At 66.5% G+C, this 48,133-nt stretch carries 50 protein-coding genes (1 of these 50 only partly in view); 20 read left to right on the top strand and 30 right to left on the bottom strand.

Annotated elements, in window-relative coordinates; all coding sequences use genetic code 11:
• From miaB to hslV, 10 genes are all read right to left on the bottom strand, one after another.
• A protein-coding gene (gene miaB, locus AC07NY_RS22845; protein ID WP_494585714.1) for a tRNA (N6-isopentenyl adenosine(37)-C2)-methylthiotransferase MiaB crosses the window boundary here: on the bottom strand, positions 1-1,254 show its 5' portion. Its footprint begins 117 nt before the window's first position; 1,254 of the gene's 1,371 nt are visible here — the first part of the coding sequence; it begins with the start codon at positions 1,252-1,254; the stop codon falls past the left edge of the window.
• Between the two features lie 106 nt (positions 1,255-1,360).
• Positions 1,361-2,161 carry a lysophospholipid acyltransferase family protein gene (locus tag AC07NY_RS22850; protein ID WP_494585715.1) on the bottom strand — a complete coding sequence of 267 codons (801 nt, stop codon included), beginning with the start codon at positions 2,159-2,161 and terminating at the stop codon, positions 1,361-1,363.
• Positions 2,162-2,242: 81 nt separating this feature from the next.
• The gene (locus AC07NY_RS22855; protein WP_494585716.1) at positions 2,243-2,740 is read right to left on the bottom strand and encodes a GNAT family N-acetyltransferase; all 498 of its coding nucleotides are present in this window, start codon (positions 2,738-2,740) and stop codon (positions 2,243-2,245) included.
• Positions 2,741-2,793: 53 nt separating this feature from the next.
• Positions 2,794-3,480 (bottom strand): tRNA (adenosine(37)-N6)-threonylcarbamoyltransferase complex dimerization subunit type 1 TsaB, encoded by a 687-nt coding sequence (gene tsaB / locus AC07NY_RS22860; RefSeq protein WP_494585717.1) that lies wholly within the window; start codon positions 3,478-3,480, stop codon positions 2,794-2,796.
• Between the two features lie 55 nt (positions 3,481-3,535).
• Entirely contained in the window at positions 3,536-4,096 is a 561-nt protein-coding gene (locus AC07NY_RS22865) for a NifU family protein (protein WP_173043174.1), read from the bottom strand.
• Between the two features lie 101 nt (positions 4,097-4,197).
• Positions 4,198-4,692 (bottom strand): universal stress protein, encoded by a 495-nt coding sequence (locus AC07NY_RS22870; protein ID WP_492287084.1) that lies wholly within the window; start codon positions 4,690-4,692, stop codon positions 4,198-4,200.
• A 73-nt stretch (positions 4,693-4,765) separates the two neighbouring features.
• Positions 4,766-5,815 (bottom strand): tryptophan--tRNA ligase, encoded by a 1,050-nt coding sequence (trpS, locus tag AC07NY_RS22875; RefSeq protein ID WP_494585718.1) that lies wholly within the window; start codon positions 5,813-5,815, stop codon positions 4,766-4,768.
• Positions 5,816-5,861: 46 nt separating this feature from the next.
• A complete protein-coding gene (gene murJ / locus AC07NY_RS22880) occupies positions 5,862-7,433 on the bottom strand; it encodes a murein biosynthesis integral membrane protein MurJ (RefSeq protein WP_494585719.1) in 1,572 nt (523 codons plus the stop codon).
• Positions 7,433-8,743 carry an ATP-dependent protease ATPase subunit HslU gene (hslU, locus tag AC07NY_RS22885; protein WP_492287087.1) on the bottom strand — a complete coding sequence of 437 codons (1,311 nt, stop codon included), beginning with the start codon at positions 8,741-8,743 and terminating at the stop codon, positions 7,433-7,435. The genes murJ and hslU overlap by 1 nt, the downstream gene beginning before the upstream one ends.
• 38 nt (positions 8,744-8,781) lie before the next feature.
• Positions 8,782-9,351 (bottom strand): ATP-dependent protease subunit HslV, encoded by a 570-nt coding sequence (hslV, locus tag AC07NY_RS22890; protein ID WP_492287088.1) that lies wholly within the window; start codon positions 9,349-9,351, stop codon positions 8,782-8,784.
• A 363-nt stretch (positions 9,352-9,714) separates the two neighbouring features.
• Between hslV and AC07NY_RS22895 the strand changes: the two genes are divergently transcribed.
• The gene (locus tag AC07NY_RS22895) at positions 9,715-11,829 is read left to right on the top strand and encodes a methyl-accepting chemotaxis protein (protein WP_494585720.1); all 2,115 of its coding nucleotides are present in this window, start codon (positions 9,715-9,717) and stop codon (positions 11,827-11,829) included.
• 301 nt (positions 11,830-12,130) lie between these two features.
• Complete coding sequence (locus AC07NY_RS22900; RefSeq protein WP_492288378.1) at positions 12,131-12,481, top strand: Atu4866 domain-containing protein; 351 nt, start codon at positions 12,131-12,133, stop codon at positions 12,479-12,481.
• A 77-nt stretch (positions 12,482-12,558) separates the two neighbouring features.
• Here AC07NY_RS22900 and AC07NY_RS22905 read toward each other — a convergent pair whose 3' ends face one another.
• Positions 12,559-13,170 (bottom strand): NAD(P)-dependent oxidoreductase, encoded by a 612-nt coding sequence (locus AC07NY_RS22905; protein WP_494585721.1) that lies wholly within the window; start codon positions 13,168-13,170, stop codon positions 12,559-12,561.
• A 124-nt stretch (positions 13,171-13,294) separates the two neighbouring features.
• Between AC07NY_RS22905 and AC07NY_RS22910 the strand changes: the two genes are divergently transcribed.
• From AC07NY_RS22910 to AC07NY_RS22930, 5 genes are all read left to right on the top strand, one after another.
• Positions 13,295-13,666, top strand: a complete 372-nt coding sequence (locus tag AC07NY_RS22910; protein WP_377843403.1) for a winged helix-turn-helix transcriptional regulator — start codon at positions 13,295-13,297, stop codon at positions 13,664-13,666.
• Between the two features lie 171 nt (positions 13,667-13,837).
• Positions 13,838-14,107, top strand: coding sequence for a 30S ribosomal protein S15 (rpsO, locus tag AC07NY_RS22915; RefSeq protein WP_257735438.1), 270 nt, complete (start codon positions 13,838-13,840; stop codon positions 14,105-14,107).
• Positions 14,108-14,369: 262 nt separating this feature from the next.
• Entirely contained in the window at positions 14,370-16,541 is a 2,172-nt protein-coding gene (pnp, locus tag AC07NY_RS22920; RefSeq protein WP_492288376.1) for a polyribonucleotide nucleotidyltransferase, read from the top strand.
• A 139-nt stretch (positions 16,542-16,680) separates the two neighbouring features.
• On the top strand, positions 16,681-17,469 hold the full coding sequence (locus tag AC07NY_RS22925) for an alpha/beta fold hydrolase (RefSeq protein ID WP_494585722.1): 789 nt from the start codon (positions 16,681-16,683) through the stop codon (positions 17,467-17,469).
• A 48-nt stretch (positions 17,470-17,517) separates the two neighbouring features.
• The gene (locus AC07NY_RS22930) at positions 17,518-18,153 is read left to right on the top strand and encodes a pyridoxamine 5'-phosphate oxidase family protein (protein WP_494585723.1); all 636 of its coding nucleotides are present in this window, start codon (positions 17,518-17,520) and stop codon (positions 18,151-18,153) included.
• A gap of 189 nt (positions 18,154-18,342) precedes the next feature.
• Here AC07NY_RS22930 and AC07NY_RS22935 read toward each other — a convergent pair whose 3' ends face one another.
• The 5 genes from AC07NY_RS22935 to AC07NY_RS22955 all read right to left on the bottom strand — a co-directional run bounded on the left by AC07NY_RS22935 (position 18,343) and on the right by AC07NY_RS22955 (position 22,266).
• Positions 18,343-19,341, bottom strand: a complete 999-nt coding sequence (locus AC07NY_RS22935) for an adenosine kinase (RefSeq protein ID WP_494585724.1) — start codon at positions 19,339-19,341, stop codon at positions 18,343-18,345.
• A 97-nt stretch (positions 19,342-19,438) separates the two neighbouring features.
• Entirely contained in the window at positions 19,439-19,813 is a 375-nt protein-coding gene (locus AC07NY_RS22940) for a helix-turn-helix domain-containing protein (RefSeq protein ID WP_494585725.1), read from the bottom strand.
• Positions 19,810-20,373, bottom strand: coding sequence for a Smr/MutS family protein (locus tag AC07NY_RS22945; RefSeq protein ID WP_494585726.1), 564 nt, complete (start codon positions 20,371-20,373; stop codon positions 19,810-19,812). The genes AC07NY_RS22940 and AC07NY_RS22945 overlap by 4 nt, the downstream gene beginning before the upstream one ends.
• A 1-nt stretch (position 20,374) precedes the next feature.
• On the bottom strand, positions 20,375-21,544 hold the full coding sequence (mltA, locus tag AC07NY_RS22950) for a murein transglycosylase A (protein WP_494585727.1): 1,170 nt from the start codon (positions 21,542-21,544) through the stop codon (positions 20,375-20,377).
• Positions 21,541-22,266 (bottom strand): Tim44/TimA family putative adaptor protein, encoded by a 726-nt coding sequence (locus tag AC07NY_RS22955; RefSeq protein ID WP_492288369.1) that lies wholly within the window; start codon positions 22,264-22,266, stop codon positions 21,541-21,543. The genes mltA and AC07NY_RS22955 overlap by 4 nt, the downstream gene beginning before the upstream one ends.
• A gap of 243 nt (positions 22,267-22,509) precedes the next feature.
• Here AC07NY_RS22955 and secB point away from each other — a divergent pair, with 243 nt between their 5' ends.
• Positions 22,510-23,004 carry a protein-export chaperone SecB gene (secB, locus tag AC07NY_RS22960; RefSeq protein WP_492288368.1) on the top strand — a complete coding sequence of 165 codons (495 nt, stop codon included), beginning with the start codon at positions 22,510-22,512 and terminating at the stop codon, positions 23,002-23,004.
• Positions 23,005-23,176: 172 nt separating this feature from the next.
• The gene (locus tag AC07NY_RS22965; protein ID WP_494585729.1) at positions 23,177-23,911 is read left to right on the top strand and encodes a TerC family protein; all 735 of its coding nucleotides are present in this window, start codon (positions 23,177-23,179) and stop codon (positions 23,909-23,911) included.
• Positions 23,912-23,939: 28 nt separating this feature from the next.
• Here AC07NY_RS22965 and dnaQ read toward each other — a convergent pair whose 3' ends face one another.
• From dnaQ to AC07NY_RS22990, 5 genes are read right to left on the bottom strand one after another with little or no spacing between them, the layout of a single operon-like run.
• The gene (gene dnaQ / locus AC07NY_RS22970) at positions 23,940-24,656 is read right to left on the bottom strand and encodes a DNA polymerase III subunit epsilon (RefSeq protein WP_494585730.1); all 717 of its coding nucleotides are present in this window, start codon (positions 24,654-24,656) and stop codon (positions 23,940-23,942) included.
• A 17-nt stretch (positions 24,657-24,673) separates the two neighbouring features.
• Complete coding sequence (gene coaE, locus AC07NY_RS22975; RefSeq protein WP_494585731.1) at positions 24,674-25,276, bottom strand: dephospho-CoA kinase; 603 nt, start codon at positions 25,274-25,276, stop codon at positions 24,674-24,676.
• A 15-nt stretch (positions 25,277-25,291) separates the two neighbouring features.
• Positions 25,292-26,125, bottom strand: a complete 834-nt coding sequence (locus AC07NY_RS22980; protein WP_494585732.1) for a shikimate dehydrogenase — start codon at positions 26,123-26,125, stop codon at positions 25,292-25,294.
• A gap of 11 nt (positions 26,126-26,136) precedes the next feature.
• Positions 26,137-26,763 carry a Maf family protein gene (locus tag AC07NY_RS22985; protein WP_494585733.1) on the bottom strand — a complete coding sequence of 209 codons (627 nt, stop codon included), beginning with the start codon at positions 26,761-26,763 and terminating at the stop codon, positions 26,137-26,139.
• Positions 26,760-27,590 (bottom strand): pyruvate, water dikinase regulatory protein, encoded by an 831-nt coding sequence (locus AC07NY_RS22990; protein WP_494585734.1) that lies wholly within the window; start codon positions 27,588-27,590, stop codon positions 26,760-26,762. Before AC07NY_RS22990 ends, AC07NY_RS22985 begins: the two co-directional genes overlap by 4 nt.
• Before the next feature lie 491 nt (positions 27,591-28,081).
• Here AC07NY_RS22990 and hemE point away from each other — a divergent pair, with 491 nt between their 5' ends.
• From hemE to AC07NY_RS23030, 8 genes are all read left to right on the top strand, one after another.
• Positions 28,082-29,116 carry a uroporphyrinogen decarboxylase gene (gene hemE / locus AC07NY_RS22995; protein WP_494585735.1) on the top strand — a complete coding sequence of 345 codons (1,035 nt, stop codon included), beginning with the start codon at positions 28,082-28,084 and terminating at the stop codon, positions 29,114-29,116.
• 11 nt (positions 29,117-29,127) lie between these two features.
• A complete protein-coding gene (gene hemJ / locus AC07NY_RS23000) occupies positions 29,128-29,550 on the top strand; it encodes a protoporphyrinogen oxidase HemJ (RefSeq protein ID WP_492288360.1) in 423 nt (140 codons plus the stop codon).
• A gap of 225 nt (positions 29,551-29,775) precedes the next feature.
• Positions 29,776-31,041: a transcription termination factor Rho gene (gene rho, locus AC07NY_RS23005; RefSeq protein WP_492288359.1), complete on the top strand. Its 1,266-nt coding sequence runs from the start codon at positions 29,776-29,778 to the stop codon at positions 31,039-31,041.
• A gap of 590 nt (positions 31,042-31,631) precedes the next feature.
• Complete coding sequence (gene mnmE / locus AC07NY_RS23010) at positions 31,632-32,945, top strand: tRNA uridine-5-carboxymethylaminomethyl(34) synthesis GTPase MnmE (protein WP_494585736.1); 1,314 nt, start codon at positions 31,632-31,634, stop codon at positions 32,943-32,945.
• Between the two features lie 65 nt (positions 32,946-33,010).
• Complete coding sequence (gene mnmG / locus AC07NY_RS23015; RefSeq protein WP_494585737.1) at positions 33,011-34,897, top strand: tRNA uridine-5-carboxymethylaminomethyl(34) synthesis enzyme MnmG; 1,887 nt, start codon at positions 33,011-33,013, stop codon at positions 34,895-34,897.
• Complete coding sequence (gene rsmG / locus AC07NY_RS23020) at positions 34,894-35,541, top strand: 16S rRNA (guanine(527)-N(7))-methyltransferase RsmG (RefSeq protein ID WP_494585738.1); 648 nt, start codon at positions 34,894-34,896, stop codon at positions 35,539-35,541. Before mnmG ends, rsmG begins: the two co-directional genes overlap by 4 nt.
• A complete protein-coding gene (locus AC07NY_RS23025; RefSeq protein ID WP_257735416.1) occupies positions 35,538-36,368 on the top strand; it encodes a ParA family protein in 831 nt (276 codons plus the stop codon). Before rsmG ends, AC07NY_RS23025 begins: the two co-directional genes overlap by 4 nt.
• Before the next feature lie 30 nt (positions 36,369-36,398).
• Positions 36,399-37,280, top strand: coding sequence for a ParB/RepB/Spo0J family partition protein (locus AC07NY_RS23030; RefSeq protein WP_492288355.1), 882 nt, complete (start codon positions 36,399-36,401; stop codon positions 37,278-37,280).
• Position 37,281: 1 nt separating this feature from the next.
• On the opposite strand, the gene holA is transcribed toward AC07NY_RS23030, so the two are convergent.
• Genes holA through leuS form a run of 3 tightly spaced genes read right to left on the bottom strand, consistent with a single transcriptional unit; the run spans position 37,282 to position 41,461 of the window.
• Positions 37,282-38,310 carry a DNA polymerase III subunit delta gene (gene holA / locus AC07NY_RS23035; protein ID WP_492288354.1) on the bottom strand — a complete coding sequence of 343 codons (1,029 nt, stop codon included), beginning with the start codon at positions 38,308-38,310 and terminating at the stop codon, positions 37,282-37,284.
• Between the two features lie 6 nt (positions 38,311-38,316).
• The gene (locus tag AC07NY_RS23040; RefSeq protein WP_494585739.1) at positions 38,317-38,850 is read right to left on the bottom strand and encodes a hypothetical protein; all 534 of its coding nucleotides are present in this window, start codon (positions 38,848-38,850) and stop codon (positions 38,317-38,319) included.
• Positions 38,837-41,461 carry a leucine--tRNA ligase gene (gene leuS / locus AC07NY_RS23045; protein WP_494585740.1) on the bottom strand — a complete coding sequence of 875 codons (2,625 nt, stop codon included), beginning with the start codon at positions 41,459-41,461 and terminating at the stop codon, positions 38,837-38,839. The genes AC07NY_RS23040 and leuS overlap by 14 nt, the downstream gene beginning before the upstream one ends.
• A gap of 153 nt (positions 41,462-41,614) precedes the next feature.
• Between leuS and AC07NY_RS23050 the strand changes: the two genes are divergently transcribed.
• The gene (locus tag AC07NY_RS23050; RefSeq protein ID WP_492288351.1) at positions 41,615-42,280 is read left to right on the top strand and encodes a YggS family pyridoxal phosphate-dependent enzyme; all 666 of its coding nucleotides are present in this window, start codon (positions 41,615-41,617) and stop codon (positions 42,278-42,280) included.
• Positions 42,281-42,444: 164 nt separating this feature from the next.
• Here the strand turns inward: AC07NY_RS23050 and AC07NY_RS23055 are convergent, their stop codons facing one another.
• Both AC07NY_RS23055 and AC07NY_RS23060 read right to left on the bottom strand, forming a co-directional pair.
• Positions 42,445-42,825, bottom strand: coding sequence for a glyoxalase superfamily protein (locus AC07NY_RS23055; protein ID WP_494585741.1), 381 nt, complete (start codon positions 42,823-42,825; stop codon positions 42,445-42,447).
• Positions 42,826-42,929: 104 nt separating this feature from the next.
• Positions 42,930-43,496, bottom strand: coding sequence for a L,D-transpeptidase family protein (locus AC07NY_RS23060; RefSeq protein ID WP_494585742.1), 567 nt, complete (start codon positions 43,494-43,496; stop codon positions 42,930-42,932).
• Between the two features lie 83 nt (positions 43,497-43,579).
• Between AC07NY_RS23060 and AC07NY_RS23065 the strand changes: the two genes are divergently transcribed.
• Positions 43,580-44,266 (top strand): response regulator transcription factor, encoded by a 687-nt coding sequence (locus tag AC07NY_RS23065; protein ID WP_257735408.1) that lies wholly within the window; start codon positions 43,580-43,582, stop codon positions 44,264-44,266.
• Positions 44,267-44,269: 3 nt separating this feature from the next.
• On the top strand, positions 44,270-44,734 hold the full coding sequence (locus tag AC07NY_RS23070) for a cyclic nucleotide-binding domain-containing protein (RefSeq protein WP_494585743.1): 465 nt from the start codon (positions 44,270-44,272) through the stop codon (positions 44,732-44,734).
• Between the two features lie 9 nt (positions 44,735-44,743).
• Here AC07NY_RS23070 and AC07NY_RS23075 read toward each other — a convergent pair whose 3' ends face one another.
• The 4 genes from AC07NY_RS23075 to AC07NY_RS23090 all read right to left on the bottom strand — a co-directional run.
• Positions 44,744-45,661, bottom strand: coding sequence for an EamA family transporter (locus AC07NY_RS23075; RefSeq protein ID WP_494585744.1), 918 nt, complete (start codon positions 45,659-45,661; stop codon positions 44,744-44,746).
• Between the two features lie 116 nt (positions 45,662-45,777).
• Complete coding sequence (gene xth / locus AC07NY_RS23080; protein WP_494585745.1) at positions 45,778-46,593, bottom strand: exodeoxyribonuclease III; 816 nt, start codon at positions 46,591-46,593, stop codon at positions 45,778-45,780.
• Between the two features lie 81 nt (positions 46,594-46,674).
• Complete coding sequence (locus AC07NY_RS23085; RefSeq protein ID WP_494585746.1) at positions 46,675-47,520, bottom strand: LolA family protein; 846 nt, start codon at positions 47,518-47,520, stop codon at positions 46,675-46,677.
• A 187-nt stretch (positions 47,521-47,707) separates the two neighbouring features.
• Positions 47,708-48,133: DNA translocase FtsK (locus tag AC07NY_RS23090; protein WP_494585747.1), on the bottom strand; the 426-nt coding region annotated here is incomplete at its 5' end.

The raw sequence follows: 48,133 nt of genomic DNA on the forward strand, positions 1-48,133 counted from the left end.
GCTCTCGATCTGCACAGCCTGCAGATAGGGCGACTTGCCGGCAAGCTGTCCGGGGTAGCGTCCCGCTCTTTCCAGGAGGACATCCACCGTCCGTCCGACCATCGCCCGGTTGAAGGCCTGCCGGTGATGCTCGATGCGCTCCTGCAGACGGTAGAGCCGCTCGTTCATCACCTCGCGCGGGACCTGCGCTTCGAGATCGGCGGCCGGCGTGCCCGGCCGCGGCGAATAATTGAAGGAATAGCTGGAAGCGAAGCCGATCTCGTCGACGAGGCGGATCGTGTCCTCGAAATCGGCATCGGTCTCGCCAGGGAAGCCGACGATGAAATCCGAGGAGAGCGCGATATCGGGCCGCGCCTCGCGGATGCGATCGATCAGGCGGCGATATTCGTCGCCGGTATGCTTGCGGTTCATCGCGGCGAGGATGCGGTCCGAGCCCGCCTGCACCGGCAGATGCAGGAAGGGCATGACCTGCGGCAGGTCACGATGGGCGGCGATCAGGTCGTCGTCCATGTCTCTGGGGTGGCTGGTGGTGTAGCGGATGCGGGCGATACCCGGCACCGCGGCGACGCGGTGCATCAGGCGCGCCAGGGTCCAGACCGCGCCGTCCGGCCCCTCGCCGTGATAGGCGTTGACGTTCTGGCCGATCAGGGTGACGTCGCGCACGCCGGCTTCGGCCAGGCGCTCGACCTCGGCCATGATCTGCGCGACCGGCCGCGAGAACTCGGCTCCGCGCGTATAGGGCACGACGCAGAAGGCGCAGAACTTGTCGCAGCCTTCCTGAACCGTGACGAAGGCCGAGACGCCGCGCGCCAGAATGGCCTGCCGCTTCGGCGCCGGCAGGAAGCCGAACTTGTCCTCGACCGGCAGGTCGGTATCGACGACGCGGCGCTTGCCCGCCTCGGCCAGCAATTCGGGCAGGCGGTGATAGGCCTGCGGCCCGACCACGAGATCGACGGCGGGCTGGCGGCGCTGGATCTCGCCGCCCTCGGCCTGGGCGACGCAGCCAGCGACGACGATCTTCGTCTCCTGGCCTTCAGCGCCTTGCGCCTTCTTGATGTCGCGGAGCTTGCCGAGCTCGGTATAGACCTTCTGCACCGCCCGGTCGCGGATATGGCAGGTGTTCAGCAGGATGAGGTCCGCACCCTCCGGCGTCGCCGTCTCCTCATAGCCCTGATGGCTCAGGATATCGGCCATGCGCTGCCCGTCATAGACGTTCATCTGGCAGCCGAAGGACTTGATATGGACTTTCTTCATCGGTGCGGATCGGGTCTCCAAAACGCATCCTTTACTGCGGATCGGGCGCCTTGGGAACGGCTCCGGGGCGCAGGGGAGGGATAAGCAAGCGGCGGACCAACCGAGGTCACACCTCCGCGCGGCCGGTGACGGCCCGCTGGCGGGCCTTGCGGACGGAGGCTTCGGCAAGCCGCGTCGCCTCCTTGCGCGAGGTCGCCCGGCCCATCACGATCGGAGCGCCCCAGACCAGTTCGACATCGACCGCGCCGCATTCCAGCACATGTCTGAGATGCGGCCAGAGCTCGGTATCGCCGTACCAGGCGAGCGCAGCACGACCCACGCGGCCGCCCGGCAGGTTCTGCCAACCGGTATAGGTGATGGTCAGCGGATAGACCGTCACGTCCGCGGTGGCGTCGCCCATCGCCTGATGCGCGGCGCCGAGCAGGGAGGAGCGGAAGGGCAGGATGCGCGTCCCGTCGCCGGTCGTACCCTCGGCGAAGAGCACCACCTCCTCACCGCCGGCAATGCGTGCGCCCATGGAGGCGGCCATGCCTGCCGTGGCACTGCGGCGCTGCCGGTCGATGTAAAGCGTGCGCTGGAGATTGGCGAGGAAGCCGACCACCGGCCATTCGCCGACCTCGCTCTTGGCGACGAAGGCCAGTTCGCGCTCGGCGCCGATCACGCCGATATCGAGCCAGGAAACGTGGTTGGCGACGATCAGCGCCCCGGTTCCGGCCGGCGGCGGATTACCCCGGACCTTTCGCCGGACGCCGAGGCACCAGCAGGTCAGGCGGTGGAAGCGCAACGGCAGGGCGCCCCGTCGTGACGGCATGACCCGCATGACGACGAGCTGGGCGAGAACGAGCCCGAGCGTGCCGGTGCACAGCATCGCCAGCCGGGCGAGCGCGCCGAAGCGGAGTCCGTTCATGCTCAGGCGGGTCCGGTCATCGGCGGAGCGGCGATCTCGTGGAAACTGGAGTGCCGTCAATGGCGCGATTGCGCCGGCTTGTCACGCGAGATCGAGCCGCATCGCGATCGCAGTCGCGCGGGTGCCGTCCGGCTTGGGGTAATAGCCCTTGCGCCGGCCGACCTCGCGGAAGCCGAAATGGCGGTAGAGCCGCTCCGCCGGCTGATTGCCCTCCTCGACTTCGAGAAAGACCTGCGCAGCGCCCTCCTCGGCCAGCCGGGCAAGATGGGCGGCGAGCAGCGCGCGGCCGAAGCCGTCGCGGCGACGGGCCGGCGCGACCACGATGCTCAGGATCTCCGCCTCGTCGGCGGCCTTGCGCGAGATGACGAAGCCTTCCGGATGCTTGCCGCCGCCGCTGAAGACGCCATCGGCCGCAACCGCGGGATCGGCGATCAGCGCCGCGCATTCGGCGGGCTCCCAACCGCGGGCAAAGCCGCCGTGATGATGCAGGGTCGCAACATCAAGGGCGTGCCCGGCATCGAGCCGCATCGTCCGCAGCGGGACCGAATCAGGGTGAAGCAGTTTGCGCAGCCAAGCCATGCCGCCTGTTCGCACAGATTGACGCAACGGCAACCACCATTTGGGGGATGCGATCACCGGCGCGGCAGGCGGGCTTTGTCCTGCGGCGTCGTCTCGGGCGCCTTCAGGTAGAGCGGGCGGGGCGGGGCGCTCTCGGGATCGGCGATGAAGCCGAGCCGCGCGACCCAGGCGATATCGGGCGCCTTGGCGTCGTCGATCACCAAGGCGTCGAGGCCGATCGCCCAGGCTTCGTTGGCAACGGCCAAGGCCGAGGAGCCGACGAGGCTGACGGGGCCTGCGCCGATGGCGCGGGCGGCGTCGCGATAGCTGACCTGCCGGAGCGAAACCAGCGGCTTGCCCTCGGCGGTGAGGGCCTGGAACCAGACCTGCCCGTGCTTGGCGTCGAGCGCAGCGGCGATGACGCGGCCCGATTCGCGCCCGATCAGGGGCGCGGCGCAGGCGGCGACGGTGGTGACGCCGACCGCCGGGATGCCGGCCGCGAAGGCGATGGCGCGCGCAGCACTGACGCCGACGCGCAAGCCGGTATAGCTGCCGGGGCCGACGGTGACGGCGACGCGCGAGAGGGAGCCGAAGCCGCCCTCGATATCCTTCATGACGCGCTCGACAAGCGGCATCAGCGCCTCGGCATGCCCGCGATCCATCGCGATCTGCTCGACCGCCAGTGGCTTCACCATGTCGGCCGCGTCCAGCACGCAGGCCGAGCAGGCGCCGAGCGCGGTATCGATCGCGAGAATGCGCATCAGGAGGTCATTCCGCGAAAGGCCCGGCTCATCGTCACCAACAGTTCCGCTTCGCTCAGACGGCTTCGACTTCGCGCACATCCGGCAGGAAGTGGCGCAGCAGGTTCTGGATGCCGTGCTTCAGCGTCGCGGTCGAGGAGGGGCAGCCCGAGCAGGAGCCCTTCATCGCCAGATAAACCGTGCCGTCACGATAGCCGCGGAAGGTGATGTCGCCGCCATCGCCGGCAACCGCCGGGCGGATGCGGGTCTCGAGCAGGTCCTTGATCGTCTCGACGGTCTGCGCATCGGCGGGATCGAAGAACTCGCCCTCCTCGATCACGTCGGCAGCCGAGCCGGCCGCCAGGACCGGGGCGCCCGACATGAAATGCTCCATGATCGCGCCGAGGATCGCGGGCTTCAGATGCGGCCATTCGCCGTCCGACTTGGTGACGGTGATGAAATCGGAGCCGAGGAAGACGCCGGAGACGCCGGAAACGCCGAACAGGCGCTGCGCCAGCGGCGAGCGCTCGGCGTCCGTGACATCGCGCAGGTCGAGCGTGCCGTCGGGCATGACGGCGCGGCCGGGAAGAAACTTCAGGGTCGCCGGATTCGGCGTGGCTTCGGTCTGGATGAACATGACAACCTCCGGTACCGGCGATTCAAGGTCGCCGTTCCTGGCTCCGATATAGGCCGCCGGCTGGAATCATTCCAGCGGCATGGAAGCGCAGGCCGCCGCCCTCAGGCGAGGGCGTCGATCTCCTCGTCCTCCAGATGGCCGGGCACGATCGCGACGGGGATCGGGAAGCTCGCCGAGGACTTGCCGGCAAGCGCGCTGACGAGCGGGCCGGGGCCCTCGCGGCTGGTGCCGGCCGCCAGCACGAGCAGCGAGATATCCTCGTCCTCCTCGATCAGCTTGACGAGCTCGTCGGCCTTGTTGCCGACACGCACGACCTTCTCGGGCTCGAGCCCGGCCAGCGCACGCACCGCCGCCGCGGCGCCTTCGAGACGCTTCTCGGCTTCGGCCTGGGCTTCGGCCAGCATGACCTCGCCGACGCCGAGCCAGGTCTCGTGCTCGGGCGGGGTGGCGACGCCGAGCAGGACGATCGACGCACCGACGCGGGCACAACGGCGCGCGGCGAAGCGAATCGCCTTGGCGCATTCCTCGCTGCCATCGACCACGGCGAGGAATTTCGGGCGATGGCCCGTCTCGTAGGACCGCCGTCTCTTGACCATGAACTGTCCTGCCGCCGCTTCAGGGACGCGCATGGTGGCCTGCGCCGGCACCCCGGCGCAAGTGCACCCTACGTTAACGGCTGCGCACGAAGCCGACGATGTCCTTGACCTCGCGCATGATCGGCGCGGCGATCGCATCGGCCCGGTCCGCACCCGCGCCAAGGATATCGTCGATGTGCTTGGGATCGTCCAGCAGGCGGCGCATCTCGCCCGCGATCGGCGCGAGCTTCTCGACCGCAAGATCGACCAGCGCCGCCTTGAAGCCGGAGAACTGGCCGCCGCCGAACTGCTTGAGCACGGCGTCCTTCGACGCTCCCGAGAGGCCGGCATAGATGCCGACGAGATTCTCGGCTTCCGGCCGGCCCTCCAGACCCTTCTCCTCGGAGGGCAGCGCCTCGGGGTCGGTCTTGGCCTTGCGGATCTTCTGGGCGATCGCCTCGGCATCGTCGGTCAGGTTGATGCGCGAATAGTCGGACGCGTCCGATTTCGACATCTTCTTGGTGCCATCGCGCAGGCTCATGACGCGCGGCGCCGGGCCCTGGATCATCGGCTCGGGCAGCGGGAAGAAGCCGAGCTCGCCCGTGCCCAGGCCGCGTTCGGCGATCTGCGCCCCGAAGTCGTTGTTGAACTTCTGGGCGATGTCGCGGGTCAGCTCCAGATGCTGCTTCTGGTCCTCGCCGACAGGCACATGCGTCGCCTTGTAGAGCAGGATGTCGGCCGCCATCAGGTTCGGATAGGCATACAAGCCCACCGAGGCGTTCTCGCGGTCCTTGCCGGCCTTCTCCTTGAACTGGGTCATGCGGTTGAGCCAGCCGAGGCGGGCGACGCAGTTGAACACCCAGGCAAGCTCGGCATGGCCGTGCACCTGGCTCTGGTTGAAGATGATGCTGCGCTTGGGATCGACGCCGGCCGCGATATAAGCGGCCGTGACCTCGCGGATGGCGCGCTTGAGGTCGGCCGGGTCCTGCCACATCGTGATCGCGTGCATGTCGACGACGCAATAGATGCACTCATGCGTATCCTGCATCGCGACCCAGTTGGTCAGCGCGCCCAGATAATTGCCGAGATGCAGCGTCGAGGTCGGCTGCATGCCTGAGAATACGCGCTGATGAAAACCCGACATGGGGCACTCCGTCGTCACGATGGAGAAGGGAAGCGGCGCTTCTGGCTCAACCCCGCCGCTTGCGCAAGGGGAGAGCGCCGAAGGCTCCGAGCGTCCAGCCCGCCATGCAGTAGCTCGCCATGCCTGCAAGACAGAGCAGGCCAAGCGCCCCGACCCGATGCAGAGCCGGCTGATCGGAAGCCAGCGGCCCGTTCAGCAGCCGCAACAGCAGCTCCAGCACGGCCAGCATGATCGCACTGGCGCCAAGGCTGGCGGCGATCGGCCGCAAGCTGTTGAGGCTCGGGCGCCAGATGCCGTCGCGCAGCAACGCCCCCCCGAGCAGGACGGCCTGCGCCAAGAAGGCGAAGGTCGCCGCGAGCGCCGCCATGCGCGCAGCGTTGCCTTCGTCCGCCAGGCAGAACCCGACGAGGGCAGCGACCAGCACAGCGAAACCGCCGGAGATGAGCGGCAAACGCGGGGCGCGACGCGCGAAATAGACCTGGCCGAAGACTTTTGCGGCGATGGCGAAGGGCAGGCCGTAGCCGAACATGGCCAGCGCCGCAGCGGTGCGCCCGCGATCGGTGGCATCGAAGCGGCCGTGCTCGAACAGTACGGAGACGATCGGATCAGCCAGCGCGACAAGCGCCGTCGCGGCCGGCAGGGCGAGCGCGAGGCCCAGCGCCAGCGCCTGGCCCAGCATGGCATCGGGGCCTTCGCGGTTCGCAGCCAGCGCCATGCCGGAGAGCACGACGGTGCCCATCGCGACGCCGACGAAGCCGAGCGGCAGCTGGAAGACGCGATCGGCATAATAGAGCGCCGCGACGGCGCCCGGGCCGATCGAGGCAATCTGCGTCGCGACCAGCAGGACAAGTTGGGCGGCGGACGCGGCGAGCAGGGTCGCGCCGCCGGTGCGGACGAGCCGGGTCATGTCCGGCGACCAGCGCAGGCTTGGGCGGGGCAGGCCGGGGCCACGCAGCGCCACGAGGATCATGGCGAGATGGGCGAGACCGGTCAGGCTGGTGCAGAGCGCAAGCCAACGGGCGCCGGTCTCCGGCGGTGTGCCCTTAGCATGCAGCATCAGGAGCACGACGAGCAGGATCGCGTTCATCAGCGCCGGAGCCAACGCCGCGACCGTGAAGCGCTTCTCCGCATTGAGCAGCGCCGCCAGCATGGAAGCGAGCGTCGTCAGGAACAGGAAGGGCAGCATCAGCCGCGTGTAGGAGGCCGCCAGCGCCAGGGTGTCGGGCGCTTCGGCGAAGCCGCCGGCGAGACCGAGCACGAGCCAGGGCGCGAACAGCTCACCCAATCCGACGAGCACCAGCAGCAGCAAGCCGATCTGCCCGGCCGCCTCGCCGGCAAAGCCGCGCGCCGCCGCTTCGCCACGCTCGCCCTTGATCGCGAGATAGAGCGGCACGAAGGGCGCATTGAGCCCGCCCTCGCCCAGGACGCGCCGGACGAGATTGGGCAGGCGCAGGGCCGCCAGGAAAGCATCCGCCACCGGCCCGCCGCCGAGAAGCCGCGCGATCAGCACGTCGCGGGCGAAACCGAGCAGGCGCGACGCGATCGTGGCCGCACCGACGACGGCGGAATCGCGGGCGAGACGGGAAGATTCCGGCGCCGATGCCGCCGGCTTCTCCATCAGAGAATGAACCGGCTCAAATCGGCATTCTTGGCGAGGTCGCCGATGCGGGCCTCGACATAGGCGGCATCGATCGTCACCGCCTCCCCCGAGCGGTCCGGCGCCGTGAAGGAGATCTCGTCCAGAATGCGCTCGATCACGGTCTGGAGGCGACGAGCGCCGATGTTCTCGACCGTCGAATTCACCTCGACGGCGATGCGGGCGATGGCATCGATCGCGTCCGGCGTGAAGGTGACAGTGACCTCCTCGGTCGCCATCAGCGCCACCGACTGCTTGATCAGGCTGGCTTCCGTCTCGGTCAGGATGCGCTTGAAATCCTCGATGTCGAGCGGGTTGAGCTCGACACGGATCGGCAGGCGGCCCTGCAATTCCGGCAGCAGGTCGGAGGGGCGCGAGACATGGAAGGCGCCGGACGCAATGAACAGGATATGGTCGCTCTTCACGGCGCCGTGCTTGGTCGCGACCGTCGTACCCTCGATCAGCGGCAGCAGGTCGCGCTGCACGCCCTCGCGTGAGACATCGGCGCCGCCCTTGCCCTCGCGGGCGCAGATCTTGTCGATCTCGTCGAGGAAGACGATGCCGTTCTCCTCGACCTCGCGGATCGCGGCCTGGATGATCGCATCCTGATCGATCAGCTTGTCGCTCTCCTCGGCCAGCAGCGGCTGGTAGGCATCCTTGACCAGGACACGCTTGGGCTTGCCCTTCTGGCCGAAAGCCTTGCCGAGCATGTCGGAGAGGTTGATCGCGCCGATCGAGGCGCCGGGCATGCCGGGAACCTCGAACATCGGTGCAGACGCGCCGGCACCAGCCGTCATCTCGACCTCGATCTCCTTGTCGTCGAGCTCGTTGGCGCGCAGCTTGCGACGGAAGGAATCGCGCGTCGCCTGGCTGGAATTGGCGCCGACGAGCGCATCGAGCACGCGCTCCTCGGCCGCGACATGCGCCTTGGCCTGAACGTCCTTGCGCCGGCTCTCGCGCACCAGCGCGATCGCGACCTCGACCAGGTCGCGCACGATCGATTCGACGTCGCGGCCGACATAGCCGACCTCGGTGAACTTCGTCGCCTCGACCTTGAGGAAGGGCGCATTGGCAAGCTTGGCGAGACGCCGCGCGATCTCGGTCTTGCCGCAGCCGGTCGGCCCGATCATCAGGATGTTCTTCGGCGAAACCTCCTCGCGCAGCGGCCCTTCGAGCTGCTGGCGCCGCCAGCGGTTGCGCAGCGCGATGGCGACGGCGCGCTTGGCGTCCCTCTGGCCGACGATGAAGCGGTCGAGCTCCGAGACGATCTCGCGGGGGGAAAAGCTGGTCATTGCAGTGCTGTATCCGGTGAACGGGCCTGATGGGAACGTCAGGCCGCTTCGAGCGTCTCGATGACGAGCGAATGGTTGGTGTAGACGCAGATATCGCCGGCGATCTTCATCGCCTTGCGCACGATCGCCTCGGCATCGGGCTCGATATCGATCAGCGCGCGCGCCGCCGAGAGCGCGTAATTGCCGCCGGAACCGATCGCCATCACCGCGCCGTGCTCGCTCGCCTCCGGTTCCAGCACGTCGCCGGTGCCCGAGATCAGGAGCGAGACCTCCTTGTCTGCGACGAGCAGCATCGCTTCCAAACGGCGCAGGTAGCGGTCGGTGCGCCAGTCCTTGGCGAGCTCGACGCAGGCGCGCAGCAACTGGGTCGGGTATTGCTCGAGCTTCTTCTCGAGACGCTCGAACAGGGTGAAGGCATCGGCGGTGGCGCCGGCGAAGCCCGCGATCACCTGCCCCTTGGCGAGGCGGCGGACCTTGCGGGCATTGCCCTTCATGATGGTCTGGCCGAGCGAAACCTGGCCGTCGCCGCCGATGACGACACGTCCGCCCTTGCGCACCATCAGGATGGTGGTGGCGTGCATCACGGGGGCATTGCTGTTTTCAGACATGAGATGATGAACCGGGTATCGAGACAGGGCGGCGGATAGTGCCAAACATGTTCAGGAGAGACCGCACTATCAAGGGGGGAGCCGGCATGCCACCTGTGAGGGCGGCATAGTGGAATATGCAAGCCATGCTTGAATAGCGTGTTCACCAGCAGTTGAATTTCAGCTTTCGCGGCGTAGACGCAACCATATCAGCGATAAGCCTGATCATACGCACGCGAGTCCTTGGACTCTGCCGTAGAGCATCCGCAGCAGAAGCCCGAATTGCCGTAACGCTAAACTTTTAAGCAGTTTTTTATCATTAACGCCCAAAGGTCAGGGTTTAGATCGGCTTCCATTGTCGGGAAGCCGCCTCGGGGCGTCATCATGAAATCAATCCGGCTGAAAATCCTCGCCATGCTGGCCATCGTCGCCGGCGGCGCCATCCTGTCGGCGATCATCAGTATCTATGGCCTGCACAAGGCCGACGATCTGAACACCCGCTCCGAGATCCAAGGCAATGTCGCGCTGCTGACCCAGCGCATCAACGGCGTCGTTACGGCCGTGGTGATGGAATCGCGCGGCGTCTACATGTCGAAGACGCCGCAGGAGGCGCAGGCCTACGCCAAGGGCATCGAGGAGCGCTTCCCGACGCTGCGCAAGTTCAGCGCCGACCTGCAGAAGGTCGCGCCGCCGGAAGAGCGCGCCGTCGTCGATCAGATCGCCAAGGCCGTCGAGGAATTCATCACCTTCCGGACGGAGACCGCCAGGCTTGGCCGCGAGGTTTCGCCGGCCGCGGCGAACGAACAGGGCAATAACGAAGCCAATCGCGCCAACCGCAAGGCTCTGAACGACCTCCTGATCAGCTTCAGCCAGCGCGTCGAGAAGGCCGGTATCGCGGTCGGCGAGGAAGCCACCGCCTTCACCCGCCAGGTCCAGTGGCTGCTGCCGATCGTCCTGCTGACGACGCTGCTGGTTTCGGTCGGCGTCGCGCTCGTCTTCGCGCAGCGCTCGATCACCAAGCCGATCCTCGACCTCAGCCAGGTCATGGAGAAGCTCACCGCCGGCGATACCAGCGTCAACGTTCCCCATTCCGACCGTCCGGACGAGATCGGCGCCATGGCACGCGCGGTTTCCGTGCTGCGCCAGAGCACCGAGCAGGTCGCCTTGCTGCAGGAGCAGGAACGCGCCGCTGCCGCCGCGCGCCTCGCCCGGGCGCAGTCGATGGAAGCCGTGGTCTCGGATGTCGGCGAAGTCGTCGCCGCCGCTGCGGCCGGCGATTTCTCGGCACGCCTGCAGATCAACGATGCCGACGAGCAGATGCAGCGGCTGGTGGCCGGCATCAACGAGATCAACGCGGTGGTCGACGGCGCGACGACGGAGTTCGCGGAGGCTTTGTCGGCGATCGCGGGCGGCGACCTGACCAACCGGGTCGAGACCGCCTATCGCGGCCGCTTCGCCGACCTGAAGGGCGCGATCAACGAGACGGTTGACCGTCTCTCGGACACGGTGGCGACGATCCAGACGACCTCGGCCGATGTCGGTCTCGCCGCACGCGAGATCAACATGGGCGCCGACGATCTGTCGAAGCGCACCGAGGAACAGGCCTCCTCGCTGGAGGAGACCGCCGCCACGACCGAGGAGCTCGCGGCCTCGGTCAAGGCGTCGGCCCAGGCCTCGAAGGATGCCGCGCGGATCGCCGACGAGGCGATGCAGGCAGCCGAGAGCGGCGGCACCATCGCCGGCCAGGCGGTCGATGCCATGGCCCGGATCGAGACCGCCTCGCAGAAGATCTCCGACATCATCCGCGTGATCGACGACATCGCCTTCCAGACCAACCTGCTGGCGCTCAACGCGGCGGTCGAGGCGGCCCGCGCCGGCGACGCCGGCAAGGGCTTCGCCGTTGTCGCCTCCGAGGTGCGCACGCTGGCGCAGAGGTCGAGCTCCGCGGCCAAGGACATCTCGGGGCTGATCTCCTCGTCCAATGTCGAGGTCGGCGAGGGCGTGAAGCTGGTGCGGCAGGCCGGCGACCAGCTGGCGCGCATCCTCGCGGCCTCGCAGAAGGTCGCGGCGACGATCGCCGACATCTCGGCGGCGTCCGGCGAGCAGGCCAACGGCATCGACGAGATGAGCCAGGCGGTCGCGCATCTCGACGAGATGACCCAGCAGAACGCGGCCTTGTCCGAGCAGAGCGCGGCCTCGGCCGGCTCGCTGTCCGGCCGGATCGAGCAGCTCAACGCGTTGGTCGCGGCGTTCAAGACCGGCCGCGAGGCGGGAGGCCAAGCGGGTTACGCCCAGCCGGCGACCGCACCGCGTGTGGTGAAGGCGCCGATGCGTGCAGCCGGGCGGCCCGCGCCTGCTTCCGCAGTCTCCTCCGGCGAGCCGGAGCGCCTGCGCCAGCTCGCCGAGGCCGCTTTCGTCCAGTCCCGCGCGCCTGCCCCGCGCAAGGTCGCCAATGGCGGCGGCGGCCGGGCCAGCGATTCCGGATGGGAGGAGTTCTGAGACCAGGCAGTCTCCGAACCATCCTCGAACACGACATGTGCGGCGCCCCAAAAGGGCGCCGTTTGCATTTCGGGACGAAATTTTTGCTCGCCGGCTCTTGTCGAGGCGCTCGATCGGCCTATCTCGGTGACAGGCGCCGGAGCTTTGCTCCATCACGACGCCGCCCTCGCACATTCAATCCGTGACGTTCCTCGGCCGACTCGCTGGAGTTGTTCGATGCCGCGCCGCTTGCTGACAGGTCCCGACGGGGATGTCTGCGACAAGCGGTTTCAGCCGTCACCACCACAGGGAGACGAAAACCATGCAGATCAGCCAGGTTCTTCAGGCTCTCGGCCAGTTCGCCTCCGGCCTTGCGCCGGCCAGCCGTACCGTCCGCCCGCTCGAGATCGATTTCGACACCGCCGGCACGCCCGGCCCCTTCGAACAGGCCGCGATCGGCCAATGGAAGACCGAGGACGGGTCGATCCTGATCGACCTCAGGCCGGACGGCCAGTTCCACAAGGCCAAGCCTGCCGCCGGCGCCAAGCATGTCGGCCGCTATGCGGTCGATCGCTCGAAGCTCTATTTCGAAGGCGAAACCGGCTGGGTCGCCCTCGGGAAGCTGAAGCGCGGCACGCTCAGCATCGGCGAGAAGCGCTTCCGCAAGGCTTAGGCGTAATCGCGAGCGCTCGATAAAGAAGGGCCGCGCTTCCGGAGGGAGGCGCGGCCCTTTTCATAAAGGCACGAGGATCAGTAGCCGACCGTGAAGCGGCGACGGCTGTGCGACGGCTTCTCCAGCTCGTCGACAAGAGCGATCGCGTAATCCTCAGCCGAGATCGCGCTGTTGCCCTTGGCGTCGACCAGAAGCTGGTCGGTCCCGAGGCGGAACTTGCCGGTGCGCTCGCCCGGCTGGATCAGGGCGGAAGGGGAGAGGAAGGTCCAGTCGAGGCCCTGTTCCTGCTTCAGCAGATCGAGGAAGGCGCCGCCCTTCCGGGCTTCGTCGAGATAAACAGCGGGGAATTCCGGGGTGTCGAAGAGCTTCACGCCCGGCGCGACCTCGAGGCTGCCGGCGCCGCCGACGACGAGATAACGCTTCACGCCCGACTGCTGGACCGACGCGAGCAGGACCTGCGGGTCGCTGGCGGTGAAATGCACCGCGCTGATCACGGCATCATGGCCGGCAACGAGCTTGGCCAGCCCATCCTTGTCGAAGACATCGCCCTTGACGGCGGTGACGCCGGGCAGGCTTGCAACCTTCTCGGGATTGCGAACGATGGCGGTGACGGCGTGGCCGCGGGCGGAGAGTTCGGCCAGCAGGCGCGAACCGATGAATCCGCTGGCGCCGATCAATGCGACTTTCATGACAAAGGCTCCTTTGTTTGGTATCTTCTGGATACCTGCACTCCAATGGAACCTATCTGATCCTGCCGCGGCGCCCCGTAAAGAAGGCACTTTCACGCGACATGGTCACCTCCGGGAAACCGCCATGCTGAAACGCCCCGACCCTTTCCAGGCGCTGTGCCCGACCCGGCGCGTGCTCGACCGCATCGGCGATACCTGGGCGGTGCTGATCCTGATCGCGCTCGACGACGGCACCCTGCGCTTCAACGAACTCCGGCGGCGGATCGAGAACATCTCGCAGAAGATGCTGTCGCAGACGCTGAAGAGCCTGGAACGCGACGGGCTGGTGCGGCGCGAGGTGTTCGCGACCGTGCCCGTCACCGTCGAATATTCGCTGACCGGGCTCGGGCGGACGCTGGCGCAGACGGTGAACCAGCTGACGCTCTGGGCCGAGGCCCATATCGGCGAGGTCGAGGCAGCCCAGCAGCGCTATGATCGCGGCGAGGCGTCGGCCTAGCCCGGAGTCGGGAACGCTGGCGTTTCCCCCGATTTCGTGTATATGCCCGGGCAACCGGCCAACCAGCCGGCGGCGCGACCCCTCCGTGATGAGGTGCTCGCGGACTTCGGACCTTGCTGGACGACATCCCGGCCTGGCCCGCCAGATCAACCCGAACACGAGGATCTCCCGATGTCGATCACTGCCGAGCGCAAGACTGCGCTGCTCCAGGAATACGCCACCAAGCCGAATGACACCGGCTCGCCGGAAGTTCAGGTCGCGATCCTGACCGAGCGCATCACCAACCTGACCGGCCACTTCAAGTCGCATGCGAAGGACAACCATTCGCGCCGCGGCCTGCTGAAGCTGGTTTCCCAGCGCCGTTCCCTGCTCGATTACCTCAAGGGCAAGGACCAGGGTCGCTACAAGACGCTGATCGAACGGCTCGGCATCCGCCGCTGATCGAAAGCTGATGGTTTCCGCCCGGTGCGACCTGCTCCGGGCGGCTCCTTTTCGGGCGAGGCCGCCATGGGGCGTGACCTGCCTGACTATCGCGGCAGCCGCATGGGGCGGCTTTTCCGCGTGACCCGCCGGGCGCCCAAGACGTCCATGGCAGGATCGCCGAGCGCTCGGGCGCATTCCCTCTCACACCCGAGCGTTCCGCCGTCTTGCCCATGGGCCTGAAGGCACCGGACGGGTCGAACCCGACCGAAAGACGAAACACATGTTCGACATCCAAACCGAAGAACTGATCTGGGGCGGCCGCAAGCTCGTCCTCGAGACCGGCAAGGTCGCCCGCCAGGCCGACGGCGCCGTGATGGCCACCTATGGCGAGACCGTCGTGCTCGCGACCGTCGTCTCGGCCAAGGAGCCGAAGCCGGGCTTCGACTTCTTCCCGCTGACCGTCAACTACCAGGAAAAGACCTTCGCGGCCGGCCGCATTCCCGGCGGCTATTTCAAGCGCGAGGGCCGTCCGAGCGAGAAGGAGACGCTGGTCTCCCGCCTGATCGACCGTCCGATCCGCCCGCTCTTCGTCGAAGGCTACAAGAACGACACGCAGGTCGTCGTCACCGTGCTCCAGCATGACCTGGAGAACGATCCCGACATCCTGGCGATGGTCGCGACCTCGGCCGCGCTCACTCTCTCCGGCGTGCCCTTCATGGGCCCGATCGGCGGCGCCCGCGTCGGCTATATCGACGGCGCCTACAAGCTGAACCCGACGATCGAAGAGGCCAAGGAATCGGTTCTCGACCTCGTCGTCGCCGGCACCCAGGACGCCGTGCTGATGGTCGAGTCGGAAGCCAAGGAGCTGCCGGAAGACGTGATGCTCGGCGCCGTGATGTTTGGCCACAAGCATTTCCAGCCGGTGATCGACGCCATCATCCGCCTGGCCGAGAAGGCCGCCAAGGAGCCGCGCGACTACACCCCGGCCGATAACTCCGTGGTTCTGGACGCCGTCCTGAAGCTCGTCGACGCCGATCTGCGCGCCGCCTACAAGATCACCACCAAGGCCGAGCGCTACAAGGCGCTGGACGCTGCCAAGGCCAAGGTCGCCTCGCTGATCTCGGCCGAGCCGGACGGCAAGACCACCTTCACCAAGGAGCAGGTCGGCGGCCAGTTCAAGGAAGCCCAGGCCAAGGTCGTGCGCTGGACCATCCTCGATGACGGCACCCGCATCGACGGCCGCGATCTCAAGACGGTCCGCAAGATCGTCGCCGAGGCCGGCATGCTGCCGCGCACCCACGGCTCGGCCCTGTTCACCCGCGGCGAGACGCAGGCGCTGGTCGTGACCACGCTCGGCACCGGCGACGACGAGCAGTTCATCGACTCGCTGGAAGGCACCTACAAGGAAACCTTCCTGCTGCATTACAATTTCCCTCCCTACTCGGTCGGCGAGACCGGCCGCATGGGTTCGCCCGGCCGCCGCGAAATCGGCCATGGCAAGCTCGCCTGGCGCGCCATCCGTCCGATGCTGCCGGCGAAGGCCGAGTTCCCCTACACGATCCGCGTCGTCTCGGAGATCACCGAGTCGAACGGCTCCTCCTCGATGGCCACCGTCTGCGGCACCTCGCTGGCGCTGATGGATGCGGGCGTGCCGCTGAAGTCGCCGGTCGCGGGCATCGCCATGGGCCTCATCCTCGAGGGTGAGCGCTTCGCCGTGCTCTCCGACATCCTGGGTGACGAGGATCATCTCGGCGACATGGACTTCAAGGTGGCCGGTACCGCCGCGGGCATCACCTCGCTGCAGATGGACATCAAGATCGCCGGCATCACCGAGGAGATCATGAAAGTCGCCCTGGATCAGGCCAAGGGCGGTCGCGAGCACATCCTCGGCGAGATGAACAAAGCGCTCTCGACCTCGCGCGCCTCGCTGGGTGAATATGCCCCGCGCATCGAGACGATGAAGATCCCGGTCGACAAGATCCGTGAAGTTATCGGCTCCGGCGGCAAGGTCATCCGCGAGATCGTCGAGAAGACCGGCGCCAAGGTGAACATCGAGGACGACGGCACCATCAAGATCGCCTCCGCCGACGGCAAGTCGATCGAAGCCGCGATCAAGTGGATCAAGTCGATCGTCTCCGAGGCCGAAGTCGGCGTGATCTATGACGGCACCGTCGTCAAGATCATGGAGTTCGGCGCCTTCGTGAACTTCTTCGGCGCCAAGGACGGCCTCGTCCACATCTCCGAGCTCGCTCCCCAGCGCGTCCAGAAGGTCTCGGACGTCGTCAAGGAAGGCGACAAGGTCAAGGTCAAGTTCCTCGGCCAGGACGAGCGCGGCAAGATCCGCCTCTCGATGAAGGTCGTCGACCAGGCCACCGGCGAGGACCTCACCGAGAAGCTCAAGGCCCAGCGCGAGGCCGAGAAGGCCCGTGAGAAGCAGGGCGCGGCCGAGTAATCGCCGCAAGCAGCTTGTGTAAGACAGGACGCCCCGCATCATCCGATGCGGGGCGTTTTTCATTCTGGCCGAGAGGCTTATCCCGCCATGTGCGGACAATGCCTTTGCTAGTCTTCCGTGAAAGCCGGAGTGCCTGCCGATGAAATCCTTCGCCGTTCCCGCCGCTGGCGGATCGCTGCGCTACCATGACCTTGCCGGCGACGGCCCAGCCCTGATCATGATTCACGGCCTCGGCTGCGCCTCGTCCTGCGACTACCCGACCGTCGCGGCTGATCCGGCCTTGCGCGGCCGGCGCATGCTGCTGATCGACCTGCTGGGCTCTGGCTTCAGCGACCGGCCGGAAGTGTTCGGCTATACGATCGACGACCATGCCCGCAGCGTCGTCGCACTGGTGGATGCTTTGGCGCTGCCGCAGGTCGATCTGTTCGGGCACAGCATGGGCGGCGCTGTCGCGATTGCCGCTGCCGTGATGCTGGGGCCGCGCCTCGGCCGGCTCGTCGTCGGCGAACCCAATCTCGATCCGGGCGGCGGCCAGTTCAGCCGGGGCATCGCGGCGATCCCCGAAGCGGAGTATTGCGCCGGCGGCCAGGATGCGATCGTCCGTGCGGCCCGGGCAGAGGGCAACGGTATCTGGGCGGCCTCGCTTGCCGGCAGCGCCGCCTATGCCGTGCAGCGGACCGCGCGCTCGCTCGTCGAAGGCAGCGATCCGACATGGCGGAGCATCCTGACGTCGCTCCCCGTGCCGCGTACGTTGATCGTCGGCGAGCTGTCCCTGCCCTACGATGATGCGGCGAGGCTGCCGGAGGCCGGGGTCGATATCGCCATCGTGCCATGCGCCGGGCATTCGATCCCCTGGGACAACCCGGCTGGTCTCGCGGCAGCTATCGCGGCTGGCTTGTCTTCGACAGACAGCGCGGTGAAGAGATGACGCGCCGCACACAATAGTCTAGACATATGCCGATCCATGGAGACCGGCATGTCCGACCACCGCATCGCCTTGCTCGACGACCTCGCCCGCGCCTATCCCAATCCGATCGCGCCGGCCTCGACCTTCAAGGAGATCGATCATGTCGACGCGAACTATGCCGCGCTGATCGCCGCCTCGCCGTTTTTCGTGCTCGCCACGGTCGGTCCGGAGGGGCTGGATTGTTCGCCGCGCGGGGATCTGCCGGGCTTCGTCACGGTCCGGGACGCGAAAACGCTCCTGATTCCCGACCGAAAAGGCAATAACAGATTGGACTCGTTGAAGAATATCCTGTTCGACGATCGAATCGGAATGCTCTTCCTGATCCCCGGTTGCGGCGAGACGCTGCGCGTGAACGGACGTGCGGAGATTTCCTGCGATCCTGAGTTGTGCTCGCAATTCGAGATGGCCGAAAAGCTGCCGGCGAGCGTCATGGTCGTCCATGTCGAGGCCGTCTACTTCCAATGCTCGCGCGCGGTGGTGCGGGCGGAGCTCTGGAACCCGGAGCGGCAGGTCGAGCGGCGCAGCCTGCCTTCGCCCGGCACGATGCTGCGCGACATCACGGCGCGGAATGCAGAGGTCGCGACCTTCGACGGGAAGACCTATGATGAAGCGCTGCCGGCGAGGGTGAAGGCGACGCTGTATTGAGAGAAGCGGCCCCGCCTGTCATTCCGGGGCTTCGCGCAGCGAAGAGCCCGGAACCCACGACAGGGTGAGACCGAGCGTTCAACGGCGCGGCAGGAATTGTAATTCGGACGTATCCCCATCGTGGGTTCCGGGTTCGGCCCATAGGGCCGCCCCGGAATGACAATCGTGGTGCCGTCAGGCGTGGCGCTTTCAGAGCAACCCTTCGTTCCCCGCCAGCGTCTTCAGGCTGACGTCCGGCCGGGCGCCGACATGGGAGATGATCTCGGCCGCCGCCAGCGCGCCGAGGCGCAGGCAGTCGCGGGTCTCGCGGTTCGAGGTCAGGCCGTAGAGGAATCCGGCGGCGAAAAGATCGCCAGCGCCGGTCGCATCGACCACGCGCTCTACGGGGAAGACCGGCTCCTCGACGATGCCGTCCGGCGTCACCGCCAGCGCGCCCTTCTCGGAGCGGGTGACGACGGCGAGGATGTTCTCCGAACGCAGCCAGGACAGGGCCGTATCGAAATCCGAGGTCTCGTAGAGGCTCTTGAGCTCGTGCTCGTTGGCGAAGACGAGATCGACCATGCGGTTGCGGATCAGGCCGATGAACTCGTCGCGATAGCGGTCGACGCAGAAGGAGTCCGACAGGGTGATGGCGACGCGGCCGCCGGCCTTGTGTGCGATCTCGGAGGCCTTGCGGAAGGCTTCCTTCGCCGCCGGGGGGTCCCAGAGGTAGCCTTCGAGATAGACGATGTCGGCGGCCTCGACGGCCTTGGCGTCGATATCGGCGGCCGAGAGGCCCTGGCAGGCGCCGAGATAGGTGTTCATCGTGCGCTCGCCGTCCGGCGTGACGATGATGAAGGAGCGCGCGGTCGCCGGGCCTTCCGTCGCATCGGCCGTGCCGAAGGCGACGCCGAGCGAGGTCAGGTCATGGCGATAGAGCTTGCCGAGCTCGTCGCCGCGGACCTTGCCGATGAAGGCGCCCTTGCCGCCGAAGGAAGCGAGGCCAGCAATGGTGTTGGCAGCCGAGCCGCCCGAGATGATCCGGGCCGGGCCCATGGCGGCGTAGAGAGACTCGGCGCGGGCCTCGTCGATCAGCATCATCGCGCCCTTGGTCAGCTTCTGGGCGATGAGGAAATCCTCCTCGGCCGAGGCCAGGACATCGACGATGGCGTTACCGAGGGCGAGGACGTCCGTGCGGGTCTGGGTCATGGCTCTTGCTTGCTCTGTCCGGATGGCGTGGCCCGTCGGCCGATAGGAAGGTGCTGGCCCTGTCGCATCCGTGTGATGCCGGGTCAAGCGGGGCGAATCAGGCAGGATCGCGGCGGGCGGCGGCTTCGTCGAGCACAGCAGCGAGCCGGCGCAGATCCTCGCCCTCCAGCAGGCCGATCTCGCGCGCCAGGCGGTTGGCAAGCAGCGTCGCTTCCGGGTCGAGCCCGGCCGTATCGATGACCACCCGGGGATGCGAGAGGTCGGCGAGGCGGACAAGCTCGTCGGCTTCGTCCCAGATGACGCCGAGCAGATGGATCGTGCCCTGGATCAGGGTGAAGGTCGGGCGGCCGCGCTTGCCATGCTCAAGCGCCGAGAGATAGGCCGGCGAGACGCCGAGGCCCTCCGCCATCTGCGCGAGGCTCATGCCGCGCGCCTCCCGCAGGGCCCGGATGCGCTGGCCGAAGGGCGTCACGGCCCATGCTCCCTGAGGCGGCGCAAGCGGACATAGAGCGCGCCGGAACCGCCATGACGCTGCTCGGCCTCCTCGAAGCCGAGGACCAGCGCGCGCAAGTCGGGCAGGCGCAGCCAATGCGGCACCATCCGGCGCAGCACGCCGCGCTCGTCACCGAATAGAGCCGGCGCGATTGCGCCCTTGCCGGTCACCACCAGAGCAATGCGGCATCCCCGCCGCTGCTCGCGGCGCAGGAAGGCGTGGAGGGCCAGATGCGCCTCGTCCTGCCGCATGCCGTGCAAATCGATGGAGGCATCGACGCTCTGCTGGCCGCGGCGCAATTGCGTGCGCAAACGCCGCTCGATCGGCGCCAGCGGCGGCGCTGGTGGTGGGGCAGCTTTCACTGGCGAAGCGGCCGTGACGGCACGCGTTGCAATTTCGGCCGGTGCGGGAATTGCCGGCTCTGGGACAGGCTCAGGCTCGACCGGCGCCCGGCCGGGCAGCGGTTTCACCGAACGTGCGACCTGGCGCCAGAGCGCGATATCGGCCTCCGTCAGCGTCTTTCCGCGGCGGGACCGCATCTCAGCGCGGCCAGAGTACGGTGAAGGCAACGGGATGGCGAATCAGACCGGCGCGATGGCCGGCCGCTGCGCCCGAGCCGACGAAGAGATCCATGCGGGCGGGGCCGAGGATGGCGGAGCCGGTATCCTGCGCGATCATCAGGCGGGCAAGATGCTCGTCGCCGCCAACGCCATCGGGAAGCGTCGCGTCAATCCAGACCGGCAGGCCATAAGGCCAGGCCGTGCGATCGACCGCGATGCTGCGGAGCGGCGTCAATGGCAGGCCGGCGCCGCCGATCGGGCCGCTCTCGGCCGGCAGGTCGTCGCGGCGGGCGAAGAAGACGAAGGACTTGTTGAGGCGGATCAGGTCGCGGGCGAAGCCGGCATCGGCCTTCAGCCGCGCGATCAGCCGATCCATGGTCATCTGTTCGGGCGGAATGTTCTCGCGCTGGCTGAGCACGCGGCCGAGCGAGGTATAGGGATGGCCGTTGCGGCCGGAATAGGTCAGGCGCGTCACCGAGCCATCCGGCAGGCGGACACGGCCCGAGCCCTGCACCTGCAGCACGAAGCGATCGACGGGATCGCGCAGCCAGAGGATTTCGAGCCCCTGGCCATCGAGCGCGCCGGTCTCGATCGCGGTGCGATCGGGGAAGGGCTCGAAGCCTTTGGCGGTGCGGCGCGCGGCCGAGAACGTCTTGTCGAGGCCCGGCCAGTCATCCTCGGAGAAGCGCGTCACCAGATCCTTCGGCCGGTCGTAGAGCGGCGTCGGGAAGGCATTGGAACGAGTCAGCGAGCCCTCGAACTCGGGCTCGAAATAGCCGGTGGTGAAGCCGGCTTCGCCGGCTTCCGGTCGGATGCGCCAGAAGGAGAAGTTCTGTTCGAAGAAGGTTTTCGCCTGCGCGCGCCCGACAGGGCCCGCCGCGGCGAGCCCCTTGGCCTTGTCGCAGACGGCTGTCAGGCGCTCCGGCAGTGGCACGCCCTGGCGCAGGGGCGGATCGGCCATGCAACCCTGCGCGAAGATGGCGAAGGCCTTGGAATGGTCGTCCTGCGCCCAGCCAGGAATGGCAGCGGGCGACAGGGCCTCGGCGCGGGCGCCTTGGGGCAGCGGGGGCGGCGAGGCCATGGCGGTCACGGATGCAAGGCCCAGGGCTGCGGAGAGCGCCAGTGCGACACCGGCGCCGCCGCGCTTCACGCGGCGGATTCGGTGGCGACGAGCAGCCAGTTGGGGTCGCGGCTGCCGAGCTGGCGCGAGAAGGTCCAGATGTCGTTGACCTCCGAGACCTGCTCGGCGCTGCCATCGACGACCGACCCTTGAGCGTCGCGGGTGACGCTGATCAGCTGCGAGACGAAGGCGATCGTGACCTGCGCGGTCTTGCCCTTGACCTCGACGGCGGCGAGATCGGCCTTGTCGATCGAGACGAAGTTCGACTCGGCCTTCTCACCGCGCTTCTCGCGCTCAGTGATGGCCTGCTCGAAGCCGTCATAGACATCCTTCGCAAGGAGGCCCTTCAGCATCTTGCGGTCACCGCGGGCAAAAGCGGTGACGATCGCCTCATAGGCGGCCTTGGCGCCGCCGACGAATTCATGCGGGTCGAAGCCGGGCTCCTGCCGGATCACCGCCTCGATGCCGGTGCTCACGGGCGAATCCGGCGCAGCCAGATCCTTCCAGCGCTCGGCTGCCGGCGGCTGGGGCGCGACGGGATCGTTCGCGGCGCCGGGCAGGCGGATGACATTGTCGCTCTTGTCCTGGCCTTGCGGCTGATCCGGCCGCATCGGCGGCGTCTCGCGGCGAGCGAAGGGATCCTTGGGCTGTTCGCTACCCGTCTTCTGGCCAAGCACGGAGCGCAGCTTCCAGGCTACGAACACGGCCAGAGCCAGAAAGATCAGAGTCTGCATGTCGAAGGAATTCTGCATCGAAAGCTGACCCGCGGCTCCCCGTTGTTGCCTGCCCTATCACCTGCTGGTGCCGGGCGTTCACCGTCATATGGTGAGACTGGCTCGTAACATCCACCCCCCGGCTTGTGAAGGCGACTTCTTGTGCCGGCACGGCGTCCATGATAGCCGACGCGCGCGCCGCTCCATAGCATGGAGCGCCTCCCGAAAGCCGGCACAGGCGCGGGATTTCCCGAGACAGCCTGCCAGAACAAGATGGGACCGATGGCCAACGAACTTCCCAACGGCAATGGCGCCGGCGCCGAAGCGGCTCCGAGCTTGAACGCCCTGATCCAGTACACGAAGGATTTCTCCTTCGAGAACCCCAAGGCGCCGCGCTCGCTCGCCCAGCAGGACGCCCAGCAGGGCCCGCAGATGTCGCTGCAGGTCAATGTCGGCTCGACCGCTCTCGGCGACAACGATTACGAGACCGTGCTGCGCCTCGAGGGCAAGGCCGAGATCAAGGGCGAGACGCTCTTCGCCTTCGACCTGAGCTATGCCGGCGTGTTCCGCCTGCAGAACATCCCGCAGGAGCATGTTCACCCCGTGCTGGTGATCGACTGCGCCCGCCTGCTCTTCCCCTTCGCCCGGCAGATCATCGCCGAGGCCGTGCAGAATGGCGGCTTCCCGCCCTTCTACGTGCCGCCGATCGACTTCGCCCAGCTCTTCCAGCAGCGCATGCAGGAGCTCGAGGGCCAGCAGGGCGCGGCGACCAACTGATCGCTCGCCGGCATCGGCAAAAGACTACGGAAGGGCCCCTCGCGGGGCCCTTTCTCGTTTATTGCGGATTATTGTTGCCCTTGCGGAGCAAGGCACCCCTCTCCATGTGCCCGAGGCAACGGCGGACGCCCCGGCAGGGACGCCCGCCCTTTTCGTATCCGATGGAGAACCGATGGACCACCTTATGACGCTTGCCGCCGACCCCACTGTCTGGGCCGCGCTCGGGGCACTGATCGCCATGGAGGTCGTGCTCGGCATCGACAACCTGATCTTCATCTCGATCCTGACCAACAAGCTGCCCGAGCATCAGCGCTCGAAGGGCCGCCGGATCGGTATCGGCCTGGCGCTCATCCTGCGCCTCGCCCTGCTCGGCACCGTCGCCATCATCGTCAAGCTGACCGCCCCGATCTTCACGGTCTTCGGACAGGCCTTCTCCTGGCGTGATCTCATCCTGATCGCGGGCGGCCTCTTCCTGGTCTGGAAGGCGACGAAGGAAATCCACCACAAGGTCGACCCCGATCCGGAATCGGTCCTGGCCGAGGGCGGCGCGCGCGCCGTGACGCTGAGCTTCGGCGCCGCGATCTTCCAGATCCTGATCCTCGACCTGGTGTTCTCGATCGATTCGATCATCACCGCCGTCGGCATGACCGAGCATGTCCCGGTCATGGTCATCGCGGTCCTCGTCGCGGTGCTGACGATGCTGCTCGCCGCCGACCCGCTGGCGCATTTCATCGACAGGAACCCGACCGTCGTGATGCTGGCGCTGGGCTTCCTGCTGATGATCGGCGGCACGCTGATCGCAGAGGGTTTCGGCGTGCATGTGCCGAAGGGCTATATCTACGCCGCGATGGCCTTCTCGGCCCTGATCGAGGCGCTCAACATGGTATCGCGCCGCCGGGCGCGATAAGCCAGGTCCAAGCGAGAGACGACGCGGATTACTGCGCCGCGTCGTCCGTGATGCCGAGATAGCCCTTCCAGAGCGGCGCCTTGAGCGAGCCGAGAATGAAGGCCTCGTGCGCCTTGAGCGCCTCCTCGCTGAGGCGCGGTGCCAACTGGCGCTGGCGCTGCGGCTTCTCGACCGCCGCCATGGCGACCCCACCGCGGCTGGCCGCCGCCTCGACGCCGAGGCCGAGCGAGGCCTGCTTGCCACCGATCAGCTCGATATAGACCTCGGCCAGGATCTCGGAGTCGAGCAGCGCGCCGTGCTTGGTACGGCGGCCGTTGTCGATGCCATAGCGCGAGCAGAGCGCATCGAGGCTGTTCGAGGCGCCGGGGTGCTTGCGCCGCGCCATCGACAGCGTGTCGACCACGAAAGCCTGCTCGATCGGCGGCAGGCCGAGACGCTTGAACTCCATGTTGATGAAGCCGACGTCGAAGGCGGCATTATGGATCACCAGCTTCGCGCCGGCGATGAACTCCGAGAATTCCTGCGCAATCGTGGCGAAGACCGGCTTGTCCGACAGGAACTCTTCCGAGAGCCCGTGGACGTTGAACGCCTCGATCGGCATCGAGCGCTCGGGGTTGATATAGACGTGGAAGGTTCGGCCGCTCGGGCAATGATTGAGCAGTTCGACGCAGCCGATCTCGACGATGCGGTCGCCATTATTGGCTTCGACGCCGGTGGTTTCGGTATCGAGAACGATCTCGCGCATCGCTTCAGGACCTCGCTTCAAGCACCGCGCCCGGGACGGCCGGCGAGCGCCTTCAGGATAGAGCCGACCTGCCGCTCGGCGGCCACGAGGCCGCGCGAGGTGTCCACAAGGAAATGGGCATGGCGGCGCTTCTGCGCATCCGGCATCTGGCGCGACAGGATGGCGTCGAGCTTTTCCGGGGTCATGCCGGCGCGGGCCAGGACGCGCTGGCGCTGGACTTCGGCCGGCGCCGTCACGACGAGCACGGCATCGCAGCGCGCCTCGCCACCGGTTTCGAGCAGGAGCGGCACATCGATGATCGCGAGCCCCGCGCCTTCGCGCCGGCAGCGGGCAAGGAAGGCTTCCTCCTCCTCGCGCACCAGCGGATGGATGATCGCTTCGAGCCGCCGCAATGCCTCGGGCTTGCCGAGCACGGCCGCCCCCAGCTTCGCACGATCGACCGCGCCGTCGATCACCGTGCCCGGAAAGGCGGCCTCGATCGGCGCCGCCGCCCGACCACGATGCAGGCGATGCACCGCCGCATCGGCATCGTGCAAGGGCACGCCGCGCTGCACGAAGAGCTGCGCGGTGGTCGATTTTCCCATTCCGATCGAGCCCGTCAGGCCCAGCACGAAGGTCATGGCGGCTCCGGCGAATCAGGCCTTCAGGATATCGGCTTCGATGAGGGCACGAAGCGCTGGCGTCACCTGCGGCGTTACACCGAACCAGCGGGCGAAACCGGGCACGGCCTGGTGCAGCAACATGCCGAGCCCGTCTACGGCCAAGCCCCCACGCCGCTCCGCCTCGGCCAGCAGCGCCGTCTTCAGGGGAACATAGACAATGTCGTCGACGATCGTTCCGGGCCGTAAAGCTGCCAGATCGATCTCCAGGGGCGGCTTGCCCTGCATGCCGAGCGCGGTCGTGTTGACGATGAGATCGGCCTCTCCGACGAGGCTGTCGCGCTTCGCCCAGTCCCCAGCGACTAGCGGATGGCCCAAAGCGGCGACCAGCTCGGTGGCCCGCTCGGGGCTGCGATTGACGACGAGGATGCGCGCAACGCCACGCGCCTTCAGGCCATAGCAGATGCCGCGTGCCGCACCGCCGGCTCCGAGGACGAGAGCCGTCCCCACCCGATCCTGCCAGCCCGGCACTGTCGCATCGAGATGGGCGAGGAAGCCCGGCACGTCGCTGTTGTCGGCGATGATCCGGCCACTCTCGCGCCAGAGCGTGTTGACGGCGCCGACCGCCCGACCGGCATCACTGACCTCATCGACCAATCCCATCACCGCTTCCTTGTGCGGCACGGTGACGTTGCCACCAGCAAACTCGCCATCGCGCAAACGAGAGACGAAAGCCGGCAGATCGGCCGGGGCGACATCGATCCGCTCATAGGAGCCAGGAAGCAGATGCTCGCGCAGCCATTCGCCATGGATCAACGGCGAACGCGAATGGGCGATGGGATGTCCGATGACGAAGCAGCGAGGCGCCATATGCAAGTCCGTTAGCGGGCGAGGCAATCGAGATCGCGCAACGCCTTGAGCACCGCCAGCAGCGGCAGGCCGAGAATGGTGAAATGATCGCCCTCGATCCTGTCGAAGAGCTGAGCACCCGGCCCTTCGACCTGATAGCCGCCGACACTGGACAGAGCAGCCGAACCAATAACGGCCAGATAGCGCGCGATAAAATCGGGCTGGAGAGCGCGCATCGTCAGGCGGGCGGCCTCGAGCTCTTCGGCCAGCGGCGCACCATCGCGTGCGATCACGAAGGCGGAGTGGAGTTCGTGGGTCCGGCCGGCGAGCGCAGCGATATGCCGTTCCGCCGCCGCCAGATCCGCGGGCTTGTGAAAGGCGACGCCATCGCAGGTCAGCGTCTGGTCGGCGGCGAGGACGAGGCGACCCGGACGATCGCGCGAGACGGCGAGCGCCTTGGCACAGGCCAAGGCCGCCGCGACCTGATCGGCCGGCACGCCGCGATCGACCAATGGCTTCTCGACGGCGCGTTCATCTATGTCCGGCTTCACCACCTCGACCGGAATGCCGGCAGCCAGCAGCATGTCGCGCCGGGTCGCGCTGCCCGAGGCGAGGATCAAGGGCTCGGCAGCGAGCCAGAGGCCGGACGAGGCGCTCATGTCACGATGAACTTCATGCGGTGGTCGCGGAGCAGGTCGAGGATCGAGGCGGCCGTCTCTTCGATGGAGCGCCTTGTCACGTCGATGACCGGCCAGCCCTTCCGGGCGCAGAGACGGCGCGACTGCGTGACCTCGTCGGCGACGGCAGTCGGATCGACATAGGACGTGTCATCGTCGGCCCGCAGCGAGAGCAGGCGGTTCTGGCGGATCTGGACGATGCGGTCGGCGCTGGCGATCAAGCCGACGATCAGCGGCTTCTTGGCCTTCTCCAGTTCGGGCGGCAGCGGGATGTTCGGAACCAGTGGAATGTTGGCGGTCTTGATGCCGCGATTGGCGAGATAGATGCTCGTCGGTGTCTTCGAGGTGCGACTGATGCCGACCAGGATGACATCGGCATTGTCGAGATCGCCACCCATCTGCCCGTCATCATGCAAGAGCGTGTAGTTCATCGCGTCGATGCGGCGGAAATATTCGGTGTTGAGCACATGCTGCGCGCCGGGCTTCGTCGCCTGGGCCTGGCCGAGATAGGATTGGAACAGCGAGAGCACAGGTTGCAGCACCGAGAGGCAGGGACAGCCGAGCTCGCGGCAGAAGTTCTCCAGTTTCTCCTGCCATTCCGGCTCGACCAGCGTGTAGAGCACGACACCGGGCGAGGCCTCGATCTCGGCGAGGACGCGGGCAAGCTGCGCCTCGGAGCGGACCAGCGGATAGACATGCTCGATCGCCGAGACGCTTTCATATTGCGCGGCCGCGGCCCGACTGACCGCGATCAGCGTCTCGCCCGTCGCATCCGAGACCAGATGCAGATGGAAATAATTGCGGACCACGGCATCCCCCGGCCTGAAGCGCTCCTATCCTCTAGCGCGCTTTGGGCCGGACCGGAATCGTCCCGAGGCGAATTGATGCCGGCTCGGTTTTTCCAGACCGGCAGAGTGTCATCACGGGCCCCTTCCCGGAGTGGCCGGGTTATCCCGGGGGATGGGGAGCAGTGTGGACAAGTGGACAGAAAACGGGAGCCAGCCGGCGGTTCTGTATAACCCCCCGGAACCATCAACAGCCCGCCGGCTGTGAATGGTAAAGAAAGTGTTTCACGTGAATCATTTTGGAAGCCGGCAGGGCCGCTGCCGATTCCAATTCGTTAATAAAGCCTTAACAGGTGGTCGCAGGCTTTCCCGGCCCGCGACTCGCTGTCCCAGTGGCTGTGGATCAGTTGTGGACGAAATTGCGGCGGGCTATCTCCCTGCCTCCAAGAGTCAAAACAAAAGATTCTCTCTAGGAATCTTATTTGAGAGATAGCGGGATGGATGGCCCGGCAGGCATGACGAAAAGCGAGATCCCTGCCCTGATCCGAGTGCTCGGCGGCGAAGCCTTGCCGATCCCTCCGATCTGGCTGATGCGTCAGGCTGGGCGCTATCTGCCGGAGTATCGTGAGCTTCGGGCCAAGGCCGGCAGTTTCCTGTCGCTCTGCTACAATCCGGAATGGGCGGCCGAGGTGACCCTCCAGCCGATCCGGCGCTTCGGCTTCGATGCCGCGATCCTGTTCTCGGATATCCTGGTCGCCCCTCAGGCGCTGGGGCAGAAGCTCTGGTTCGCTGAGGGTGAAGGGCCGCGACTGGAGCCGGTCGCCGATGCGGCGCGCCTGGCCGAGATCGATCGCGAGGCCGATCAGAGCCGGCTCGATCCGATCCTGGAGACGGTGCGGCGGGTGCGGGCTGCCCTGCCCTCTGGAACCGGCTTCATCGGCTTCTGTGGAGCGCCCTGGACGGTTGCGACCTATATGGTTGCCGGCCGTGGCACGCCGGACCAAGGACCGGCGAAGGAATTGTTCGGCCGCGACCCGGTGTTGTTCCAGGCGATCATCGATCGGCTTGTCACGTCGTCGGTCGCTTATCTGAATGCGCAGATCGAAGCTGGCGTCGATGCCGTGCAGATTTTCGACAGCTGGGCGGGATCGCTCGGGCCGGATGATTTCAGGCGCTGGTGCATCGAACCGACGCGCCGGATCGTCGAGGGCGTGCGCCGGTCACATCCGCAGGCGCGGATCATCGGCTTCCCGCGCGGGGCGGGGCGCCTGATCCCTGATTACATCGCCGGGACTGGTGTCGATGCCGTCGGGCTCGAAACCGATATCGACCGGAGCTTTGCCCGCGACGCCATCCAGTCGAAGGTCCCGGTGCAGGGCCATCTCGATCCGCTGGTGCTGCGTGCGGGCGGTCCTGAGCTGGAGCAGGAGGTTGATGCCATCCTGACAGTGTTCGGAGACCGGCCCTTCATCTTCAATCTCGGCCACGGCATCCTGCCGGATACGCCGATCGCGCATGTCGAGCGCTTGCTGAAACGGGTACGGGGCTGAGGGCTCAGACGATGTACGAGTGGATCAAGGCTTTCCATGTCATGGCTGTCATCTCCTGGATGGCCGGCATGCTCTATCTGCCCCGCCTGATGGTCTACCATGCGGAGGCGCAGACCGGCTCGATCCAGTCCGAGACCTTCAAGATCATGGAGCGCCGGCTGCTCAAGGGCATCATCAACCCGGCGATGATCGTCACCTGGGTGCTGGGTCTCTACCTCGCCTGGTACGCTTTCGGCTTCAAGGGCGGCTGGCTGCACGGCAAGCTCCTGCTCGTGTTCCTGCTGTCCGGCATCCATGGCGTGCTGGTGAAGCATGTCCGCAACTTCGCCAATGACCGGAACGTCAAGTCGCCGCGCTATTTCCGCATCCTCAACGAAATCCCGGCCGTGCTCATGGTCGGCATCGTCATTCTCGTCATCGTGAAGCCGTTCTGAGGCTCGTCGCGCTTTCCGCTTGAGCCCGGACCGGATTCCCGCTATCAGGGCGCTACGCTTCTCCAGCGTCCTCCCTTGTTGTCGACTGTTCGTGAGCCGCCTGCCCTTGCAGCAGCTCATGTCGCGCAACCCAAGCGCAGGTCCGGACAGGACCGACTCAGTCGATCAATCCAGTACCGTCCTCTCCCCTGTTTGTCGGCAGGGTGTTCACGATCCGGGTGCCCCATGCGGGAAATCAAGCTTCAAGAGCTCAAGAGCAAGTCGCCGACCGAACTCCTGGCCTTCGCCGAGGAAGTCGAGGTCGAGAACGCCAGCACCATGCGCAAGCAGGAGCTGATGTTCGCCATCCTGAAGCAGCTCGCCGCGCGCGAGACCGAGATCCTGGGCGAGGGCGTCGTCGAGGTCCTGCAGGACGGCTTCGGCTTCCTGCGCTCCTCCGATTCGAACTATCTGCCCGGCCCGGACGACATCTACGTTTCGCCGTCGCAGATCCGGAAATTCGGCCTGCGTACCGGCGACACGGTCGAGGGACCGATCCGTGGTCCCAAGGATGGCGAGCGCTATTTCGCCCTGCTCAAGGTCAACTCGATCAATTTCGAGGACCCGGAGAAGATCAAGCACAAGATCCATTTCGACAACCTGACGCCGCTCTATCCGGACGAGCGCCTGAAGCTCGAGGTGTTGGATCCGACGAAGAAGGATTTCTCGCCGCGGGTCATCGATATCGTCGCCCCGATCGGCAAGGGCCAGCGCGCGCTGATCGTCGCGCCGCCGCGCACGGGTAAGACGGTTCTGCTCCAGAACATCGCCCAGTCGATCACCAGCAATCATCCCGAGTGCTATCTGATCGTCCTGCTGATCGACGAGCGTCCGGAAGAAGTGACGGACATGCAGCGCTCGGTGAAGGGCGAGGTCGTGTCCTCGACCTTCGACGAGCCGGCTTCCCGCCACGTCCAGGTCGCCGAGATGGTGATCGAGAAGGCGAAGCGCCTGGTCGAGCATGGCCGCGACGTCGTGATCCTGCTCGACTCGATCACCCGTCTCGGCCGCGCCTACAACACCGTCGTGCCGTCCTCCGGCAAGGTCCTGACCGGTGGTGTCGACGCCAACGCGCTGCAGCGCCCGAAGCGCTTCTTCGGTGCCGCCCGCAATATCGAGGAAGGCGGCTCGCTGACCATCGTCGCGACCGCGCTGATCGATACCGGCTCGCGCATGGACGAGGTGATCTTCGAGGAGTTCAAGGGCACGGGTAACTCGGAAATCGTGCTCGACCGCAAGGTGGCCGACAAGCGCATCTTCCCGGCGATCGACATCCTCAAGTCCGGCACCCGCAAGGAGGAGCTCATCACGCCGCGCTCCGACCTGCAGAAGACCTATGTGCTGCGCCGCATCCTCAACCCGATGGGCCCGCAGGACGCGATCGAATTCCTCATCGACAAGCTGCGCCAGACCAAGCAGAACTCGGAATTCTTCGACTCGATGAACACCTGACGGTCAGCAAACTTTCTGGCGTTTCGATTCGCCGCCGTACCGATCCCGGTGCGGCGGCGAAATTGTTTCTGGGTGCTCCGAAAGCGCCTTGGACGTCAGGTTGCGGCTCGACAGTTGCATTCGATTCGGAGACGAGACGAACTACATGGGGACGGTTTGCCGCCAGACTTGGTCGAGACCTCTGCAATCCTACGCAGACTTGGTCTAGCCGGGTCATACCACGAGAGGGCATGTCGACATCGAGCTAGCGATGATGGCTGCGGGTGCTTCCGTTTCGCTCGATAGAAGCTTAGCGAGACCGACCCTCTTTCAGGTATGGCGCTATCGACACTGGCGCGCGAAGCGCGTTTTCGGGAGATCTCTGGCCTCCAGAGCCCGGGCCGCATTGGGCCAGATCTCGGTCATACCGATAGTACTACCTGAAGCGAAAGGAAGGGTATGACCGGTAGTGCTTCGGTTTTCCGCGGAGTCATACCGTTCGCGCCCTGGCCTGTCGCGCCGCAGCCCGGCCGACTGGCTCACCTTCCGTTCGGACCTTGATGTTAGCGGGAAGCTCGTCCAAGAAGCCGCCTCCCCGGCACGCGGCAGGAATGATGGCTCAGCACGCCCTTACGACGATCGTGGCCCTGTCCTCCGCACCCGGTAAAGCCGGCGTGGCGGTGATTAGGGTTTCCGGGCCGCGCGTTCGATTCGTTCTCGAAACGTTTGCGGGATTGGTTCCGGAGCCCCGGACCGCAACCTTGCGTCGGCTCGTCGATAACGAAGGCGCGGCCATCGATAGCGCGCTGGTTCTGTTCTTTGCCGCCCCGGCCAGCTTTACCGGCGAGGATGTCGCCGAGTTCCATGTCCATGGTTCGCGGGCGATCCTGGCGCGGCTGCTGGCGGTCCTCACGGCCTTGCCGGATGTCCGGCTGGCGGAGGCCGGCGAATTCACCCGGCGGGCTTTTGAGGCGGGCAAGCTCGACCTTGCCGCCGTCGAAGGCCTGGCGGACCTGATCGATTCGGAAACGGAATGGCAGCGCCGGCAGGCGCTGCGCCAGATGGACGGCGCGCTGGGCACGCTGACCCTGGAATGGCGTGCGACCTTGATCGACGCGATGAGCCTGCTGGCAGCCGAGCTCGACTTTTCCGACGAGGGCGATGTTTCCGGGCCGCTGCAAGAGCAGGCGATCGATCTCGCTTCGGATGTGCTGGCTTCGCTGAGGAGCGCTCTTGGCAGCTTCGCCATGGGCGAGCGCGTCCGCGAGGGATTTGTCGTGGTGCTGGCTGGCCCGCCCAATGCCGGCAAGTCGAGCCTGCTCAACGCGCTCGCCCGCCGCGACGTCGCGATCGTCTCGCCGATCGCGGGAACGACGCGCGACACGTTGGAGGTCAGGCTCGACCTAGCGGGAATCCCGGTCATCCTGATCGACACCGCGGGCCTGCGTGACAGCGACGACCCGATCGAGGCGGAAGGTGTCAGACGGGCTCGCGCGCTGGTCGAGCGGGCGGATCTCGTCCTCGGCCTGCGTGGTGTCGATTCGGACCCGTATCGAATCGAGAACGAAGCCAATCTGCTGGCGATCGCCACAAAATCCGACCTGACTGGCCAGGTTCTGCCGGGAGAGCGCGCCATTTCCATCAAGACTGGCGAGGGTCTGGCCGAGTTGCTTGCGGATATCGTCGCGCGACTCCAGGGGCTTTCTTCTGGAGAGCCGGCCCTCCTGACACGGGAACGCCACCGCGTCGCGGTCACCGACGCGATTGCGGCGCTGGAGCGCGCTGTGACGGCGCAGCACGGTCAAGGCGAATTGCTTGCCGAGGATATCCGCATGGCCGTGGTCGCGCTGGAGCGGCTTGTCGGGCGGATCGATGTCGAGGATGTGCTCGATCGGCTTTTTGCGGGATTCTGTATCGGAAAGTGAAGCCTGCGCGGTCCGTGCCGGCAGTTTTCGTTGACCCGCCCGCCCGGCTTCGATAGCCAAACCGCATGTCAACTCAACGGCAGAACTACGACGTCATCGTCGTCGGCGGCGGCCATGCCGGAGCCGAGGCTGCCGCGTCCGCGGCACGCTACGGTGCCCGCACCGCCCTCGTGACGCATAAGCCGGAAACCATCGGCGTGATGTCCTGTAATCCCGCCATCGGTGGGCTCGGCAAGGGGCACCTCGTTCGCGAGATCGACGCGCTCGACGGTATCATGGCGCGGGCGGCCGATCTGGGTGGCATCCAGTTCCGCATGCTCAACCGCCGGAAGGGCCCGGCCGTTCGTGGGCCTCGCGCCCAAGCGGATCGCAAGCTCTATCGTCAGGCGGTGCAGGAACTCCTGGCAGCGCAACCCAATCTCGACGTCGTCGCGGGTGAGGTTTTCGACCTTGAGGTTGAAGCTGGCCGCGTTGCCGGCGTGATCCTTGCCGATGGACGTCGATTCGCTACCGGAACGGTCGTGTTGACGACAGGCACGTTCCTCCGCGGTTTGATCCATATTGGCGAGAGGCGCATTCCGGCCGGGCGTGTGGACGAAGCCCCGTCGATGGGGCTGTCGGCCACGCTGGAGCGCCATGGCTTTCCGCTCGGCCGTCTGAAGACCGGGACGCCGCCGCGTCTCGACGGCCGCAGCATCGATTGGGCCGCGCTTGAGATGCAGCCGGGCGACGAACCGCCGGAGCCCTTCTCCGCGCTGACAACGGCGATCACCAACCCGCAGATTTCCTGCGGGATCACGCGGACGACGCTGGCGAGCCATGACCTCATTCGGGCCAATCTGCATCGCGCTCCGATGTTCTCCGGCCAGATCGAAGGGCGCGGGCCGCGCTATTGCCCGTCGATCGAGGACAAGGTCGGACGCTTCGGTGATCGCGACGGCCACCAGATCTTCCTGGAGCCCGAAGGTCTCGACGACGATACGGTCTATCCGAACGGCATCTCGACCTCCCTGCCCGAGGATGTCCAGCTCGACCTGCTGAAGACGATTCCGGGCCTCGAACGAGCGGCGATGCTGCGGCCCGGCTATGCGATCGAGTACGACTTCGTCGATCCGCGCGCCCTGAAGAATACGCTGGAGACGCGCACGATCGCCGGGCTTTTTCTGGCGGGGCAGATCAACGGCACGACCGGCTATGAAGAGGCAGGCGCTCAGGGTCTGCTCGCTGGCCTGAATGCGGCGCGGATGGCAGGCGGGGCTGAGGCTACCGTGTTCGATCGCACGCAATCCTATATCGGCGTGCTCGTCGATGATCTCGTGACGCATGGCGTTACGGAGCCGTATCGAATGTTCACGTCGCGGGCGGAATTCCGTTTGTCCTTGCGCGTCGACAATGCTGACGAACGTTTGACGCCTCTGGGTTTGCAGCTGGGCGTTGTCGGCTCTGCCCGGCAGGCCGCATTCGAGGCCCGCAACAGGGATATCTCTGTCCTGCGGGACAAGTTGAAGGCTCTCTCGCTGACGCCGCAGCAGGCGCAGGCCGTCGGCCTGCAACTCAATCACGACGGTCTGCGTCGCAGTGCCTACCAGATCCTGTCCTATCCGGATGTGGGCTTCGAGCAGCTCGCTTCAGTCTGGCCGGAGCTGAACGACTATGCCGCTCCGGTCGTGGCGCGCGTGACGGCGGATGCCGTCTATGCGGTCTATCTCGATCGGCAGGCGGCGGAGATTCAGGCCTATCGCCGCGATCAATCGCTCAAGGTTCCGGCCGATCTCGACCTCGATGCGATCTCCGGCCTGTCGAACGAACTCAAGCTCAAGCTCGCGGCACAGCGCCCGGCCGATCTGGCTCAGGCAGGGCGGATCGAAGGCATGACGCCGGCGGCTCTGACCTTGCTCGCGGCTCACGCCCGGAAGAGCCGGGCTCCCGTATTATCCACAGGTTCACCGTGACTGTTGATAAAAGCGACCGTCAGCGCGCTTTGAGCTTGACGCCTGTTTCACGTGAAACAGAGGAGCGCCTCGCTCTTCTGGTCACGGAGCTCGGGCGCTGGCAGGCCGCGAAGAACCTCGTTTCCTCGGCGACGCTCGCCGATGTCTGGACGCGGCATATCGCGGATTCCCTCCAGATTTTTGGCTTGGCGGAAGGGCGCGAGCGCTGGCTCGATCTCGGCTCCGGCGGGGGCTTTCCCGGACTTGTGATCGGCATCTGCCTGGCGGAGCAAGGCAAGGGCCAGATCGATCTGGTCGAGAGCAATGCCCGGAAATGCGCCTTCCTGCGTCATGCGGCCCGTGTGACGGGCGCGCCGGTCAAGGTTCATGCCGCCCGGATCGAGGATGTGATCGGCGATTTCACCGGCAAGGTCGATGTGGTGACGGCCCGAGCACTGGCCCCCCTGTCCCAATTGCTGGGCTGGTGCGATGAGCTGTTGAGAAATGGCACACTCGGTCTCTTTCCCAAGGGACAACATCTAGATGCGGAATTGACCGACTCGGCAAGATATTGGAAGATTCAAGCGACAACGGTTTCCTCCGTGACCGACGATGCCGCGCGAATCCTGATGGTACGCTCGGCGGAGAGACGAGCCGATCCATGACTGAGCTCACATCCGTGACGACACCGCGCCGCCCGCGCGTGATCGCGCTCGCGAACCAGAAGGGCGGCGTCGGCAAGACGACAACGGCGATCAATCTCGGCACGGCCCTCGCGGCCATCGGCGAGAAGGTGCTGATCGTCGACCTCGACCCGCAGGGCAACGCCTCGACCGGACTCGGCGTCGATCGTCGCAGCCGCAAATCCTCGACCTATGACGTGCTCTGTGGCGATGTCGGCCTCGGGCAGGCCTTGCAGCCGACAGCGGTGCCCGGCCTGTCGCTGGCCCCCTCGACGCTCGATCTGCTCGGTGTCGAGCTGGAGATCGCCTCGGCAAAGGACCGGGCGCATCGCCTGAAGAATGCGATCGACGAGCTGGTCTATGATCAGCGCTGTCAGGATCTGACCTATATCCTGATCGATTGCCCGCCCTCGCTCAGCCTGATCACGATCAATGCGATGACGGCAGCGGATGCGGTGCTGGTCCCGCTTCAATGCGAATTCTTCGCGTTGGAAGGCTTGAGCCAGCTGCTCAAGACCGTCGAGCAGGTCAAGGCTGGCCTCAATCCGCGCCTGATTATCCAGGGCGTCGTGCTGACGATGTTCGATCCGCGTAACAACCTGTCGGGCCAGGTTATGGCCGATGTGAGGAGCTTCCTCGGCGACAAGGTCTACGAGACGGTGATTCCCCGCAATGTGCGGATTTCCGAGGCGCCGTCCTATGGCAAGCCGGCGCTGCTCTACGATCTGCGCTGCTCGGGGTCGCAGGCCTATCTGCGGCTCGCTTCGGAAGTGATCAAGCGCGAGCGCGCCCTGCGGGCCGCGGCATAAGAACAAACTTAGAGGTTGATGAGGATGGCGATGGCCGAAGAACAGGGGCGTTCCCGCCTTGGCCGCGGTCTGGCGGCACTGATCGGCGATGTCGGCGACGAGATCGGGGCGATCGAGCGGGCTCGCGGCCAGCGTCGCGTTCCCGTCGAGTTTCTGCGGCCGAGCGCCCGCAACCCGCGTCGCAACTTCGTCGAGGAGGATCTCGAGGATCTGACCACCTCGATCCGCGAGCGCGGTATCCTGCAGCCGATCATCGTTCGTTCCATTCCCGGAATGATGGACGCCTACGAGATCATCGCGGGTGAGCGTCGCTGGCGTGCGGCCCAGCGGGCCGAATTGCACGACGTTCCGGTGCTCTTGGTCGAAGCCGATGATCGCGAGGCGCTGGAGATCGCCATCGTCGAGAACGTGCAGCGCACGGATCTCAACGCCATCGAGGAAGCGGCGGGCTATGAGCGCCTGATCGCCGAATTCGGCTATACGCAGAATGACTTGGCCCGTGTCATCGGCAAAAGCCGCAGCCATGTCGCCAACACGTTGCGCCTGTCCAAGCTGCCGGAACCGGTGCGCAAGCTGGTCAGCGAAGGTGCGGTGTCCGCCGGCCATGCCCGTGCGCTCCTGTCCGTTTCGGACCCGGAATTCATGGCGCAGAAGATCATCGATGATGGTCTGAGCGTCCGCGATATCGAGCGGATCGTGCAGGAAGAGGCGCGCGGCGAGACCAGGAGCTCCGCGCCGAGTAAGCCGAAGGCCGTGAAGGACCCGGATACGCGGGCTCTGGAAAAGGCACTGGAGGAGGCGCTCGGCCTATCGGTCTCGATCGGGCATCGGGCCAATGGCTCGGGCGAGATCAAGATCGGCTACAAGACGCTCGAGCAGCTCGACGCGCTCTGCCATCGCCTGAAGTCCTGACTTACTCTCCGCGGCCGGCGCGCCCGAGCCGTGCGAGCGTCCAGAGGGCGCGGGTCGCGATGGCCCGGCCCATATCGGCGTTCTGGCGCGTCGCCAGCACGGCATTGCCCAGCAGACCGACGGCCTCGCTGAGCTTGGCGCTGGACCAGGCATTCAGCGCCGCTTCCGTCGTCGCGATGCGCGGATAGGGCAGGCGCATCGTCGCGACGACGTCGCGAAGCCCTTTCCCGGCATCAATCGACTGGCGCGCCTTCAGGAGCGTCAGGGCTTGCCGCAACACGGCGCCCAGCATGACGCCGGGGTCGAGCCCCTCGCTGCTGAGCTTGGCCTGGGCGAGGTCGAGGACCGGCAGCTTCCCGGCGAACACCGCATCGACCAGCATGGCCTGCTCGCGCTGGGCGGTGTCGCCGACCACGGCGTCGACATGCTCGACCTGCACGGCCGGGTCAGAGCCGACATAGAGCAAGAGCTTCTCGATCTCGCGGCGCGATGTCTGCCGGTCACCGCCGAGCAGGCCGGTGAGGTGATCGCGCGTGACGCGGTCGATTGATTTGCCGGCAGCCCGAACCATTTCGTCGATGATCGAGCCGAGGTCGCGCGCCGCATCCCCATAGCAGGGTATCGCGAGGGCGGTCTTTGCCTTCTCGCAGGCGGTGCGGATGGGGTTGTTGCGCTGGAGGTCGCCGGCCTCGACGATGACGAGCGCATCCTGCGACGGGGTTGCGAGCAAAGGCTCCAGCGCGGCCAGCAGCGGCTTCGAGGTGGGAGAGACCCGGATGGCGCGGCGGCCGCCGAAGAGGCCGATCGTGTTGGCCTCGTCGGCGAGCTTGAGCGGATCGGAGGCGATCGCGTCGCCATCCATGCGAATGAGCTGGAAGGCGTCCTGGGGATCATCGACGCTGGCGCGCGCCAAACCCGCCGCCCGCTCGGAGACGAGGCCGGCATCGGGGCCGTAGATCAGGACCAGCCGCCAGGCGGGATCGAGCCGTGCGAGGGTGCGTTCGGCCTCGTGCGCCTTGATCGCAACCATGATGCGTCAGGAGGCGAGGTCGGCGGCGATCTGGCCCCGGACGATGGTGGCGAGGTTCTTTGCCGCGCGGACCTGCGCATCGCGCGCGGCGCGCACGGTGGCGAAGCGCTGCGAGGAGCGCTCATAGGGAACGCGGACGGAATTCGTGCCGGAAGCGAGAACCTTGCCGGTGCCGTTCTGGGTCAGCTTCCAGGTCGCTGTCGCGACGAGGACGGCCGAATCGGCGCGGCCATTGGCATAGTCGACGGTGACGACCTCGACCGATTCGGCGATGGCTGCTTCAAGCTTCGAGGTTCTCGGGCCGTCGGCGTCGCCGCTGCCGTCGAGCTCGAAGACCAGCTCGTTGCGGAAATAATGGCCGATCAGGCCCTTCATCTCCGGGATCTCGACGCCGCGCAGTGCCGTCTTGACGCTGCCGCCGACGGTGCTGGTGGTGTAGTCGGAATAGAGCGGCTGGAAGCAGCCGCCGGCGAGGGCGGCGACCGTCAGCGCGACCGCCAGCAGGACGCGGCGAGGGCGGGCGGCTTCAGACGACGACATTCACGATTCTCCCGGGAACCACGATGATCTTGCGGATCGGGCGCCCTTCGAGAGCCCGCTGAACGGCGTCGTTGGCGCGTACGGCCGCTTCCACCGCCACCGTATCGGCATCCGCGGCCACGGTCACCTCCGCGCGCTTCTTGCCGTTGAGCTGGACCGGCAGCGTGATGCTGTCATCCTTCAGCAGCGCAGGATCGACCTCCGGCCAGGACGCCTCGCCGGCGAGGCCCTTCAGGCCGAGTGCCTGCCAGCATTCCTCGGCCAGATGCGGCATCATCGGCGCCACAAGCTGGGTGACGATCGTGGCAGCCTCAAGGAGCGCGAAAGCGATATCGGCATCGAGCTCGGGCTTCTCGGCAGCGCCGTCGAGTGCCTTACCGATGGCGTTGGTCAGCGTGTAGATATGGGCGACGCAGCGATTGAAGCCGAGGCGCTCGATATCGGCGCCGACGGCGTCGAGCGCGCGATGGCTCGCCTTGCGCAGGGCCAGCGCGGCTTCGCCGATCGCGGCGGGCCTGTCGGCCTTGCCGCCGGTGCGCTCGGCGATCTCGGCGACCAGGCGCCAGAGGCGCTGGACGAAGCGGGCGGCGCCCTGCACGCCCTCGTCGGTCCAGATCACATCGCGATCCGGCGGCGAATCCGAGAGCATGAACCAGCGCGCGGTGTCGGCGCCGTAGGAGGCGATGATGTCGTCGGGGTCCACGACGTTCTTCTTGGACTTCGACATCTTCTCGATGGCGCCGATCTCGATCGGCGCGCCGGTATCGACGTCGAAGCCGCGCCGGTCAGTGCCGGAGACCTCGATGCGGACATTGCCTGGCTCGACCCAGTCACCATTGGCGGCACGATAGGTCTCGTGCACGACCATGCCCTGGGTGAACAGGCCGGCGAAGGGCTCGTCCAGGCCGGCATGACCGGTCTTCTTCATCGCGCGGGTGAAGAAGCGCGAATAGAGCAGGTGCAGGATCGCGTGCTCGACGCCGCCGATATACTGGTCGACCGGCAGGAAGCGGTCGACGGCCTTGCGGTCGGTCGGGCTCTCCGTCCGCCACGGGTCGGTGAAGCGGGCGAAATACCAGGACGAATCGACGAAAGTGTCCATCGTGTCCGTCTCGCGAGGGGCATCCTTGCCGCATTGCGGGCAGGCGACATGCTTCCAGGTCGGATGATGGTCGAGCGGGTTGCCCGGCTTCTCGAAGGAGACGTCGTCCGGCAGCTGAACGGGGAGATCGGCGTCCGGAACCGGCACCGTTCCGCAAGCGGAACAATGGATGACCGGGATCGGGCAACCCCAGTAGCGCTGGCGCGAGATGCCCCAGTCGCGCAGGCGGAAATTGACCTTGCGCTGGCCGACCGGGCGATTGCCACGGGTTTCACCTTCGAGGCGGCGGGCGACCTCCTCCTTGGCTTCCGCGATGGTCAGGCCGTCGAGGAAGCGGGAATTGATCATCCGGCCGTCGCCGTCATAGGCGGTGTCGGTGATGACGAAGCCCGCCGGGTCGGTGCCCTCGGGCGCGACGACCGGGATATTGCCCAGGCCATACTTGTTGACGAAGTCGAGGTCGCGCTGGTCATGCGCCGGGCAGCCAAAGATGGCGCCGGTGCCGTATTCCATCAGGACGAAGTTCGCGACATAGACCGGCAGCGTCCAGCTGGGATCGAGCGGGTGGACGGCGCGCAAACCGGTGTCGAAGCCAAGCTTCTCGGCCTTGTCGATGGCTTCCTGCGCCGTGCCCGTGCGCTTGCATTCGTCGATGAAGGCCTGCAGCGACGGGCTCTTCGCCGCGATCGACTTGGCGATCGGATGATCGGGCGCGATGGCGACGAACTTGGCGCCGAACAGCGTATCCGGGCGGGTGGTGTAGACCTCGACCTCGTCCTGTCCGGCGCCATTCGATTCGAGAGCGAAACGAACCAGCAGGCCTTCCGAGCGGCCGATCCAGTTCTTCTGCATCAGCCGGACCTTCTCGGGCCAGCGGGTCAGGCCTTCCAGGGCGTCATTCAGCTCCTGGCCATATTCGGTGATCTTGAAGAACCACTGGGTCAGTTCGCGGATCTCGACCGGGGCACCTGAGCGCCAGCCACGTCCGTCGATGACCTGTTCGTTGGCCAGCACGGTCTCGTCGACCGGATCCCAGTTGACCTTGGCGGTCTTGCGGTCGACCAGCCCGGCCTTGAGAAAGTCCAGGAACATCTTCTGCTGGTGGCGATAGTAGCTGGGGTCGCAGGTCGCGAGCTCGCGGCTCCAGTCGAGCGACAGGCCCATCGACTTGAGCTGCTTGCGCATCGTCGCGATGTTCTCGTAGGTCCATTCGCGCGGATGGACCTTCTTCTGCTTGGCGGCGTTCTCGGCTGGCAGGCCGAAAGCGTCCCAGCCCATCGGATGCAGCACCGAGAAACCCTTGGCGCGCTTGTAGCGCGCGACGACGTCGCCCATCGCGTAGTTGCGGACATGGCCCATATGGATGCGCCCCGACGGATAGGGGAACATCTCGAGGACGTAGTAGCTCGGCCGGGTGTCGTCGTTCCTCGTCTCGAAAAGCTTGCGCTCCTCCCAGACGGTGCGCCATTTCGGCTCGGACTCTTTCGGATTGTAGCGTTCGACGGCCATGTCAGCGGGCAATTCTTGCGGGTTTGCCGGCTCCCGGAGGCAGGCCGGCGCAGGGGCTGAATGCAAAAACCGGATGTCGGAATCTTGCAACCTGCTCTAGGACACCATTGCGCGCACGCGGTCAACGGCGTGCAGGGCATGAGAGGCTGGCAGATGAGCGATACGGTTACGCGTTTGGCGGAGATTCGGGCGGCGATCGGCCGCGCCGAGCGCGATTTCGGGCGTGAAGCTGGCTCGGTCGCGCTGGTCGCGGTCTCGAAGACCAAGCCGGCCGAGCAGATCACCGAGGTGCTCGAAGCCGGGCAGCGCATCTTCGGCGAAAACTATGTGCAGGAAGCCAAGGCGAAATGGCCGGCGCTGAAGGAACGTTTTCCGGATGCCGAACTGCACATGATCGGCCCGCTGCAATCGAACAAGGCGCGCGAGGCGGTCGAGCTCTTCGACGTCATCCAGTCGCTGGATCGGGAGAGCCTAGCGAAGGAATTGGCGCGTGAGATCGCGCGGGCGGGCAAGGCGCCGCGGTTCTTCGTGCAGGTCAATACCGGCGAGGAAGCGCAGAAGGGCGGCGTGCTACCGGCCGAGACGGATGCCTTCATCGCCCGCTGCCGCGAGGTTCACGGTCTCGCGATCGAGGGGCTGATGTGCATCCCGCCGGCCGACGAGCCGCCCTCGCCGCATTTCGGTTTGCTTGCCAAGATCGCCGCCCGCAACGGACTCAAGGGCCTGTCGATGGGCATGAGCGCCGATTACGAGGCGGCGATCCAGCTCGGCGCGACCTATGTCCGCGTTGGCAGCGCGATTTTCGGCGCGCGGGGCTGACCTCTTTCCAAGCGCGGTCATCCCGCACGCGCTGCAGCATGCAATGCTGCTGCGCAGATGCGGGACCGTTTTCCGGATGGGGCGCTCTCTTCTGACGACGGTCCCGTGTCTGCGCAGCGGCACTTCGCGCCGCAGCGCGCACGGGAAGACAGCGGGTTTCGCTGCTATTTCTTCAAGGGCTCGCCGACATCGATGCGGTTGCCGTCCGGGTCTTCGAAGACGAAGGCGCGCAGGCCGTAATCCTTGTCGCGCAGGCCCTTGACGATGCGCAGGCCGTGCGCGCGGATCACGGCATGCACCGCGTCGATATCCTCGACCATCATGTGGGCGACGTTGAAATCCGCCGCCTTGTGGCCTGGCTGGAGCGTCAGGTGCAGCTCTGCCGCGTCGCGCTTCAGGATCATGAAGCCGACGGGGTCGCCGTTCTCGAAGGTTTTCCGGAAGCCGAGGGCACTGACATAGAAGTCGCAGGCGCGGGCCATGTCGGCCACGGGCAGCATGGCGGCGATCCGCCCGAAGCGGAACGAGGAAACCGAATCAGTCATCGCAAATCTCTGGCTGGGATCGTGCCGCGCCGCGAGACGGTGCCCGGGAACGCAGCAGCCTGATCCGAAGATATGATCGAGACGGTGCCCGCGTCTCTCCTAGCTCACCTCACCACGATCCGGCAATGGCGGGCCAGCCTGGGCAGCAGCTTGGCGAAGACATGGCCCTCGACGGCGACGCAGCCGGCCGTCGGCGTGAAGCCGGCGCGGGCGAGGTGCCAGAAGATCGCGCTGCCACGCCCACGCTGCACCGGGCGGTCGTTCCAGCCGAGCTCGACGATCACATCATAGAGATGATCCTCGCGCTGGAGACGCTCTTCGGCCTCGCCCGGCGGGCGGTCGATCAGGCGGTTGTAGCGGCGATCCTTCTGGTCGTCGCACCAGGCGTCGCGCGGCCCGATCCGCTTCAGCGGCAAGAGGGTGCGCGGCCGTGAAAGGCGATCGGCCCGGTAGAAAACGCTGCGCAAAGGCAGGTCGAAGCGCGGTGTGCGGCCGTCGCCCTCGCGTTTGACGGTGCCGATGCCGGAGCGGCCGAGCGCGCAGGGGAAGATGGCATTGCCGGCGACGAGGAAGCCCTTGCGGCGATCATGGACCGAGGCAAACACCCGCAGGGCGGTGAGATTGCGCGGTCCGTCATGCGGCGCGGCTGGATGGTTGGAGCGGTTTCTCACGGGAATTCCAGGCGGCCTCACTTGCGATGACGACTCAGCAGGCTCATGTTGCCGCAATCCCTGCGTTCGAGCGAACCCCATTCATGTCCGCCGTCCATCATATCCTGCTGGTCGATGACGACCAGACCTTGCGCGACACGCTGTCCGAGCAGCTCTCCCTCTACGAGGAGTTCCGGCTCTCGACGGCCGACACTGCGACGGCGGCGATCAAGGCCGTGCAGGGCGACCGCGTCGACCTCGCCGTGATGGATGTCGGCCTGCCCGACATGGATGGGCGCGAGGCTGTCAAGGTGATGCGCAAGAACGGCTTCAAGAGTCCGGTGGTGATGCTGACCGCACAGGGCTCGGATGCCGATACCGTGCTCGGGCTCGAGGCCGGCGCCAACGACTATGTGGTCAAGCCGTTCAAGTTCGCCGTGCTGCTGGCGCGGATCCGCGCCCATCTTCGGCAATACGAGGCGAGCGAGGATGCGATCTTTCAGGTCGGGCCCTACACATTCCATCCGGGCTCCAAGCTGCTCGTCAGCGAGAAGGGCTCCAAGACCAAGCTCACCGAGAAGGAAACGGCGATCCTGCGCTTCCTCTATCGCGCCGGCCGCAAGCCGATCGCGCGGGAGGTGCTTCTGCAGGAGGTCTGGGGCTATAACAGCCAGGTGACCACGCATACGCTCGAAACCCATATCTACCGGCTGCGCCAGAAGATCGAGCCCGATCCGGGCAATGCGCGGCTTCTGGTCACCGATGCCGGCGGCTACCGGCTGAATCCCTGACGGATGGCGCTCGACGAAGACATGGCCCTGCTGGCCCGGCAGCCGCTGCTGAGCCTGATGGAGCGCGATGCGCTGCGATTGCTCGCCTTCGCGGCCGAAAGCCGCATCCTGCGCGCCGGAGACGTGCTGTTCCGCGCTGGCGAGCCGTCGGACGGGGCCGTGCTGGTGGTGTCCGGCGCGGTCGCGCTGACGGTGCAGGACGACGGCAAGCCGGCGACCGAAATCATCGGCCCCGGCGCGATGATCGGCGAGCTTGCCCTGTTCACCTCGGTACCGCGTCAGGTCACGGCGATCGCGCGCGAGCCGACGCAGGTGATGCGGCTGCCGCGCAGCGTGATGCGGCGCGTGCTCGGCGAATCACCTGATTCGGCGGAGGCCATCGCCGCTGCGATCGGGGCCCGGTTGCAGGGCTTCGTCGGAGAACTCACGGCCGTTCAGGACGCGCTGAACGCGATCGACCGGACGTAGTGCGGCTGTTCAGGACGAGGGCGGATGCCTTGCCGCCCGGATCGCGGCGAAGCGCGGCCAGAGGCTGTTGAGGCACAAGCCGGAGAGCACCAGCCCGGCCGCGACGAATTTCCAGACCGGCAAGGGCTCGCCAAGCCAGACGGCGGCGGCGCCCATCCCGAAGATCGGGACCAGCAGGGATGTGGGCGCGACCGTGGCGGCGGCATAGCGCGAGAGCAGCCAGCCCCAGACGGCATAGCCGAACATGACATTGCCGACTGCCTGCCAGATCGCGGCGGCCCAGGCGGCTGCCGGAGCTTCGGTGAGGCCCATGCGGATCGCCGGCCAGCCTTCGATCGTCCAGGACAGGGCTAGCAGCGGCGGGATCGCGAACAGGCTCGTCCAGACGACATAGGCGAGCATATCGACCCTGGGCGTGCTGCGCGCGACGATATTGCCGGCAGCCCAGCACAACGCCGCGCCGAGCACGAGGACGATGCCGAGCGGCGTGGTCGAGCCGTCGGTGTGCCAGAGGATCACGCCAATGCCGATGGCCGCAAGGAGGAGGCCCGCGATCTGGAAGGGCTGCACGCGCTCATGCGTGATCGCCGCCGCCAGCAGGATCGTGAAGAAGGGCTGCGACTGCACGACGAGCGAGGCCAGGCCCGGCGCGATGAAGCCCTTGATGGCGAAAAAGAGCAGGCCGAACTGCCCGGCGCCGATCAGCACGCCATAGGCGGCGAGCTTGCTCCAGGGTGCGTCGGGCCGCTTCAGAAAGAAGACCGCCGGCAGGAGCGCGAAGGTGAAGCGCAGGGCCGCGAAGAGCAGCGGCGGGAAATGTTCGACGCCGATATGGATGACGACGAAATTCGTGCCCCAGACCACCATGACGGCCAGTATGAGCAGCCCGTCGCGGAATGAGAGTGTCGTGGGGAGAGCTGGCTGCACGGGACTGGCTTCGCCGGAGAACTTACGCCGGCCAATACCATGCAGGCCTGTTCGCCGGTTAGGACGGCCCGGCATGGCTGGGGGGCCGCTGCGGCATGAAGCGCCGCGCGGGCCCGTCAGAGCTCCAGCGTCACCGTGACCGGGACATGGTCGGAGGGGCGCTCCCAGCCGCGGGCCTCGCGCAGGAAGGTGAGATCGCGCAAAGCCGGCTTCAGCCCGTCCGAGAGCCAGATATGGTCGAGCCGGCGGCCCTTGTTCGAGGCCGCCCAGTCCTGCGCGCGATAGCTCCACCACGAATAGAGCTTCTCGGGCTCGGGCCGCAGCGTGCGGGCCGCGTCGGTCCAGCCGAGCTCACTGCGCAGCTTCTCCAGCGTCGTCGTCTCGATCGGCGTGTGGCTGACGACGTCGAGGAGCTGCTTGTGGCTCCAGACGTCGTGCTCATAAGGCGCGATGTTGAGGTCGCCGAGCAGGATCGCCGGCCGGTCGGTCGGCTTCTTCGTCACGCCCCAGGCGCCGATCTCGTCGAGGAAGGCGAGCTTATGGGCGAACTTGTCGTTCTTCTCGGGGTCGGGGAGGTCGCCGCCGGCCGGGATGTAGAAATTATGGATAGCGATGCCGGCAGCAGGACCGGCGGCCTTGTCGAGCGTCACCGTCATGTGCCGGGCGTCGTTGCGGCCGCACATCGACATCGCCTCCTTCTCGCTGAAGGGCAATTTCGAGACGATGGCGACGCCGTTATAGCCCTTCTGGCCGATGAAGGCCTGATGGACATAGCCGAGCTGGTGGAAGGCCTTGGCCGGGAACTGCTCGTCCGGCGTCTTGGTCTCCTGCAGGCAGAGTACGTCGGGGGCGTGGGCGGTCAGGAATTCCCCGACCATGCCGATGCGCAGGCGGACGGAATTGATGTTCCAGCTGGTGACGGTGAGTTGCACGCGAGGATTCCGGCAGGGAGGAGGCCGGAAACTGGGTCGTCAGGCAGCAAAAGGCAAGCCGTTTTCGGCCTGCCGGTGTCGTCAGAGCTTGCGCTGGTAGTCGATCACGAAATTCTGCGGATCGGGCCGGCGGCGGGTGTCGAGATTGTAAAGCGAGATCGCGGTCTCGTAACCCTGCGGATCGACCACGACCCATTGCCGGAGTTCGTTCGCGACGAGATCGAACTTGAGCGTGATCTTCGAGGTGCCGCCCAGCGTCGAGCGGTCTTCCAGCCGGACCGTGAGCAGGTCGCCGTCGATGCTGGCACCCTTCAGCGTGCCCTCGCGGGCGAGGTCCATTTTCTCGCGGACGAGGAATTTCAGCGGTGTCTGGCCGATCGAATAGATGTCCTGCGTCGCGAGGCGCTTGTCGCGCACGGCGACCGAGGTGCCGTCCGCGATCACCTCCGTGGTGGTCGGCGGCTCGTATTCGAAGCGCATCTTGCCGGGGCGCTGGATATAGATGCGCCCCTCCAGCCGCCGGCCATTGGCGGCGTGCTGGATGAAATTGCCCTGCAGGGTCTGGAAGCTGTTGAGATAGGTGTTGAGTCGCTCGACGGCCTCTTCCTGGGTCGCAGGCGGCGCCTGCTTGCCCCTGGCGGGAGCAGCGGCTGGCTTGGCCGCCTCGGCCGCAGGGGCGGCTGCGGCAGGGGCGTTCGTCGCTGCGGCCTGGATCGGGGCGGCTTCCGTCGCGGCAGTGCGCGTCTCGCCGAGGCCGGCGGGCCGGGGCGGCGGCAGGACTAGGCGCGGGGCGGGCTTGGCGGCGGCGGGCTTCGGCGGCTGGAGCTGAAGCGGCTGCGCCGCCAGCGGACCGGCCGCGAGCGCGCATCCGACCAGCGTCGTCACCAGAACCGAAGCCCGGAAGGCCGGGGTCAATCTGTCGAGCAAGGCTGCTCCATTCCTTATGCCGCGGCCGTTCCTGCCGAGGCCTAGAGATCGCTGACGCGGGAAGCCGGACGATTTCCCGATCTGGTCTTTCCGCCTCAACGTCTGGCCTGCTGCGGAGGTTGCAGCATCGTCATGGCAATTTGAGGACTGGCGCCGGTTGCCGCAAGGGCGCTCGGCGTCGCCAGCCTCATTCGTCGTGCTGATTCTGGCCTTCGACGAGGATTTCGCGTTTCCCGGCGTGGTTGGCGGGTCCGACGATGCCCTCGTTCTCCATGCGCTCCATGATGGATGCGGCGCGGTTGTAGCCGATCTGGAGGCGGCGCTGGATGTAGGAGGTCGAAGCCTTCTTGTCGCGCAGCACGACCGCGACCGCCTGCTCGTAAGGGTCGTCCGAGTCGGTCGAGCCCATGCCGGTCTTGTCGAAGACGGCGCCGTCCTCGTCCTCGCCGCCCTCGTCCTCCTCGGAGGTGACGGCGTCGAGATATTGCGGACGGCCTTGCGTCTTGAGATGCGCGACCACCTTCTCGACCTCGGCATCCGAGACGAAGGGGCCGTGGACGCGGGTGATGCGCCCGCCGCCGGCCATGTAGAGCATGTCGCCCTGGCCGAGCAG

Source organism: Allobosea sp. GW821-FHT09G06, from assembly GCF_059416005.1.

Excerpts from the sequence above, each read along its gene's own strand:
- AC07NY_RS22910 (WP_377843403.1), top strand. The coding sequence starts at position 13,295 with ATGCTGAAACGCCCCGACCCTTTCCAGGCGCTGTGCCCGACCCGGCGC.
- AC07NY_RS23055 (WP_494585741.1), bottom strand. The coding sequence starts at position 42,825 with ATGACTGATTCGGTTTCCTCGTTCCGCTTCGGGCGGATCGCCGCCATG.
- holA (WP_492288354.1), bottom strand. The coding sequence starts at position 38,310 with ATGGTTGCGATCAAGGCGCACGAGGCCGAACGCACCCTCGCACGGCTC.
- AC07NY_RS22855 (WP_494585716.1), bottom strand. The coding sequence starts at position 2,740 with ATGGCTTGGCTGCGCAAACTGCTTCACCCTGATTCGGTCCCGCTGCGG.
- hemE (WP_494585735.1), top strand. The coding sequence starts at position 28,082 with ATGACGAAAAGCGAGATCCCTGCCCTGATCCGAGTGCTCGGCGGCGAA.
- AC07NY_RS23030 (WP_492288355.1), top strand. The coding sequence starts at position 36,399 with ATGGCCGAAGAACAGGGGCGTTCCCGCCTTGGCCGCGGTCTGGCGGCA.
- leuS (WP_494585740.1), bottom strand. The coding sequence starts at position 41,461 with ATGGCCGTCGAACGCTACAATCCGAAAGAGTCCGAGCCGAAATGGCGC.
- AC07NY_RS22900 (WP_492288378.1), top strand. The coding sequence starts at position 12,131 with ATGCAGATCAGCCAGGTTCTTCAGGCTCTCGGCCAGTTCGCCTCCGGC.
- AC07NY_RS22905 (WP_494585721.1), bottom strand. The coding sequence starts at position 13,170 with ATGAAAGTCGCATTGATCGGCGCCAGCGGATTCATCGGTTCGCGCCTG.
- AC07NY_RS22985 (WP_494585733.1), bottom strand. The coding sequence starts at position 26,763 with ATGAGCGCCTCGTCCGGCCTCTGGCTCGCTGCCGAGCCCTTGATCCTC.
- AC07NY_RS22945 (WP_494585726.1), bottom strand. The coding sequence starts at position 20,373 with ATGCGGTCCCGCCGCGGAAAGACGCTGACGGAGGCCGATATCGCGCTC.
- AC07NY_RS22955 (WP_492288369.1), bottom strand. The coding sequence starts at position 22,266 with ATGCAGAATTCCTTCGACATGCAGACTCTGATCTTTCTGGCTCTGGCC.
- rpsO (WP_257735438.1), top strand. The coding sequence starts at position 13,838 with ATGTCGATCACTGCCGAGCGCAAGACTGCGCTGCTCCAGGAATACGCC.
- AC07NY_RS22930 (WP_494585723.1), top strand. The coding sequence starts at position 17,518 with ATGTCCGACCACCGCATCGCCTTGCTCGACGACCTCGCCCGCGCCTAT.
- tsaB (WP_494585717.1), bottom strand. The coding sequence starts at position 3,480 with ATGCGCATTCTCGCGATCGATACCGCGCTCGGCGCCTGCTCGGCCTGC.
- AC07NY_RS22865 (WP_173043174.1), bottom strand. The coding sequence starts at position 4,096 with ATGTTCATCCAGACCGAAGCCACGCCGAATCCGGCGACCCTGAAGTTT.
- AC07NY_RS22925 (WP_494585722.1), top strand. The coding sequence starts at position 16,681 with ATGAAATCCTTCGCCGTTCCCGCCGCTGGCGGATCGCTGCGCTACCAT.
- AC07NY_RS22965 (WP_494585729.1), top strand. The coding sequence starts at position 23,177 with ATGGACCACCTTATGACGCTTGCCGCCGACCCCACTGTCTGGGCCGCG.
- pnp (WP_492288376.1), top strand. The coding sequence starts at position 14,370 with ATGTTCGACATCCAAACCGAAGAACTGATCTGGGGCGGCCGCAAGCTC.
- AC07NY_RS23065 (WP_257735408.1), top strand. The coding sequence starts at position 43,580 with ATGTCCGCCGTCCATCATATCCTGCTGGTCGATGACGACCAGACCTTG.
- dnaQ (WP_494585730.1), bottom strand. The coding sequence starts at position 24,656 with ATGCGCGAGATCGTTCTCGATACCGAAACCACCGGCGTCGAAGCCAAT.
- hslV (WP_492287088.1), bottom strand. The coding sequence starts at position 9,351 with ATGTCTGAAAACAGCAATGCCCCCGTGATGCACGCCACCACCATCCTG.
- hslU (WP_492287087.1), bottom strand. The coding sequence starts at position 8,743 with ATGACCAGCTTTTCCCCCCGCGAGATCGTCTCGGAGCTCGACCGCTTC.
- AC07NY_RS22895 (WP_494585720.1), top strand. The coding sequence starts at position 9,715 with ATGAAATCAATCCGGCTGAAAATCCTCGCCATGCTGGCCATCGTCGCC.
- mnmG (WP_494585737.1), top strand. The coding sequence starts at position 33,011 with ATGTCAACTCAACGGCAGAACTACGACGTCATCGTCGTCGGCGGCGGC.
- coaE (WP_494585731.1), bottom strand. The coding sequence starts at position 25,276 with ATGACCTTCGTGCTGGGCCTGACGGGCTCGATCGGAATGGGAAAATCG.
- AC07NY_RS23050 (WP_492288351.1), top strand. The coding sequence starts at position 41,615 with ATGAGCGATACGGTTACGCGTTTGGCGGAGATTCGGGCGGCGATCGGC.
- rho (WP_492288359.1), top strand. The coding sequence starts at position 29,776 with ATGCGGGAAATCAAGCTTCAAGAGCTCAAGAGCAAGTCGCCGACCGAA.
- murJ (WP_494585719.1), bottom strand. The coding sequence starts at position 7,433 with ATGGAGAAGCCGGCGGCATCGGCGCCGGAATCTTCCCGTCTCGCCCGC.
- AC07NY_RS22935 (WP_494585724.1), bottom strand. The coding sequence starts at position 19,341 with ATGACCCAGACCCGCACGGACGTCCTCGCCCTCGGTAACGCCATCGTC.
- mnmE (WP_494585736.1), top strand. The coding sequence starts at position 31,632 with ATGATGGCTCAGCACGCCCTTACGACGATCGTGGCCCTGTCCTCCGCA.
- AC07NY_RS23025 (WP_257735416.1), top strand. The coding sequence starts at position 35,538 with ATGACTGAGCTCACATCCGTGACGACACCGCGCCGCCCGCGCGTGATC.
- AC07NY_RS22980 (WP_494585732.1), bottom strand. The coding sequence starts at position 26,125 with ATGGCGCCTCGCTGCTTCGTCATCGGACATCCCATCGCCCATTCGCGT.
- AC07NY_RS23070 (WP_494585743.1), top strand. The coding sequence starts at position 44,270 with ATGGCGCTCGACGAAGACATGGCCCTGCTGGCCCGGCAGCCGCTGCTG.
- AC07NY_RS22850 (WP_494585715.1), bottom strand. The coding sequence starts at position 2,161 with ATGAACGGACTCCGCTTCGGCGCGCTCGCCCGGCTGGCGATGCTGTGC.
- AC07NY_RS23040 (WP_494585739.1), bottom strand. The coding sequence starts at position 38,850 with ATGTCGTCGTCTGAAGCCGCCCGCCCTCGCCGCGTCCTGCTGGCGGTC.
- AC07NY_RS22870 (WP_492287084.1), bottom strand. The coding sequence starts at position 4,692 with ATGGTCAAGAGACGGCGGTCCTACGAGACGGGCCATCGCCCGAAATTC.
- hemJ (WP_492288360.1), top strand. The coding sequence starts at position 29,128 with ATGTACGAGTGGATCAAGGCTTTCCATGTCATGGCTGTCATCTCCTGG.
- secB (WP_492288368.1), top strand. The coding sequence starts at position 22,510 with ATGGCCAACGAACTTCCCAACGGCAATGGCGCCGGCGCCGAAGCGGCT.
- trpS (WP_494585718.1), bottom strand. The coding sequence starts at position 5,815 with ATGTCGGGTTTTCATCAGCGCGTATTCTCAGGCATGCAGCCGACCTCG.